The organism is Klebsiella sp. SWET4 (assembly GCF_024296565.1).
GTDB classification, from domain to species: domain Bacteria; phylum Pseudomonadota; class Gammaproteobacteria; order Enterobacterales; family Enterobacteriaceae; genus Klebsiella; species Klebsiella variicola.
Map to the genome: position 1 here is coordinate 335483 of NZ_JANCOB010000001.1, position 54410 is coordinate 389892.

Here is a 54410-nt window from a genome sequence, read left to right on the forward strand (position 1 = left end):
GGGTTTGTCAATGCTTGTATATACATGAGCAGTCATCTACGAATTATCTTATCGCAGTGACCAGAGCCATCATGACAAAACGCGATCGGGAGAATGAAAATGCAACAGCGTATTACTTTCCGCCAGGCCTGCCTGGTCACCCTGTTTTCGGGGCTACTGCTGTCTGGTGGCTCAACATACGCTAAAGAGTGGAAATCAATCACCATCGCTACGGAAGGCGGCTATGAACCCTGGAACCTGACGCTTCCCGGAGGGAAGTTGAGCGGCTTCGAACCTGAGCTCATGGCGAATTTATGCCAGCGGATGCAGATCGAATGCAAGCTGGTGGTACAGAACTGGGATGGCATGATTGCCGGACTTAACGCCGGAAAATATGACGTGATCATGGACGCTATTGTCGTCACCCCGGAGCGATCGAAGGTCGTGGCGTTTACCCAGGCCTACGCTGCCACGCCGGCCTCTTTCATTGCGGTAAAAGGGTCGCTGCTCCCTCCGTCTCCGACGGTCAAGCTTCATGATGATGAGAAAGAGATTCAGGCGGCGATTGCGCCTCTGCGCGCGGCGTTGAAAGGGAAAACTATCGGCATCGCTTCCGGCACCGTGTACACCCCGTTTATTGATAAGTATTTCAAGGATATCGCTGACATCAGGGAATATAACAACTCAGCGGATGCGATCCTCGACCTGCAGGCTGAGCGCATCGATGCGGTGTTTGATGATATTACCTTTGCCAACACCACCCTGTCGCGACCGGAGAATAACAATCTGGCATTGAGCGGTCCGCTGATGAGCGGGCCGATCTGGGGAGGCGGTGAGGCGATGGGCGTGCGCCTCACCGATACCGATCTCAAAGCGAAACTGGATAGCGCCATTCGGGCGGCGCTGGCCGATGGGACGGTAAAAAAACTGAGCGAGAAATGGTTTAAAAGCGACGTTACCCCCTGAGTGAGGCTCTCATGTTGAATCTTCTGAGTTTTGGTGAAAACGGGTGGGGGACGCTGATCCTCAGTGCCACGCTGACCACGTTGCTGCTGTCGCTCGCCGCGCTGGCCGTCGGTGCCGGGGTAGGCGGCGTCATTGCCGCCGCAAAGCTGTCCCGGCATGCGCCAGCGCGCTGGTTTGGCGCCGCCTGGTCGGTAGTATTCCGCGGTATCCCTGAGTTACTGGTGATCTACCTGTTCTATTTTGGCGGCTCAGGGATGATTTCATGGGTGGGGCGACTGTTTGGCGCTGACGGTTTTATTGAGGTTCCGCCCTTTCTGATTGGCGCCCTGGCGATTGGTTTGATCTCCTCCTCGTATCAGGCGGAAGTCTACCGTGCTGCTCGCCTGGCGCTGATGCCCGGTGAAGTGGAGGCGGCTACCGCTATCGGCATGCCGCACTGGCGGATCCTGCAGCGCATTCTGTTGCCGCAGATTATCCGTTATTCGCTGCCTGGGTTATCCAACGTGTGGCAAATGAGCCTCAAAGATTCGGCGCTGGTATCGGTGACCGGCATCGTTGAGCTGATGCGCGCCAGCCAGATTGCCGCTGGCTCGACCCGCGATTATTTCCTGTTCTATCTGATCGGCGGCGGCTGTTATCTGATCCTGACGCTGCTCTCTAACCGCGCGTTTACCCGGGCGGAGAGCCATCTCAACCGCGCCTGGCTGCGTCGCAGCGCCGCGCAGGCGTAAGGAGCCCGTATGTTTATCGATTTTGCCTTCCTCGGTGAGACGTTATTGAAGCTCGGCGCGGCGCTGCCGGTGACGCTGGGGCTCTTTATTTGCTCTTTTATCCTCGGCGGCGTACTGGCCCTCGGCGTTTTAGCGCTGCGAATGAGCCACTGGCCGCTGGCTAGCGGTTTCGCCAAAGGCTATATCCTGATCTTTCGCGGTTCGCCATTGCTGATCCAGCTGTTTCTCATTTATTACGGGCTGGGTCAGTTTGGGGTGATCCGTCACAGTTTCCTGTGGCCGCTGCTGCGCGAACCCTTTATCTGCGCCGTTCTGGCGCTGGCGCTCTGTACAGCGGCCTACACCGCGGAAATTCTTCGCGGCGGGTTGCTGGCGATACCGCCGGGTCAGATTGAAGCCGGTCAGGCTTGCGGCATGTCGCGCTGGCTGTTGTTGCGGCGGATCATTGCCCCGGTGATGCTACGTTATGCACTGCCAGCCTACTCCACGGAGGCCATTCTGCTGGTCAAGTCGACGGCGCTGGCAAGCCTGGTGACCGTCTGGGACGTCACCGGGGTGGCGCAACAGATTATTCAGCGTACCTACCGGACGATGGAGGTATTCCTCTGCGCGGCGGCCATCTATTTGCTGCTTAATTTCATCATTGTGCAGCTGTACGCCCTGCTAGAACGGCGATTAACGCCGCATACCCGGCAAAACCCGGCGACCGTGTCGCTCAAGCCGATAACCAAAGGAGAGTAAGATGCTCGATTCACGTCCGGTGACCTTATCGGTCAGCGATATTCATAAGTCCTTTGGCTCCCTGGATGTCCTGAAGGGGATCACCCTCCAGGCCCGGCAGGGCGATGTCATTTCGATCCTCGGCGCCAGCGGCTCCGGTAAAAGTACGCTGCTGCGCTGCATTAATCTGCTGGAAACGCCCGATGCCGGGGTGGTCAGCGTCGGTGGCGAGACGATTGAAATGAAGCACCACGCCCGCGGGCATCGGCTGGCGGCGAATCCCCGGCAGATAGAGCGCCTGCGTTCGCGGCTGGGGATGGTCTTTCAAAGTTTTAACCTGTGGTCGCATATGACGGTCCTGCAGAATGTCATTGAGGGGCCGCATTATGTGCTCAAACGGGATAAACGGACCTGCATTGAACAGGCTGAGCAACTGCTGGAGCGGGTGGGGATGTTGAACCGAAAGGATTTCTATCCGGCACAGCTCTCCGGCGGCCAACAGCAGCGCGTGGCAATAGCCCGCGCGCTGGCGATGGAGCCAGACGTCATGCTCTTTGATGAACCCACCTCAGCGCTGGATCCCGAACTGGTCGGCGAGGTGTTAAAGGTCATGCGCAGCCTGGCGGAAGAGGGGCGGACGATGCTGGTGGTCACCCACGAACTGGGATTCGCCCGCCATGTCTCCAACCGGGTGGTATTTATGCACCAGGGGACGATTGACTGCGACGGTGCGCCTGAGGCGCTATTTGGCACTCAGGGTTCCGCGCGCTTTAAGCAATTTATCTCCAGCCATCAACAGCCAGGACAGGTCGTATGAATATGATCCAGTGGGGCGATGCACCGATACGCTGGCAGGAGGTGGCTTGTGTCGCCCGGGGCGAGGCGATCTTGAGCCTCAGCGAAAGCGCCTGGGCGCGTATCGAGCAGGGGCGGGCGATTGTCCAGCATATCGTTAGCGCCGGTCAGGTGGCCTATGGGATCAACACCGGGCTGGGGGCGCTGTGCAACATTACGCTGCCGGAAGCGCAGTTACACCAGCTGTCGCGCAATACGCTGCTCAGTCATGCCTGCGGGGTGGGGCCGCTGCTGGAGGTCGCCCCAACCCGGGCCATTATGTGCGCCGCGGTGGCCAATTTCAGCCACGGTAAATCCGGTATTTCCGCCGGGATAGTGCAGCAACTGCTGATGTTTTTGCAGCATGGCGTCACCCCCCAGGTGCCCTCTCAGGGGTCGGTTGGCTATTTAACGCATATGGCTCACATTGGCCTGGCCCTGATGGGAGTCGGCGATGTGCTATGGCAAGGGCGAACGTGGTCTGCGGCAGAGGTCCTGTCGCAGCTGAATCTGCAGCCCATCGCGCCGGGAGCGAAAGAGGGGCTCAGTCTGGTCAACGGTACGCCGTGCATGACCGGCCTGGCTTGCCTGGCCTTAGACGACGCCGAGCGCTTAATGAACTGGGCCGATGTGACCGGGGCGATGAGCTTTGAAGCGCTGCGCGGCCAGCTTGTGGCGTTTGATGCCGAGATCCTGGCGCTGAAAGCCAGTCCCGGGATCCAGACCAGCGGCCAGCGGCTGCGTGAGCTGCTGGCGGGCAGCCGTCTGCTGGCCGAAAGCGAAGGTCTTCGCACCCAGGATGCGCTGAGTCTCCGCTCGATGCCTCAGGTGCATGGCGCCTGCCGCGATCAGTTTAGCCATGCGCAGACGCAGATAAATATCGAACTTAACGCCTGTACCGATAATCCCCTAATCCTGGGCACCCTTGAGCAGTGGCGGGTGGTGTCCCAGGCGCATCCCCATGGTGAATCGGTGGCAATGGCCTGCGATTTGCTGGCTATTGCCATGGCTGAGCTGGGCGCTATCGCCGAACGACGTCTTGACCGGCTGGTGAATCCTCTGGTGAGCGGCTTGCCAGCGTTTCTGGTCGCCCGACCCGGGGTGAATTCAGGCATGATGATTGCCCAGTACGTCGCCGCGTCGCTGTGCGCGGAAAATAAGCAGCTGGCGCAGCCGGCGGTGCTGGATAATTTTGTTACCTCCGCTTTGCAGGAGGATCATTTAAGCCTGGGTACCAGTGCTGCGCTGAAATTGCAGCGCCTGCTCGGCAACCTCTATCAGATCCTGGGTATCGAATATTTACTCGCGGCCCAGGGGCTCGATTTTCACGAGCCGCAGACGCTGGCGGCGGGTACGCGTCGGGCGCGCGATCTGCTGCGCCAAAGCGTGCCTGGCTGGGAGGAGGATCGCTGGCTGGCACCGGACATCGCCAGCGCAGTGGCTATCCTCAAGCGGAACGCTGGCCACGCGCCGGCATGACGTCACCAGCGAGGTAAGTGAGACGGGGCTATTTCCCGTCTTTGCGCCAGGCGTCGGCGGTGAGAGCTTCACCGAAGTGGCCGGCGATCAGGCGTCGGGTCAGGTCGTGCAGCGGTGAGGCCAGCACATCGGCAGTGCTGCCGCGCTCGACCACTTCGCCGTTATGCATCACCAGCACTTGATCGCTGATGTGCTTCATCATTCCCAGGTGCTGAGTGACATAGATATAGGAGATGCCCTGTTTCTCCTGCAGCTCCAGCATCAGGTTGATGAGCTGGGAGCGCATCGACATATCCAGCGAGGCCAACGCCTCATCGCAGACGATGACCTTCGGGCGCAGGATCAGCGCCCTGGCGAGGCCGAGACGCTGCTTCTGACCGGGCGCCAACATATGGGGGTAATAGCTGACGTGGTCCGGCAGCAGACCGACCATGCGCAGCGTGTCGATAATCTGCTTTTGCCGCGCCTCGGCGTCGAGGTCGGTATTCAGCCGCAGTGGAAAATCGAGGATCTGCGAGATGCGCTGGCGCGGGTTCAGTGAGGTCGACGGATCCTGAAAGATCATACGAATCTTCTGGCTGCGGTAGGAGTAATCCCCGAAGGTCAGCGGATGGTCGTCGATCAGCAGCTCGCCGCTGGTGGGTTCCACCATGCCCGCCAGCATCTTGGCGAGGGTGGATTTCCCGGAGCCGTTCTCGCCGATAATCGCCAGCGTCTGCCGTTCACGCAGGGTAAAACTCAGCGGCTTGACGGCCTCCACCGTCTGGCGGTGAAACCAGCCGGTGCGGTAGCGAAAGGTCTTACTGAGTTGGCGAACTTCCAGCAATGTTTCGACCATTTCACTCTTTCTCCATGTTCAGCGGGAAATGACAGGCGTACAGATGGTTGCGCGCCCCGGTAAGACGCGGCGTTTCGATACACTCGCGCTGGGCGTAAGGGCAGCGCGGCCCCAGACGGCAGCCGATGGGCAGCTGCTCCAGCAGAGGGATCGCCCCTGGCAGGGTGTTGAGGCGGCTTTTATGCGGCATGGCGCTGCCAAAATCCGGGATCGCGCGGATTAACGCCTGGGTATAGGGGTGATGCGGCAGGGTGACCAGCTCTTCGCTGGGCCCGCTCTCCACCGTCTGCCCGCAGTACATGACGTTGATTTTATCCGCCCATTTGCTGAGCATCTGCAGATCGTGGCTGATCAGCAAAATGGTGGTGTTGTTGTTCTGATTGAGCCGCGTCAGCAGGCGGATAATCTGCGCCTGAGTCGTTGGCTCCATGGCGTTGGTCGGTTCATCGGCGATCAGTAGGCGCGGCTGGTTGGCCAGGGCGATGGCAATCATCACCTTCTGGCACTCGCCTTCGGTCAACTGATAGGGGAAGCTGCGCATGGCATCTTTGTGATCTTTAATGCCGACGCGGTGCAACAGCTCGATGGCCCGGCGCTTACGCCAGCCCAGCCGTTGCCACCAGCGCCCCTTATAGGTCCAGCCGGGGATACTCTGAATCAGCTGCTGGCCGATGCGCTCAGAGGGATCAAGACAGGACTGCGGCTCCTGAAAAATCATCGACACGTTGTGGCCGATCAGTTTCCGCCGCTCGCGGTTCGACAGTCGCAGCAGGTCGATGTCATCGAAACGCATGCGGTCGGCGGTGACTCGCCAGTTGTCTTTGGTCACCCCGCAGATAGCTTTGGCAATAAGGCTTTTCCCGGAGCCGGATTCGCCCACCAGGCCGCGGATCTCGCCTTCAGTCAGGGTCAGACTGACGCGATCGACGGCTTTCACCCAACCTTCGTTGGTTCTAAATTCGATAGTTAAGTGACGAATATCGAGTAACGGCATTATTGTACCCCGGCAATGATCGCCCGGCGAATACCGTCGCCCAGCAGGTTGACCAGCAGTACGCTGAGCATAATCGCGGCCCCGGGCAGCATCACAGTCCACGGTGCGACATAGATAAGCTCCAGCGCATCGCCCAGCATGGCTCCCCATTCCGGCGAAGGCAGCTGGGCGCCGAGATCAAGAAAGCCCAGCGCGGCAATATCCAGAATAGCCATCGACAGGGCGCGGGTGATCTCGGTCACCAGGCCAGAGGCAATATTGGGCAGAATGGCGAACAGCAGAATGTTCAGCGTCGAGGCTCCGTCGAGGCGGGCGGCGATAATGTACTCTTTCTCCAGCTCGTCGTGGACCAGGCTGTAGACGGAACGCACCATGCGCGGGAGCAGCGCCAGCCAGACGGCGAACATCGCATGGCTGAGGTGCGGCCCGGCAAAGGCGACGACGATAATCGCCAGCAGCAGCGAGGGAATAGAGAGCAGGGTATCGAGGATATGGTTCATCACTGCCGAGCGCAGGCCGTGAGTCGACCCGGCAATCACGCCCAGCACCAGGCCAAACAGCGTGGCGCCGAGGGTGACGACAAAAGCGCCACCGACGGTTGGCGCCGCGCCGCTCAGCAGCCGGCTCAGCACATCGCGGCCCAGGTCATCGGTCCCCAGGAAGAAGGAGACTTCGCCATAGCGCGACCACGACGGCGGCAGCAACTGATAGCCAAGGAACTGCTGATCTATGCCATAGGGGGCGAACCAGCCGCCGAAGACGCAGAGCAAAAGCAGGCCCGCGCAGCCGTACAGGCCGATCATCGCCGTGGTGTCACCATAGAATTTACGCCATACGGTGCGTAGCGCGCCGGGCGGACGCTTTTCCAGATAAACGCTATCGTAGGGCATATGAATCCGTTTTAAGTTTGTTAGTCATGCTTTAAGTCTTTTCAAAAATCCCGCTAATACCAACACCTTGCCAGCATTGAGTGCTTTAATTTTGTGTGTTCTGCATTGATTTGAAGGTTATCAATTTAACCAAAATGTGTACACTGATGTGTATATCATCTTCCGGAGTGTACACATTGCTTACCGACACAAAATTAAGAAAAGCTCTTGGCAAAAAGAGAGACCAGATCGAGGTCATATCGGACGCCCATGGTCTGAATGTCCGGTTGTCTACTTCCGGCAGTATAACATTCTTTTACCGCTACAGATGGAACGGGAAAGCCGCTCAGCTAACGATTGGCGATTATCCCACCACCTCCTTATCTCAAGCTCGCGAACGTAGACAGCAGTTCAGGGCCTGGTTGACAGAAGGACTCGATCCGAGACGGCAAACAGTTCTGGAGAAACAGAAAAAAGTCGAAGCGCTCACCGTTAAAGAGGCTTTCGATTACTGGGAAAAGTATTACTGCATCCCCGAAGGTCTTGTGAAAATCAAGGTTAACCGACGGGACTTCAATAACCATATAGCGCCTGTGCTGGGGAACATGATTGTTGATCAGACCACTAAAGCGCACTGGCTTAACCTTTTTGATGGCATGGGGCGAAGAGTTGTCACTGGTCAGATGCTTGGGCTGATGCAGCGTACGTTCCGTTTTTGCTCCAATCGAGGGGTAATTAATGTGAACCCAATTGAGAGCCTTAGGCGCTCTGACGTAGGTCTCACAGCATCCGTCAAAGATCGCAGATTGAGTGATGAGGAAATCAAAACAGTTTGGAATATCCTTCCTGAATTGAAGTACAGACAACAGCTGATAATGAAGTTTCTCATCATGACTGGCTGCCGGAGTACGGAGATCAGGACAGCAAGATGGGAGTGGTTCGATTTCCATGAGCAAACGTGGACCATTCCGGCAAGCGATTATAAAACCGGGAAATCGGTCAGAAGGGCACTTCCCGAGGCAGTAGTAAGAATGATGTTAGCAGAGAAGGAAACGTCAGTTTCAAAACACGTTGTGACACTGTCACGCTACAGAGGGCCAGAAGATGACAGACCGCCACTACAACCAAACGTCGCTCTGTTTTCTGCTCAGATTATAGCTAAAACAGGCATGAAGCCCTGGTCTCTCCATGACCTCAGGCGAACAGTGGCGACACGCCTTTCTGAATTAGGTGCGCCGCCACATGTTGTGGAAAAACTGCTTGGCCATCATATGGCAGGTGTCATGGCACGTTATAACCTGCATGATTATCTGGATGATCAGCGTCACTGGCTTGCTGTTTGGCAGGATCACCTTGAGAAGCTGGTTGGTCAGCCTCTGGTTTGATCCCCACGTTATCTTCCCAGGCCAACAAGTCTGAAAGTCTCCACCTTTTAGGGCTGCCATTTATTTTAGGCTGCGGGAATGGCTGAGCAAAGTAAGAGGGCATCCGGGATGGGGTGCTCCAGAAATAAAGTGTGCTGCGCGATATTTTGTATCTGGACAGAACGTCATCGGTTATCAAAATTTCATCTGATTTATGAGATGTATTAGTCATAAAAACCCCTTAGTTACATTGTCCTGGCAGATGGTGTAGCCGGCGCGCGCAGCTCATGGCTGTGGCCACATAGCTACTTTTTCTGTTAACAACTTCTACAGTGATCTTTGAGCCTTGAACCACCACCGTATAAGTTCTCTTTGTTTTCTGTCGCCCGTAGGCTCCATAAAGCTCAACGTGTTTTGCCAGTGCCGCATCGCACGCCTGGCGGCCCAGAGGGGAGTGTCTGCTTCGGTTAATCAATCGCATATACATTCCTTTATCGGGAGAGTTTCCCCTCCCAATCTGGTTAACCCACGTATTCCGGTTTCATGTCGTCCAGGGCGATGCGGAACTGGTCATACAGTTCATCACCGAGGTGGCGGCGCGATGAGGTCAGGGTGCTTTCTGCCTTCGCGAATAACGCTTCGGCTTCCGGATCCCCCGGTTTAGGGAGTGAATTTATGGCGGCCTCAACTTTGTTCTTCGCATCAACAAGGTAGTAGCGTTTCACCGCCTTACTCTTCAGTTCGGTATACAAAGCAGTACCCAGCAGAGCTTTCTGTGATTCGATGTCTACACGAATGGCTTTGGCCTGGTCCACTGAGTCAGCTGTATCAATCCGCTCTCGGAGTTCGTGAGCAACAGAGTCAACGTTAGATGCAGGCTCTTGCGTGCTGGTGGAATCGCCAACGGAGTGTGTTATCTCATTCAGCGTGACCTTTTCTGTCTGCGCCGGGTTGATAACCCTTTCTTCGCGTTCGTCAATTTCATCGGCGGTATAGACTCCGAGGATCACATCCGGGCAGTACAGTCGCGCCCAACGTTTAACGGCGAGATAGGCCAGTTGCTGACGGGGGTCGCTCGCCCACAGTGTAGAGTTGCGGACTTGTGCCTGCGAAAGCATCAGCACAAGCTCGCGAGGTTCTGATTCTCCTTTGAGCGTTGCCCAGGCGCGAACGCCCACGCCAGCTTCATCTTGCAAATCCCAGCCCGGCGCGATGTAGTCGTTACCTTTGCCGCTGGTTTTTTTAATGAAGCGGCCAACGATATTTTCCCATGCACCAAACCATTCAAAATGGATCCGGTCTTTGGTTGGAGCCATGGTGTTGATTACCGCATTCACCAGTTGTGCCTCATAGCCAAGCACACCTGAGTTACCCACGATGAAGGTTTTCTGTGCCACTGCAAACGGATCCATACCCCAACGCGCTGCCTGCATCACTACAGCCATGCAGGCATCTGGTTTCCCGCGATAATGCTCAGGCACGAAGTTTCCACTATTGGCCATTACTTCCGAGAGCGTGCGCAGGCGGTTGAACAATTCACCGTTCGTCAGGATAGAAACGTTGTCGATCTTCTGGGTCTGGTTTTCAGTAGTTGCGACTAAATTGGACATTGTTATTCCCCCTTATGCCTGTACGCGCAGCGCTTCGAGACGGCGCATATCAAAATCGTTAAGTTCTTCGGTGTAGTCTTCGGTAATCGGCGCCGGCCATTCGCCAGTGTCGAAACCGTTCGCGATGGCACGCATTGCTTTGCGATATTCCAGCATGCCGAGTTCCAGCAGTTTTTCGGATGCCTCGATGATGGCGATCCAGTGGTAGTTCTCGTCTTTGTTGACGAATATCCAGAAGAACTGGTCAAGGGCTGCGGTTTCGCAGTACATAGCCGCGCTCAGGTGGTAATCGCGCTCGATGATTTCCCGGTGCAGCTTCGCGCGCAGGCCTTCCTGTTTGATGTTCCACATGCTGATGGTTTTAAGGTCCGCACCGATGCGCAGGCCGCCCATGTCTATCTCAAGGTCAGGACGCACACGAACTTCCAGCCCGGTTTCCTCATCAATGCCGAAATAACTCACCTCGACGGCACGGCTCGGGTGCGTCAACAACTTGCCGACGGTAGGGTGATTCAACAGTGCTTTCTGAATGGCCAGTGCCGTAGCCAGCTGCTGGCGGGTAACCAGCACTTTTCCTTCCGGGTTCTCGCGCCATGCATCCAGCAGCTCGTCGGCAAACACGGCATCCGGTTTTACCGATTTCACGACTTGAATCAGATCGGCCTTTGTGCCAGAGACTTTCAGGGGCTGCGCCTTCTGTGCTTCCTGAGCAACCATGTCAGGATTAATAAGCGCCAGCTGTTCCAGTAAGACATCGCGGCCACCGCTGGTTTTCACCTGGGCGGGCAGGGTGGCGTTGTATTCTTTGATGCAGGCCTTCATTGCGGTGGCGGTTTGCTTCTGACCGTCTTCAATGCGCTGGAACTCAGTAGGTAAAGACATATAACCCTGGCCGGTTTCTTCAACTGATGTACCCAAGGGAACCTGGGCGGGCAGGTTCGCGTTGTATTCCTCCAGGAATCTTTTGATGTCATCTGCGCTGAGTAAAACCGGGAGCCCGTTGTTGTATTCGTCGATAAATGCGCGGATCGTCGCCGTCGTGGTGAAGGCACCTTCCGGGATTTCCGGCTCGATACTGAATTCTTTTTCCAGCTGATCAGGCTGCAGCGCCAGTGCATGCACCAGATTGCCCATATCCAGAACAGGAGAGCGCACCTTCTGGATGGTTTTGGATACGTGGCGCGCCTCGAAATACATCAGCGATACCCGGGCATCTTTAACCATCGTGGAGCTGATGCCGTTAGCGGCGTGGTAGACCTCATTTGGCACGCCTTCATATCGACCAGGCTCGAAATACTCCGGCCATGCTGGCGCTGCTTGTTCAGCCTCTTCCTCTTCATCGCTATGAGCACTCTCTGAAACCTGGCTTTTCAGCACTTCGGCGGTAAGATCCGGGCAGCGTTCAGCCAGTATTTTGCTCATGTTCACGGCAATTGTTTGCGCAGGAGGCTCATCAGCGCCTTCGCCTGCTGATACCGCGTTATCATTTTCGTCTTCGACCGGCTGAGCCGTTTCCATCTGCACATCGCTGGTGGTTCCCCCGGAATTAGCTGGATGTAATTTTTCATCTGCAGCGCGCTGGCGCGCCTGGTCCACTATAGAAAGTGCTGGTGCTGGCTTGCTATCCATCAGACCATCAATCGAAAAAACACCATTGCCCATGTTTGAAACTTCAGGCTGTTTGGGTTTGGCCAGGTCTTCGGTTATCCACTTCGGATCCGTGGGGTCACTGATACCTTCGACATATTCGCCGCGTTCGGCGGCCAGAACCTGATTAGCGTCAGGGCGTTTCTTTTGCGCTTCTTTCACCAGTTCGGTGCCAATTACCTGAAAATCAGTTGGGAGAGTTTCCAGGTCCGGCACACCTTCATCTCCATCGATAGCCTTTTTCACAGCGTCCAGAGTGACGGCGGCAGATGAAACATGACCAGCTTTTTCAAGCGTTTCAGTAGAAGGGGCGTCATGCTTATGCTCGGTCAGGTTCGCATTGATATAGGTCTGCAGACTTACCGGGAAATGATGAATGTCGCTGGTGGCGCCACGAATAAGGGCAAAAATGGCGGCGCGGGAATAATCCAGGATGCCTGCAACCTTGCGCAGCGCTGCCGACCATTCCTTGAACGGACTTTCTTTCTTCTGAACGATCTCTTTGGCCCGGCGGTGAATTGATGCCGGGAAATTGTAGATATCGAAATCCATTGGCATTGTGGCCAGGGCTATTTCTACATCGAGCGTATCAAGGGTATGGGTGTAGTCAGGGTTGCGATCGGTTTTATTACCGCCGCCAGCATTAGTTCCTGCATCAGTTTTCAAAACCGAAGAAATACAGTTACCGGCAGCCCATTCCCTGGTGAGAATGCCGCGGTCGATCGCGTTCGTGGCGAACCACAGCTTTGCAAACTGAATACGTTTGCCGAGCTCATGCCGTTTCCCTTCCGGGAAGACTTTTTTATTGGCGCTGGTGAATTTCCAGAGCGCCGGCATATCGTATTTTTTGATTTCAGGGACATTCTCGGCGGCCAGAATCAGATCCTGGACGGCCGCATTATCAGTGTCCATTTCAAGAGCTGACAGCTCCTGCCGGTGAGGCATGCTGATATGATAAACGTGACGTTCTTCGGCCATGTACTGCGCCAGCAGCTGCGCGCGAAAGGGGAGTTCGGACACGTTAAAAAGCGCGCTGGGATCGTCCTGGTATTCATCACTACCAAAAGCTTCCACGGTCTCATCTTGTACCGCGTCGACAGTGGTATTGGCATCAACCGGCTCGCCACTAACGGGCTCAGCGGGTACTCCGGCATCATCGATGTGATGATCCGCTGGCGACTGACCTGGCTTCAGAGCCCAGGTGCGACCATCATCACCGAGCTGGTAGCGTTCGCACCATGAGTAATCGAGAACACCTTCCGCCGGCAGGTCATTGAATACCGGGAAATCGGTGCGAATTGGTTTTTGATAGTCTTTGCCGCGGCCTGTTTCGATCCCAGCGTCTTCCAGATCGACGTCCAGCTGCAGAAGGGCGCGCGCCTCTGATTTATTAGTGCGCCAGATTACGGCATCAGCTTTACCCGATTTTTGAGTCGCTTTTATCAGATAAAAATATTCCATGTGATAGCCTCTATTTTGGATGTAGAATCCCCCGGGCCATTGGTAGCGCCCATTCAGGGTGGTCATTGGTTTTGGTAATTTCCGGTGTAACTTTGGTCGGTGGCACCGGACGTACAGCCCGCTTCGGCGGGTTTACGTTAGCTCTCGTGTGCCATCTGGTCGTAAGAGGCGCAGCGTTCAGAGCAGTACTCTTTTTCTTTCCGTGCGAGCTGGTTCCCCTGGAGGTACAACAGGGTGCTCACCACTGGTTTTCCCTCGATCGCTTTACGGCAGTAACCGCATTTCTTCTGCATTCTTCCCCCTACATTTGCACCGTGAACCCGGCCGGATGCTCGTCCAGTACACCTTTCAGCGGATAACATTCAGCTTTCACGTGTTGCTCTTCTGCAGCTGCCTTGCAGTCATTCTCAGTGTCGTAAACGCCGAGCAGGACATCCTGATTACCGCCCGTCAGCATGCTGACGGTGAGAACCAGGGCAAACATCGTGCTCATAAAGGGTCTCCTTTTTGCGCGAGCATGTAGCACACCCGGCGGATGAAAGCTGACAGCGGACTTAAACGAACAGCCTGCTGACGAGCGGGTTTGCGTGCGAAATCATTCATAGAAATATCTCCCTCAGTACGCTGAAAAGCGCGATCCAGATGAAGAGCCCGATAACTGCCGAAATGACTAGGGCCCTGATGCCGTGCTTGCTCATTTCAACCTCTGCCTTGTCGCCGGCCAGCGGAACGTTACTACCTACTGCGCATTGATATTTCCACCTCATCCCGGAATTCGTATGCTCCGGGCAGCTACTTCGTGGGCGTCCTGCCTTGGTGGGGTGTTGCTGGAGTTAATTAAACACAATGTTTAATGTTGTGTCAACATTATGAGTAATTAAAAGTAAACAAAAAGTTTATAACGAGAGGTGGGTTAGTGCAGGGAGTATGTTTATGGGTCTATTCTTTGGTTTTAAAAACATCTATGAGGGCTAATGGTATGCGGTATGAGGATGAGTTTTTCGCAGAGATGCACCCGCAAATAGCGCAGGTTATCGGGGTAGCGGTTATGCAACTGCTGGTTGAGAAGCGCGAGCCATCAAGAGAGGCGTTGATAGAGATGATTCAGGTGTTGTGGCAGGTTGACCATGTAGATCTGCCTGTGGAGCTGGCACTGGATGTGCTGATGCTGAGGAAAGAGTAGGGCAGTAAAAACCCGGCGCGGTGGCCGGGATTGAGTATTTAAGCGGTTAAAATCAGTACACGTTGGCAAAGTCTTTCAAATTGCTGGAGGAAAAGATTTCTATTCTCACTCATCGTATCAAACACGTTACCCGCCTTCCCATCATCTCTCAAATCTTGATCAGTGATAGCAAAAACCGGTTTTGAGAGCTTTTGGCTTATTGCAATTAAAGAATTGAAATCTGATATTTGCGCAAGGTCATAGGCCTTCAGATGCGACGTATCTGTCAAATCGAGAGATTTTTGTATTTCATGCTCGGTTGCTGAGCAACCAATACGATGGAGAGCGGGAGCCAGTACACTATTTACTGCGCCGTGAATCTCTTTAACCCAATGTTCAAACGATTTAACTGGCATTCCATTTCGTGGCCTGTAACGCTGATGTATCGCGCCAATGAACTTAGGTTTATTTGAAATATTTGCGGCAGTATTGGATCGAGAAGTTTGTTTGAAAAACTCTAACTCAGCATGCCATGCAGTGATTGTTTCAGAAAGAGAATTTATCGCTTGCCAACAGAAGAAGTCAGGAGTCGCTGGAACAATAAAGTAATCACTTGACATAAGTGCTATTTCATTTAACCCACCGACACTTGGGCTTAAATCATAAACTATATAATCGATGCCATTTTTTTTTGCTATTAAATTTATTACTTTTGGTAGGTTTCCTGGTAGGTTGCGAGTCAATGGCACGCCTGATGCAATCTTGAGTGCAACGCTTATTTGCGAGTCAAGCATGGAGACACTAAGATGCCCAGGAAGGAGAAACAAATTATTATTCTGACACTGAAATAGTTTTGCAGTATCGTTATTCACAAGATCTTCAACAGAGGAACCATTCATCAATGTGTCAACGATAGACTCCATTGTTAGGTTGTATCTACTACTATAAAAGTTGTCTAGGCTTTCACTCACTGTTGTGTAACCTAGCACCATGCCAGTTAAGTTGCATTGTGAGTCTAAGTCAACCAGCATTACTTTTTTCCCTGTACTAGCTAGACCCCATCCAATATTAAAGGCTGTGGTTGTTTTGCTTACACCGCCTTTATGATTAAAAAAACAAATTGACTTAGGCATGGGTAATTGATCCTGTGTATTTTCTTCAAACATAATAATCCCTTTATTTTATATGAAAACTATGTTAATAGCACTAAAAATTCAATCAGTAACACTGATTATCTTTTCTTCATGCATTTCTTCTGCGGCACCTAAGTGCCTCATCAGGCTACTGGCTTGCTACCCATGCTTCCTGTACGTCTGCGGCATTACCAAAAAACATCGAACTACCGGTCTGGCTTACTCAAAGTCATCCCGCCCACTCCTTCGCTTGAAGAAAATTTTGTCCAGCCTGAGGACTATCCCAACCAACCCGATAATCAGCAAAGTAATAAGTATGGGGATAACTAAGTCAGACATGCTTCCTCTGCATTGTTTAAATCTTATTTAGGCGGAGCATCAGAGGACTGGCTGTCTAGCCATTCTGCAAGTTTCTTTAAAATCTGCACTCATGTTGGATCTGCCTTATGTACCTGGAGTCGCATAGCCACCCAGAATGAACCACGCCAGAAAAGCGACTGCAATGATGAACACGCTCGCCGGAAATGCTATACCAATTCTCATAAGACCGCCCTTAACTGTCACTCGCCATCACCCTTAATCCGCCGCCCCATGTACTTGGCATACAACTCATCGAGCTCTTTGAGCCGCAGAGATACGATCCGCAGCATGTTCTGTTGCTCTTCTTCGTTGGGGAGTTGGTTATAGAGTTCCAGCAACCGCTTCTCGTCCGGGCGTAAACCATCATTTGCATCGACGTCCTGACCTAAAACCCACTCAAGGCTTACGCCAAGAGCATCAGCGAGCTTTATGGCAGAGCTCTTTCCGATCGCTCCCCGCACAAACCAGTTGTTAACCGATTGCGAACTTACACCACAAATTCTCGCTATATCCGCTTTGGATATGCGCTTCATCTCAATTATTTCATTGAGCCTTTGGACCTGTGGGTTGTCGGACTGGTGCGTATTTTTTCTCATATATCACGATTTTAAACTAAATGTTTACCATCTCAACATTCATAAAGTTGACATTAAAATAAACATAATGTTTAATTCTCTCTGTAACTTTAACGGAGTGGTTTATGAACGCATTAGAAAAAGCCATACAGATCGCTGGTGACGCAACGAAGCTAGCAGAAAAACTGGACGTCTCATCTATGACTATTAGCCATTGGAAGCATCGCCATGGGGGAGCCGTTCCTCAGTCTCGGGTTTTCCAAATCTTCCGGGTAACCGGCGTTACTCCGCATGAACTTCGCCCAGACCTTTACCCAAATCCAAACGACGGTTTGTCTTCACAAAATCTGGCGGGATGACCATGCAAACACTTTCCTTTCAACAAAATACCGGATTCAACCCCGGCGCTCTGATAAAGCGAAATCAGGCGAAAGTGGCAGATCACGACGGCATTCGTTCTGCCGTTCGCGCCTGGGCCGCTGCTGAAGGTCAGGATGTTGTTTCGGCATACATCATCGATGAGTGGCGCCAGCAGGGCGGGGAAGAAATTGAATTTCCCGCGGACATCAGCCGCGCCCGCCAGAAGCTTTTCCGTTACCTGGATAACGAGGTCGATTCTGAAAAGTATCGCGCGAATGTGCGTCTTCTGACGCCAGCCATCATGGCCGTCCTCCCGTTGGAATTTCGCCACCGCCTGTTGCCTGAAGACAATTTCATGTCCCGACTGGCACGGCTGGAGAAAGAGACCAGCGAAGCGAAGGTTGCCGTTGCCATGGGAGCTCCACGTCATCAAAAGCTGAAAGAACTGAGCGAGGGAATTGTCGAGATGTTCCGGGTTGACCCAGAACTAACGGCGCCACTGATGGCCATCGTCACTTCAATGCTGGGGGTTTTGTAATGTCGGGTATCAAAAAGGCGAAAGCCGCGGTGCTGTAACACCAACGGCTTTCAGGTGCAAAAACGAAGAGGTAATTGCGAGGTAAGTATGTCAGGAACAAAGACTGAGGTAAACGCCCAAGCGACCCATAAATGCTACTTTTGCGGAGCGAGCAATATTGAGGTTGCAGGCGTTCTCATTGCCGGCCCCGGCGTATCCATCTGTCAAAAATGTGTCTTTCAGTGGGTTGATATTGTCTTTCAACACGCAGAAAAGACCGATAAACCAACGTCATAAGTTCAGGGGTATCTATGCGTGACTATGCAACAGTCGCACCGCAATTCTGGCTGGGGAAAACAGGTCGGGAACTGCGGAAAAAAGGCGCTGAAGCGCAGGTGGTCTCGTTTTATCTCATGACCTCGCCACACGCAAACATGCTCGGTTTGTATTACCTGCCAATTCTCTATATCGCCCATGAAACAGGGCTGGGCTTAGAAGGGGCTTCGAAGGGGCTTAAAAGCACCATCGAAGCGGGGTTTTGTAGCTATGACGAGGACACAGAGATGGTCTGGGTGCATGAAATGGCCGCCTACCAGGTAGGCAAGGCATTAAAGCCAGGTGATAACCGTTGTGCGGGGGTCAGGAGTGAGTATGCATCACTTACAGAAAACCCTTTTCTTTCATTATTTTACGAGCGTTATAAGGATGATTTTCATCTGAATGTCAAACGCGAATCGTGCCCAACGCCAGAAGGGGCTTCGAAGGGGCTTCGAAGCCAAGATCAGGAACAGGATCAGGAACAAGAACAAGATAAAGATCTTTCGGGGCATGGCTCCGCCACCCCCCCAGATGGTGGATCCTCCGATGAAGCTCCATCTGAAAAGCCGAAAAGCAGTTACCCGGAGGAATTTGAACTGGCCTGGAGGGAATACCCAAAGCGCGCAGGAGGCAATAGCAAGGTCGATGCGTTCAAAGCCTGGACTGCCCGAATTAAATCAGGCGCAACAGCGCAGGAGCTTACCGATGGTGTGCGACGATATGCGGATTACGTCACTGCTGCCGGAAAACTCAACACTGAGTACGTGAAACAAGCGTCCACGTTTTTCGGTCCCTCAAAGCACTACGAGGAGTTGTGGAGCTTCGAAGTACCAACCGGTAAACGGGATCCGAACTCAATATCCCAGCCAGATAAATTAATTCCGAGTGGGTTCAGGGGGTAGTGATGAAAAATATGATTGGTACTGGTAGTGCGCTGGAGCGGCTGAAAAAACTCATCCCTCCGGGTGTAGAGCCTAAGTTTGGCAGTATAGAGGAGTGGAGAACCTGGCAGGCCGAGGAAGGGCGCAAACGCTGCGAAGAACTGGAAAAACAAAACCAGCGTACCCGTGCTGAAAAAATATTCGGACGAGCGGGAATTCAAGATCTGCATCGGAGCTGCACGTTCGCAAATTACCAGGTGGCAGGAGATGGTCAGCGCCGGGCGCTCACGATGGCGAAAAGTTACGCACAGAACTTCGGTTCAGGGTTCGCCAGTTTCGTATTCAGCGGAGCGCCGGGAACCGGGAAAAACCATCTGGCGGCCGCAATCGGAAATCACCTGCTGGCTGGTGGTCGCTCTGTGCTGGTGGTGACTATTCCTGACCTGATGCTACGTGTTCGCGAGTGCTACGACGACGGGCAGTCAGAGGCTTCGCTTCTGGACGACCTTTGCCGGGTAGATCTGCTCATCCTGGACGAAGTAGGCATTCAGCGCGGCAGCAGCGGCGAAAAGGTCATTCTGAACCAGGTTATCGATCGCCGCCTGTCGTCGATGCGCCCGGTCGGCATCCTGACGAACCTGAACTACGAATCTCTGACGGACACCCTCGGCGCACGCATTCTCGACCGTCTCCAGATGGACGGCGGCATGTGGGTGAACTTCGACTGGGATAGTTATCGCAAAAACGTCCGCCATCTGCGCGTCGTTAAGTGAGGAAAACATGGCTAGAGCATTTTCTGCTGTTGAGCGCCGGGAGTATGTCCGCGCAGTGATTCGGATCACCAGGCATCAGGGGCGCCTTACGACCACCGAGGCAATGAAAAAACTGGGGCTGAGCCGCGCTACTGTCCAGCGGTATTTTTCCGAAGCAGAAGCGACTGGCGAGGTTGTCCGGCATGGTCGTTTGGGGCTGTTCCGCGATCAGCGGGCCGTCATCGACTTTGACATGAAGCGTTTTGGCCTGGTGCCGAAAGTTGCTGTTGGGATGAATTACAGCCTGCTTGGTTGCCCCGTATTCCAGCGTTTCCTCGATATTCAGGAAGTCATTTTTACCTGTACACCTGCATCGTCATCCCGGGAGGCCGTATGACAATCGTAAAAACCCATACCGGCACCGTGATCACCAAAGACGGTCCGCAGGTAAAAAAACTGCACCAGACAGAGCGGATGTGGGTCGTCGGCAAAAACGAGTTTTACCACAAAGAAACCGGGCGCCGTCACTTTGCAGAAAATACGCGCCGCCGGTTGTTGTTGGAAACGATTGAGGCGATAGGTGGTTCACATGACTGAACACGTCGAAAAATACTCAAACAAGGCTATAGAAATCATTGCCGACTATATCCAGCGCACTAACAAGAAAACCGAGCAGTTGCAGGAAGCGAAGGTGCGCTTGGATAAAAAAATCGCTCTGTTCGCAGACGATGAGAACTGCAACACAAACAGGCTGATGTCCGTATTTTTACCAGCAATGACCAGCCATACCCGAGATGGCTTTTTCGAAGAGATAGCAGCGGCGTTAGAAGGGGCAGACAAATGAGCAACTCACTGCAAATTCTATGTATCAAAGATACAGAGGGGTACTGGACTGAGGGTGAAATGTATCCGGCCCGTGTAGTTGCTGGTGGATTTGTCCAGGTAGGCGACGATGACGATCCCAGTGGCGAAGGCTGGAGCGCTGCACCAATGGAATATCGGGAAGATGGCTCGATCGTTTATCAGGTCGGCGGTATTGAGGGGGATGTGTTATTCGAGGAGGCCAGCCATGACTGATATCACCGAACTGGCGCAACTGCGTGGCCGTACTGTCGACTATCCGTATTACCTGGTTGAGTGCGACTGTGGAAAAATTTATCCCAGCAGTGAATTGAGTGGTGGCGAACCTATTGGCGACTCTGGTGATTATTCAGATTGCTATTGTCCGCACTGTGGTGAAGGCGAAGAGCATTTTGCGGAATGCGCAGACCCAGAAACTGCGTGGAAAGCGCAGCAAGACAAGATTGATGCGCTGGTAGAGGCGCTGGAGAAGGCGCAGCAGCGCAACGCAGAACTTGAAGCGCAAAACGAATATATCCGTAAGCGCTATCAGCAGCTCGATCTGCTGATCGGGAAAAATATCCTGGTTATGCAGGCTGCAATCATCGAATGGCAGGCCACTGGCGATGCTAAAAACGGGCTGGCGTGGATTTATAACACGCTCTTCGGACCAGGCGAATTGCCTGATGAAGCGGAGAAAGACGCACAGGCATATTTCGACCGCAAATATGCTCCGCTCGATGAAGAGCTTATGGCGCTTCACAAGTGGTTTTGGGAACAAAGCGAGGCTGAACGTGCCGCCGCTGGCATCAAGGTGGAGGTGAAATAGTGGACTCTTCCCTGGAATACGCCTGCAAACGCCTGCAGGAACTGGAAAGCCTACTGCTGGTGGATGTGCCTGAAACAGTATGGCCAGCGGAAGTAAGCATGGTCTTCGCTCAGATTGAAAAAGCCGGGACACTTCCGGCGCACCACCAGCGCCGACTGCAGCACCATATCAACCGTATGTGGCTGGAAAAAATGCCGGTACCGTCAATTATCGCCGCGGCTGGTTCGCTGGCATGTGCCATGGAGAAATATGCGTGAAAGATAGCGAAATCATCGTTGATAACTTTGCTGGCGGTGGCGGCGCCTCGACGGGCATCGAGCTAGCGATTGGGCGTAGCGTGGACATCGCGATAAACCACGACCCAAACGCTGTAGCTATGCATACCACCAATCACCCGGGAACTCTGCACTATTGCGAGTCTGTTTATTCAGTGCGTCCAAAAGTAGCGACTGCCGGCCGCAGTGTTGGTTTGGCCTGGTTCTCGCCGGACTGCCGCCACTTTTCCAAAGCGAAAGGGGCTAAACCAGTTGAAAAAGCGATTCGTGGGCTGGCGTGGATCGTTATCCGCTGGGCGCTGGATGTTGGTCCGCGTGTAATGATGCTAGAGAACGTCGAAGAGTTTAAAACGTGGGGTCCACTGCTGGCGGTGGAAATGCGTCCGGATCCGGACCGCATTGGCGAAACGTTCCTGGCATTCGTCGGTATGCTGACATCCGGAGTTCCTGCGGATCACCCTGCGTTGTTGGAATGTTGCGAGTTTCTGGAGTTGTCGCCGGATAGTGAACAGGCGAAACGCTTAGTTGCCGGCCTGGGCTATGTTGTCGATTTCCGTGAGCTGCGCGCCTGCGACTATGGCGCGCCGACCATCCGTAAGCGGTTCTTCATGGTGATGCGCCGGGACAGGCAACCAATAGTCTGGCCGGAAGCAACCCACGGGGATCCGAAATCACCGGCGGTGCTGGCCGGAAAACTGGCGCCATGGCGCACAGCTGCAGAATGCATTGATTGGTCAATCCCAGCTCCGTCGATTTTTGGCCGCAAAAAACCGCTGGCGGAAAACACGCTCCGTCGCATTGCCCGGGGAATCCAGCGCTTTGTTATCGAAAGCGCTTCGCCGTTCATCGTGAAGTGCAATCACACAACGACACGCGGGAAATATGACTGTTTCCGGGGGCAGGCACTGGACGATCCGTTGCAGACGATTACGAAAACCCACGGCTACGCAATCGCGGTACCTCATCTGACAAAGTTCCGCACCGGCGCAACCGGACAGCCAGTCACCGAACCGGTACCAACGGTGACGGCTGGCACGTCCAGGCGCCCGGGCGGGAATGGTCATGCGCTGGGGTTTGTTGAGGCGGGCCTTGTCCCTTTCCTCGCTGGCAACGGTGGCAGCGAATACCAGGCGAAACCGCGCCCGCTTGTTAAACCTGCCCACACCATCCTGAAAGAGTCACGAGCCTGCGTCGTCACTCCAGTTATCGCCCGGCAATTCGGTGCCAGCGTCGGCCACCGCGCAGACGAGCCAAGCGCTACGATTACCGCTGGAGGGGGAGGTAAATCTCAGTTGGTGTCAGCATTTCTGGCGAAACACTACGGCGGGAACTACCAGGGCGCCGGTATTGACCTGGGCGAACCCGCTCATTCAGTTACCACTGTCGATCATCATGCGCTGGTTACTGCTCAGATTGTTGGTGTTGGCGGTCGTGCTGGGCAGAGCAGGCCGCGAGACGTTAGCGAGCCACTACAGACCATGACGACAAAGGCTGATGCTGCAATGGTCACGTCCCACCTGATAAAACTCCGCGGCACCTGCCGTGATGGCCAGACAACTGACGAGCCGATGCCTACTATCACTGCCGGCGGGCAGCACGTAGGGGAGGTTAAAACGACTCTGGCGGTCGAGGACTATGACGAAGAGCGCGCGCAGCAGGTGCTGGCGTTCCTGCAGAAATACTGCGGGGAGGATAGCACCGGGCTGGTGGATATCGGCGGGGTGACTTACCGCATTGTCGACATCGGCATGCGCATGCTGCAGCCACATGAGCTCTACCGGGCGCAGGGGTTCCCGGAGTGGTACATCATCGATCAGGATTACCGCGGTGTGAAGTATGCGAAGGATAAGCAGGTTGCGCGTTGTGGTAATGCGGTTCCTCCGCCTTTTGCTGAGGCGCTGGTGAGGGCTAATTTACCGGAGATGTGCCTGAAAAAAGACATTGCAGCATGATAAAACCCGCTTCGGCGGGTTTTTTAATATGGAAAAACATCAATCTAAACATAAGCATGGTGTTGGCAAAAAGTGCTGCAGAGGGGTTGAACATTTCATGCAACCGGTATACTGTTTATTTGTACAGTATTCATGTGAGGTGCTAACCATGAAAGTTGAAGTCACAATTGATAAACATAAAAAACTCCCTGATGGCGCCATACCTGCGCTTGAGCAAGAATTGCTGCGCCGCTTGTCCCAGTCTTATGATGACTGCAAATTAACCATTCGACGCACAAGCAACGATGGCCTTAGCGTTTTGGGCGGCGCTGATGGCGATAAAAAACGCGTTGAGCAAATTCTGCAAGAGACGTGGGAAAGCGCGGACGACTGGTTTTACTGATTCACCTTTTGGTGGCTGGCATTTCCCAAAGCATCGCAATAAGCGTGTCCCTTTGATGCTGTCACCGGACTTTTTTTTGCGTCTGTATGTCGCTCAGGGGGTAGTGTGAGTGATGGTATTGAGGTTCCTACTAATCATTCCTGGTACGATGTTGTCAGGAGATCAGATGGCGCCATTATTTGTAGCTTCCCGGCCGAAGGAAGGCATCTGATTTACAGGGTTAATGGCATAATTTCAATGCGACCTTTATTGCCTGAAGAAGAAATTTTTACTCTAAACGGATTTATGAAATTTGCGGAACGACTTGGCTACCGAGTTCTCCCACCTTCTGATAATATGAAATCAACGGCCTGAACAACCGTTACCTACTGCGCCACGGAGAGAAGCCATGGCGCAATTGCACTTAATAAAACAATCTCAAGGTATCCTGATCCCCGCGACGCCGGAGACCAGTGATTTTCTGCAATCAAAATGCAAGCTCGGATCCGTTCTGGAAGCCGATTATAAGCTTGTCCGCAATCCGGCGTTTCACCGCCGTTACTTTGCTTTACTCAATCTCGGCTTTGAATATTGGGAACCTACCGGCGGGGCGATTTCGTCTAACGAGCGCAGGCTTATCACAGGTTACGCCAAATACCTTGCTGCATATGGCGGGAGTGAATCGGCGTTGCTTGATGCCGCCGGGCAATATCTCGACCGGATAGCTGAGAAGCGATCCGGCTATATCAGTATTTGCAAATCCTTCGATGCTTACCGGGCGTGGGTCATCGTTGAAGCCGGCCACTATGACGCCATACAGCTGCCGGACGGCACGCTGAAAAAACACCCTCGCAGCATTTCTTTCGCAAGCATGGACGAATGCGAGTTCCAGGAACTGTACAAAGCATCGCTGGATGTTCTCTGGCGGTGGATCCTCTCTCGTTCATTCAACAGCCTGCAGGAAGCTGAGAACGCCGCCAACCAGCTTTTAAGCTTCGCTGGGTGATGCCGATGAAACACTCATGGTTTCAGCATCCCGAATGCACTGCGGAGCAGGCAGAACAGTTGGTGTCCAGATATCAGGCGCGTGGCATCGTCACCGAGAAAAGCCTTAACCCGGATTATCTGAGCTGGACGGTCAGCGCCAGGCTGCCGGTTTGTGCTCGACCGGAGTATACGTCGCGATCACTTCGTCAACGGATTTGGGGGTAAGCATGGCTAATCTTCGCAAAGCGGCGCGCGGCCGCGAATGTCAGGTTCGTATCCCGGGCGTCTGCAACGGTAACCCTGAAACCACGGTATTGGCCCATATCCGCATTGCTGGATTGTGCGGGACCGGGATTAAGCCGCCTGATCTGATCGCCGCTATCGCCTGTTCATCCTGTCACGATGAAATAGACCGCCGCACGCGCCTGGTAGATGCGGAGTATGCGAAGGAGTGCGCGCTGGAGGGAATGGCCAGAACGCAGGTTATCTGGATGAAAGAGGGGCTGATAAAAGCATGAACCAATATCGAATTTCATTACCCTGGCCACCAAGCAACAACCGCTACTACCGGCATAACCGGGGGCGCACTCACATTAGCGCGGAAGGGCAGGCATACCGCGACAGCGTCGCCAGAATCATCAAAGACTCGATGCTTGATATCGGCCTGTCCACGCCACTGAAAATCCGTATTGAGTGCCACATGCCTGATCGCCGGCGCCGTGACCTGGACAACCTGCAAAAGGCTGCATTCGATGCTCTGACGAAGTCAGGTTTCTGGCTAGATGACCAGCAGGTTGATTATTACAGCGTGAAGAGAATGCCTGTCGTCAAAGGTGGGCGGCTTGAGCTAACCATTACAGAAATGGAGTCCGCATGAGCCGTGACATTATCGAACACATCCGCGACCGCTGGCAAAAGCTCCGCCTGTGCCGGCATCGCGGCACCGTACTGGTTGACTACCGCATACTGAGAAATTTCGTTCGCATCTATCAGACCCTGGGAGAGACAGCATGATTAATACCCAATACCTCCAGTATGTTCGCCAGCAGCTGATAGTGGCCACCGCCGATCTGAGCGGCGCGACGAAAGGGCAACTGGTAGCCTTTGCAGAAAACGCACAATTCACCGCTACGGCGCGCAGCCGGAGGAGGAAGAAGGTATATAGCGAGGTGAAGCAAAAAATGGTTAACCCGGATGGGCCGCCGATGAGCGGCAGCCAGTCCCGCGCTAAGGGTTCATCAATCGCTCTCGTTCTGCCCGTTGAATATTCGACGGCAAGTTGGCGACGGGCTCTGCTGTCGCTGGAAGACCACCAGAAAGCGTGGCTGCTGTGGAACTACAGCGATAATATCCGCTGGGAACACCAGGAGACGATCACCCGGTGGGCATGGGGGCAATTCAACGAAAAGCTGGCCGGCGTGCGCATTGCAAAGAAAACAGTCGATCGCCTGCGCCAACTTATCTGGCTGGCCGCGCAGGATGTCAAAGCCGAGCTGGCAGGGCGGGAGGCGTATGAATATCAGGCGCTGGCGGAGCTGGTTGGTGTAGCAAAGTCCACATGGACAGAAACCTACCTCCCTCATTGGCTGGCGCTGCGCAGCAGTTTTGTGAAGCTTGATAGCGACGCTCTCATATCGGTAACGCGATCACGTTCACAACAAAAGGCGACAAATTTAGATGTAAGTCTTGCAAAACCGAACTGAAAGGCATATATTTCATGTAAATCTGATATCGTCGCCATGGCTTCGATTGTCGACACAAAGAATTCAAGCCCGAGGTTAACGCCTTGGGCTTTTTGCTTTCCGGCGACACGACAGGGGTATTCGCGAGATGCATTGCATCAGTACCCCTGTCACATCGTCGTAGAGCATTGAAACGAGTTTCATCAGATGTTAAATTTTTGGTGTGGTGAATCCCCCTATGCGGAGGGGCATTGCCAGTCTGATATGTTTTTTTGCGCATTGCGAGTCGTCTGTGGACTGGCGGCGACTTACCGGGAGGCACCCGGCACCACACCTAATAAAAAATGATGATAGCTGTAAGGCCCACTTCGGTGGGCTTTTTCTTTGGGCAAAAAAAAGCCCGCATGGTTTCATGCAGGCAAGGCAGTTACATTTAGATTTTGTCCCGGTATATGTTTTTTGTCCGGAAGTCGAAAGATACTGTCTCGAATACATTTTGTAAATAACGGATTCAAATCACAAGGCCATGCATTTGCATGGCTTTTTTATTATCAGGTCCCGCGGAAATCATCACCGACATGCTTCGTTGTTAAATCCAGCCTGACGGGCCTGACCTTCTCACACACAGCTTCCCGATCTTTCATCGGAGGCGGTAACTATGGCTAAGCGTATGCAAGACAAAGAGAGCATTGCCGGGATGTCCTGGCTGGTTCTGCTGATCATTGCTTGCTGGGGTGGACTTGTCCGCTACCTGATAGATGTGAAGCAGAGCAAGGCAACATGGAGCTTGATCAATGCTCTTGCCCAAATGGTGGTTTCAGGGTTTACCGGCGTTATTGCTGGCCTGGTGAGCATTGAAAGCGGACTGAGCATTTACATGATTCTGGCAACCGCGGGGATAAGCGGCGCGATGGGCTCCGTAGCGCTCACGTATTTCTGGGAACGAATCACCGGAGTGAAAGCACAATGACAGCAGACCAGATTATCGAGGGGATCCTCGGCAAGGAGGATGGTTATGTCGATCATCCGTCGGATAAAGGCGGGCCGACCCGCTGGGGCATCACGCAGACCACCGCCCGTGCACATGGCTACACCGGTGATATGCGGAACCTGCCCAGGGAAACAGCAAAGCAAATCCTGCTGAGCGATTACTGGACCGGCCCCCGGTTTGACCAGGTGGCAGCTCTATCTACGTTACTGGCAGATGAGCTTTGCGACACTGGCGTGAACATGGGGCCATCTGTAGCCAGTAAGTTTTTCCAGCGCTGGCTGACCGCAATGAATATGCGCGGAAAGCTGTATCCCGATCTGATTCCGGATGGCGCCATTGGTCCCCGAACCATCACCGCGCTTAAGGGATACCTTTCCGCCCGCGGGAAAGAGGGTGAACAGGTTCTGGTGCGTGCGCTGAACTGCAGCCAGGGTGCCAGATACCTCGAACTGGCGGAGGGCCGCGAAGCCAACGAGGATTTTCTCTACGGCTGGGTTAAGGAGCGTGTCCTGTGAAGATGATCATTTTCGCTTTGCTTGTGCTGGTGGCTGTGCTCGTTCTGTTACTTCTGCGCAAATATACCCGGCTGGAGTTCGTAGGGCATGCCAGCTTGCTGCTGAAAACGTGGTCTGTAAAGCTGGGAGCTATCGGCGCGCTGGTTGGTGTATGGGCGCAGTCGTTCCCGGATGCTGCGCTGCACGCCTGGGCGGTGCTGCCGCCGGATATCAAAAACATCCTGCCGCCAAACATCGTTGCGTTGATTAGCCCTGCGCTGGTGGTGCTGGCCGTACTATCGCAATACGTACGCCAGCCAGCATTGAAAGAAAAGGCCGACGAACTGAAGGAGCAGCAATGAGCTTTGAAATTATCGCGGGACTGGTGGTCGTCATCCTGGGTGCTATTGCTGGCGCGTTCGGCATTGGCCATGCTCGCGGGGCCAGTAAGGCGAAAGCCAAAGCTGATCAGCAACGTACCGAAGAGAACGCCGCTGCTACTGTCGCCGCGGCAGAACGCCGTGCTGAAGTCACGAAAGGGGCCAGCGATGTACAGGAAGACGTTAAGCGTATGGGCGATGACGATGTTGATCGGGAGTTGCGCGAAAAGTTTACCCGCCCCGGTAGTCGTTGACACGGCCTGCAGCTGGGTGCGGATCATCTACCTGACTGACCACGATATCGATGTGTTGGATAAGCAGACCAAGCGTGACATCCTGGCGCACAACAAAGCAGTGCAGGCCAATTGCTCGCAGCTCACAGAGAAGGCTACGAAATGAGTGAAGCAAAACCGCAGGATGGCAGCACCGTAAAGGGCTATCGCACCCTGACGCCAGCTGACATCGAGATGATGAATGAGATCAAGGCTGTAAGCCGTGAGTTCCTCAAAAAGCTGGATTTTCTTGAATTTGTACATGAAAGCGAACCGGATCCAGACCCTCAAACTCTGCGCTGGCTGGCAATCGCCCGCACCGATATGCAAACGGCATGCATGGCAGCATGCCGGGCGGTGGCTCGGCCTGACGCTGACATCTGAGTGAGTATCACAAGGCGCGTTTTCGAGTGCGCCTGATGATGAATCATAAATTTTGTTTCGTTGATAAATATCTTGCGTATAAAGTGATAGTTCCAACTTTAGAGGATGAGTTATGAGCTATCGAGCTACTGGCACAATCTACAAAACGTACGTACTTAAGAGTGAAAGCGGAAAGCAGTTTAAATATGAGATTCTTCAGTGGAATGACGGATCATCAATTACGGCCACAATCTCATGTCTGGATGCTTTACCGGGGCAGGTTTCATCTTGGGTGGTTGTTGACCCTGAATTGTATCTTAATATTCAAAATCACCATCCAGAATATGCGCTGGACGAGATACGAGAGCATTTTTCAGAAAATTACGCTCAAGAGTGATTAGCCGCCTGCGGTCGGTTTTTTATTGCCATCACAAAGGCCACCTGAGGGTGGCTTTTTTAATGGTTTCAACTACATACCAGATGCATGCATGGGCATGTCTCCACTCTTGCCAGCCCAGTAACCGATTTCGCTTCTCTCTCAGCCAATTCAAAGGTAGCTGCGCAAAGCTTCTGGTATCTACCGGTTGTGAAGCCTTTCTTTTTCGTCAGTCCAAGTAGCGGGTTGATTTTTTTACAATTAGCCCGATGAATCCTGGTAAAGCGTTCATCACTCTTGCTTGCCTTACCGCTGGCGGTTTTTAAGGTGTTGACGACATATCCATCAGGATTATCGCTAAGCCAATGACGATACGCAGATTCACTATCCGGTTGAAGTTCACTTCTGAATACCTTTACGCCCATACGATATCTCCGTGTTGTTTTTAATGAATTATAACAGGATTAACCCATGGCAAAACCGGACTGGGGCGAGCTTCAGCAACGGTTCCTGTCCGATCATGCCGCAACCGGCGTATCACCGAAGGATTGGTGTGAAGCGCAGGGACTGAATTACGCTACTGCCCGCCGATACATCAAGAAACCCACTGCGCAAACTGCGCAAAAACCTGCGCAGAAGAAATTGCGCACTGCGCAAAAGGAAAAGTGCGCAGAAGAGCTGGTGGAAGATGATGGACTCACCGATCAACAGCGTTTATTTGTCGCGGAATACCTGAAGGACAACAACGCCACGCAGGCCGCTATCCGTGCCGGGTACAGCAAGAAGACAGCGAATGAACAGGGAGCAAGGCTGTTAGCAAAAGTTAGTATTGCGCAGGCCATTGCGCAGCAGCAGAAAGCATCCATTGTGCGCACGCTTGGCAGCGCTGATGAAGTGCTTGAGCAGATGTGGCGCCTGGCCACCTTCGATGCTAACCAGCTTTCTCAGTATCGCCGCGGGAGCTGCCGCTACTGCTGGGGCTTCGGTCATCAGTATCAATGGCGCGATGCTGTTGAGTACGAAGAGAAGCGACTCGAAGCGCTTGAGCGAAAACGTCGCGAGCCCGTCGATGTTGGTGGCTACGGTTACGACCACACCAGCGCACCTAACCCGGAATGCCCTCGCTGTAATGGAGATGGCGTCGGCCAGCCTTTCTTCGCTGATACGCGCAAACTGGCGCCTGATGCTGCGCTTGCCTATTCCGGTGTGAAGCTTGGTAAGAATGGCATTGAGATAACCGCCATCAGCCGTGAGCGCATGTTCGAGGCGGTGATGAAGCGTCTCGGCCTGGCTGATAGTGAATTCGCCCAGCGCCTGCAGCAGATAGAAATTGAGCGCCGGCAGCTGGAGATCGACAAACTTCGCAAAGAACTGGCCACTGACCCGGAGGATGACGAACCAACGCCAGTTGCGATCAATATCAACGTAGTCGATGCGCGAGTGAGGGAAGAGGATGGCGATAGCTCCGACGCTTAACGTTCCCCAGGCTCGTTTTCTGGCTATGCAGCAAAAGTTCAAAGCCTATGTAGCTGGCTTTGGTTCCGGTAAGACGTGGGTTGGCTGTGGTGGAATATGCAAAGGGTTCTGGGAGTTCCCCAAAATAAACCAGGGCTACTTTGCCCCGACCTATCCTCAGATCCGCGATATTTTCTACCCCACGGTGGAAGAAGTTGCTCACGACTGGGGACTGAAAGTCAAAATCGTTGAGAGCAACAAAGAGGTCCATTTCTACAGTGGGCGCCAGTACCGCGGCACGACAATTTGTCGGTCGATGGAAAAGCCCGACACGATAGTAGGCTTTAAAATCGGCAATGCGCTGGTGGATGAACTCGACGTTCTGAAAGCGGATAAGGCGCGTCAGGCGTGGCGAAAAATAATCGCGCGTATGCGTTATAAGGTTGATGGTCTGCGTAATGGCATTGACGTGACTACCACACCTGAAGGATTTAAGTTCGTCTATAACCAGTTTGTTAAGGCTGTGAGGGAAAAGCCTGAACTGAGGTCGATGTATGGTCTGGTACAGGCTTCGACATTCGACAACGAAAAGAACCTGCCGGATGACTATATTCCTTCACTCCTGGCGAGTTACCCGCCGGAATTGATCAAGGCATATCTGAACGGCCAGTTTACTAACCTGACCAGCGGCACCATTTATCATCAGTTCGACAGGGTGCTGAATAATTCCAGTGAGGAAGAGCAGCCAGGTGAAGCGCTGTATATCGGGATGGATTTCAACGTCGGGAAGATGGCCGGGATCGTCCATGTATTGCGGCTCGGCTTACCACACGCGGTAACAGAGATTATCAACGCTTACGATACGCCCGATATGATACGCATCATCAAGGAACGTTTCTGGCTGTATGCCGACGGTGACTACCGCAAGGTCCGCGAGATTTATATTTACCCGGATGCCTCTGGTGATTCCAGGAAGTCAAACAACGCCAGCAAAACAGATATTGAGCAGCTCCGACAGGCCGGATTTAACGTCATCGTTGATGATGCTAACCCGCCGGTAAAGGACCGCATCAACTCCATGAACGCCATGTTCTGCAATGGTAATGGCGATCGCCGGTACAAGGTGAATGTGGCCCGTTGCCCGGTCTATGCCGACTGCCTGGAACAACAGGTGTGGGATAAAAACGGCGAACCGGATAAAAAGAGCGATAACGACCACCCCAACGATGGCGCCGGTTACTTCATTGTGAAGCAATTCCCAATCGTTCGACCTGCATTCTCTATTTCACTGGACACGACATTCTGATGGCCAATAACGATATTACTTATGTTCGCCCTGAGGTCAGGGCGGCGATGCCCGTGTGGAAAAAAATTCGTGACGTGTGCAAAGGGGCTGATGCTGTAAAGGCCGCCGGGAATGAATACCTCCCTTTTCTGGATCCGTCCGATAAGTCTGCACGCAATAAAAAGCGCAATGCTGATTACATTCAGCGCGCCGTTTTCTACGCGATAACGGGCAATACAAAGGTGGGTTTACTGGGGCTGGCATTCCGAAAAGACCCGACCATGACCGCGCCGGATAAACTGAATTATCTTCGTGATAACGCCGATGGTGCTGGTGCCAGCATTTATCAGCAGTCCCAGCAGGTTACAGAAAATATTCTGGAAGCCGCACGCGAGGGGCTGTATACGGATTATGCGGCTGGGACTGATGAGGCGATTATCCTTCGCTATCAGGCGGAGAACATCATTAACTGGCGCACCAAACGTATCAATGGACGCGATCAACTGGTGCTGGTGGTTTTACGCGAATGCATGGAAAAGGAAGATGGTTTTGCGTACAAGGATGAAATCCAGTATCGGGAACTTGCCCTGGAGGACGGCAAGTTTATCTGCAGGGTGTGGCGAAAGTCGGCCGATGCAGGGTCTTTTTCCGTCGATTCTGAGTATCACCCGAAGCCTAAAGGTGAGGATTTTTGGGATGAGATCCCCTTTACCTTCGTTGGTGCACAAAATAACGATCCCAGCATCGACGAGTCGCCATTAGCCGCCCTCGTTGAAATTAACCTTGGTCATTATCGAAATTCGGCGGATTACGAAGACAGCGTATTTTTCTGCGGTCAGGTTCAGCCGGTGATTTCCGGTCTTGATACCGCCTGGCGTGACTGGCTGCAGGATAAGGGAATTCGTGTCGGTTCTCGTTCTCCATTCCTTCTGCCGAAGGAGGGGAGTTTTACCTATGCTCAGGCGCAACCAAACACCCTGGCTAAAGAGGCGATGGACAGTAAGCGTGATTATTCTGTTCAGCTTGGCGCCCGGCTTATCGAGCAGAACGGTGCGGTTAAAACCGCCACGCAATCCAGCGGCGAGCAAACCGCATCCACATCGGTGCTCGGCATTTGTGTGTCCAATGTCTCGGAGGCCTATACGCTGGCGCTCGGCTGGTGCGCCAGATATCTCGGCATAAAAGGCGAGGACTACCGTTACAGCATCAATCAGGAGTTTATCGCCAAAGTCGCTGAATCCGGCATGGTAACGGCAATCGTCAATGCCTGGCAGTCCGGTGCGATCCGCGACACGGATATGGTCAGAGCGTTGCAGAGGCTTGACCTGATAGATCCCGCTGATGACCCTGAAACTGTCATTGACGCCATTCGTAACGGCGCGCCTAACCTGATTGGTGGCAATAATGGCAACGGCGAATGACAAACTGCATGATGAATCCGTAGCCCACGCTATATGGGTTAGTCGCTACAGCACCGGCGTTGCCAACAGGATGATAAAAGTCCTGAATGACAGCGACGCCGAACTTACCGCAAGGTTGCTGGTGGCTATTGATACGCTGGACGCTGAGAGCTTTACCGTTTCTAGGCTGGAAGCGTTACTGGTAAGCGTCAGGGCAATAAACAAGGATGCGATTCAGTCGATGTATGCAGCTCTTACTGCCGAGTTGCAGGAACTGGCGAAGCACGAAGCCACTTTTCAGATGAGCCTCTTCCAGTTTGCCATTCCCGACGATGTTCTGGCTCTTCATCCACTGGTTGGCATCTCCCCGGATGCAGTTTATGCCGCGGCGATGGGGCGTCCATTCCAGGGACGTTTGCTGAGTGAATGGGCCAGCAACCTCGAAGCTGATCGGATGGCGCGGATATCCAATACTGTGCGGCAGGGATTCCTGCTGGGCGATACGCATGAGCAGATCGCAAAAAAGGTTCGTGGACATGCTAACCGCGGCTACCAGGATGGTGCGCTTCAGATGAGCCGGGCCAATGCGGCCAGCATAGCGAAAACGGCAGTAGGGCATCTTGCATCAACAGCAAGACAAAGCTTTGCGTCGGCGAACGACGACATTCTGAAGGGTAAGCAGTGGTTATCTACTTTGGATAACCGGACATCAAAGGATTGTCGGATCCGCGACCGACTCAAGTACACGCTGGATAACAAACCGATAGGACACAAGGTGCCTTATTTGCAGGGACCTGGGAAAATCCACTTTTGCTGTCGGAGCACCGAAACTTACATCCTGAAATCGTCCGAGGAATTAGGTATTAAAGTCGGCGAAATCAAGGATAGCTCGCGCGCCAGCATGGATGGACAGTTTCCGGCTGACACGAATTACCAGGACTGGTTCTCCCGGCAGTCGTTCACGCGACAAGCTGAGATTGTCGGAGAAACGCGCGCCAGGCTGATTCGTGATGGCGGCATGTCTCCCGATGAGTTCTACAACGACAGGGGCGAGTGGCTGACGCTGGACCAGTTGCGCTCAAAGGATGAGCAGGCATTCAGAAACGCCAGGCTTTAACCAACATATCTTATTCAATCAGGCTGCCTTCTGGCGGCCTTTTTTATTGGGCCAGGCCCACAGTAACTATCCCAAGGGGACAACATGCTTATTCGTAACATGCTCATTAAATATTATTCGGCAGCTGGTGGTGAAGGTGGTGATGGCGGTGGATCCGGTAGTGGTGCGCCCGAGATTACGCCGGAAATCCAAAAGCTGATCGATGAGCAGGTCAGTGCTCAGGTTTCAGGCCTGAAAAATAAAAATAGTGAGTTACTCGGTAAGCTCAAAGAGTCCACTGAGTCGCTTAAGCGTTTTGAAGGTATCGATCCTGACGCGGTGAAAACTATTCTCCAGCGTTTCTCTGATGATGAAGAGGCGCAACTGATCGCCGCCGGGAAAATTGACGAGGTACTGGATAAACGCACTGAGCGGCTACGTGCTGATGTTGATAAGCAAATCAAAGCCGCTAATGAACGCGCTGAAAAGGCGGAAGCGTTCTCCAACAAATTCCGTGATCGTGTCCTGGGTGATGCTATCCGCAGTGCAGCGCTTAAGGCAGGCGCGCTGCCAGAAGCATCCGACGATCTGATTCTTCGTGCTAAAGGCACATTCCAGCTCAACGACGAAGGCGAGGCCGTAGCAGTTGATGCAAATGGCGATGTTCTGTTCGGTAAAGACGGCAAAACTCCGCTCACCCCGGTTGAGTGGGCTGAATCTCTGAAAGAGACGGCCCCGCACCTGTTCCCGCGCGCCGAAGGCTCCGGGGCTGGTGGTCATAAACCCGGTGGCGGTGGCGGTAGTCTGAAACGTTCAGAAATGAGCTCAAGCGACAAAGCGGACTACATCCGCAAACATGGCCAGAAGGCCTATCTCAAATTGCCTAAGTAAGGACTAATCAATGCCTACGACCGTAAACAGTGACCTGATTATCTATGACGACCTCGCGCAGACTGCGTTTCTTGAGCGTCGCCAGGATAATCTGGAAGTCTTCAACGCCGCTTCAAACGGCGCAATCATTCTCGACAACGAACTGATCGAGGGTGATTTTCGCAAGCGCACCTTCTATAAAGTTGGTGGTTCTATCGAATCGCGCAACGTTAACTCCACCGACCCGGTAACGGGTAAAAAAATCGGTGCCGGTGAATCTGTCAGCGTTAAGGCGCCGTGGAAATACGGCCCGTATGAAACCACGGAGGAGGCGTTTAAACGTCGGGGTCGCGACGTTAGCGAATTCTCCGAGGTGATCGGCGTCGACGTCGCTGATGCAACGCTTGAAGGTTATATCAAGTATGCCCTACAGGGTCTTGTTGCAGCCATTGGCGCAAATGCTGACATGACGGTATCCGCGGATATTGCCACTGATGGTAAGAAAACGCTGACCCGTGGCCTGCGTAAATACGGCGATAAATTTAACCGTGTTGCGCTGTTCGTTATGCATTCCACGACCTATTTCGACATTGTTGATCAGGCTATCGACAACAAAATTTACGAAGAAGCTGGCGTGGTGGTTTATGGCGGACAGCCAGGCACGTTGGGTAAACCGGTGCTGGTAACTGACACCATGCCAGTTGATGCGATTCTGGGGCTGGTGGCCGGCGCGGTATCCGTAACGGAATCACAGGCTCCGGGCTTCCGTTCCTACGATATCAACGACCAGGAAAACCTTGCCATTGGCTATCGCGCAGAGGGCACGGTTAACGTTGAACTGCTGGGTTACAGCTGGGATGAGACGAAGGGCGCTAACCCTGACCTGACCAAAATCGGCACCGGCGCGAACTGGAAGAAACATTTCACCAGTAACAAATCCACTGCAGGCGTACTGATTAAGCTGGAAGCCCCTGCGGGGGAGTAACCCTGTCAGTGGATAAAACTTCCGCAACTGCTGACAGTACCGACGCGGTGACCGTTTCGCTCAAGTACACCAGAAATGGTGCCGGAGTCTCCGGCGCATCTGTGGCGTGGACGTCTACAGGCGGCACACTCAGTGCTTCGACGTCACAGACAGGGTCTGCTGGTGGCTCGACGGTGAAACTCACCTCTGCTACGGCCGGCTCCTTGACGGTGACGGCTACCGTTGACGGCGTGGTGAAAACAACTGAAGCGATCGCGTTCACTGCTCCAGCGGGTGGTTAACTGACGGGGCGAAAGCCCCGTTTCTTTTGGTGAGGATCCGATGACCGTTTATATAACAATCCAGGACGTTGACGAGTTGCTGGGGGATACCTGGGCTACCGCCGACAAAAAGGGTAAAGCTGTGCTCCAGGCAAACACCTGGATGACGGCGCTTAACCTTCAGGATATCGACCAGGAACATATTCCCGAAGAGGTTAAGCAGGCCGGAGCGTTTATCTCTTCCGTTGCCGCTGCAGGCAATCTGTATCAGCAAAAAACGGATTCCGGCGTAGTGACGAGCAAAAGCGTTGAGGCTGATGATGTAAAGGTTTCCCGAACGTTTGCCGAGATTTCAACTACTAGCGCTGAATTACTCGATCCGGATTTGCAACTGGCACTGGATATGCTCAAACCGTGGATGATTAACCCGTTTCAGACGTTCTTTGTGAGGGCGTGATATGGGAATTCGTGACGAGCTGCAAACCGAAGTCGCCGCAGCATTCGATACCGACCTGCAGGATGCCGTTAAGGATTTCACTGGGTCATACACCGTTCGGGGTGCCTGGGATCCGGTGACGGAAACCGGCACTGAAACGAAGGTGACTTACTCGGGGCGTGGAGTGCTGGCGCGCTATAAACTGCGCCGTATCGATGGCGTTAACATTCTGCATGGTGATGTGAAGCTAGCCGCCCTGGTTAACGAGGTGACTGATAAGCCGGCCGTCGGGCATATCATCACCGCACCGGATCCGATTACGGGAGAGCTTCAGCGCTACGAAGTCATCACTGCTTCTGCCGACTCTGCTGGCGCTGCGTACTCCATTCAACTGCGGAGGGTGTGATATGGCTAAGGGCTGGAACATTGACCCGGCGGCATTCGCCGGGCTGGTGGCCGAAGATGTCAAACTGCGCCAGCGGACAATCGCTATTCAGCTGCTGAATGAAATCGTTCAGCGATCGCCTGTAGGTAACCCGGAGCTGTGGGCCATCAACGCGACAGCGGTTCAATACAACAAAGCTGTTGGGGAATGGAACGAATCTCTTTATGCCGATCCTGCTAACCTGACCAAAACCGGAAGGCTCAGGAAGAAAGTCCGTGTTAATGACAGCATGGATATCAGGCGGCCGGCTGAGTATCGCGCAGGAACCTTCAGGGCATCGCATTTTGTCAGCATCGGCGCACCCGATCACTCCGTCCCGACCGAACCGGATCCGCGCGGGACAATGACGTTTCTTAATGGCAAAAATATTATTGACCAGGCGCCAGCCTACTCGGTGATTTACATCCAGTCGAACCTGCCTTACTCCGTGCCTCTGGAGAATGGCCACTCAACACAGGCGCCGACAGGCGTCTATGCCGTCTCGTTTAATGGTGTGATTCAGGCCTACAAATGACCCTTACAGAAATCAGAAACGCTGTCATTTCCCGAATGGCGGCACAGACCGCTATTGCCTCTGATGCGGTGGATTATCCCAATGGTCCTGTATTTGACCCCAACAACCGCGATATCTGGGCCCGCCTCACCAACATTGCAGGACAGGCTGGCGCAACCGAGATCGGGAATGGGCCGGTCGTCCACAGGACGGGCTTACTCATCATTCAGCTGTTTGTTCCGGTCGGATCCGGGACGTTGCTTATCTCCCGAACGGCCGACCAGCTAACGGAGCTATTCGAGTTTAAGGACGACGGAAAGCTGAGTTATTTCGCTGTTTCTGCTGTGCCGGCGGGTGAGACCGATGGCTGGTTACAGCTCAATCTTCAAATTCCTTATCGCGCTCTGTAGCGCACAAAAAACAGGAGGCTCCTGTGAGCTCAGGTGCAAAAGTAGTAGCCGCGTTTATTCGCGAGACAACACCAGGAATCACGCCTACAGCAGGGGCGTGGAACCTGCTGCGTCGTTCTTCATTTGGTCTGAAACCAACGCAGAACACCAACGACAATGACGAAATCGCTGGTGACCGCATGGCGCAGGGTGTTTCACGCGGCACAGTGGATGTCGGCGGCGATGTCGGCACGCGGTTTCGCTGGAACCAGCATGATGATTTTCTTGCCAGCTGCTTCGGTTCCGAATGGGTAAATAACGTGCTGACGATGGGTAATGGTCGCATTACGTTCTCCGTGGCGACTTTTGCCAGTGATGTGGGGATCGCCCAGATTGCCCGCGGTTGCCAGGTTGGCACCTTCCAGATGGAAATCCCGGCCGATGGTGATATCACCGCAACCGTTACGTTTGCAGGGCTGGACTGGGAGACGAAGGGGGACGATACCAGCTATTTCACCACGCCGGTTGATTTAGCGGGGGCCCTGCGCTACTCCTTCAAGGAGGTCACGAACATCCGGCTAAATGGTGTTGATGGCGGGACAGGTTTCTGCGTCGACACCTTCAACATCCAGTTCAACAACAATATGCAGACTCAGCGCTGCATCGGTACCGGTTCGGCATTCGCCGGCGCAAACATTCCGACAACCTTTACCCCGTCAGGTCAAATCACGCTGTCATGGTCAAAGGCTGCATGGGAGGTTTACAAAAAAACGTTCACCGGCGAAACGGTGCCGTTTAGCTTCTCCCTGGAGAATGCTGAAGGCTCCTATACCTTCGATTTCCCGGAAGTGCAGATCTCCGGCGACTGGCCGGATGCGGGGAGCACTGACATTGTTCAGGTTCAGCTGGATATCACCGCGGCCAATACTCCGCCGACGATTACGCGCGTGCCTAAAGTGCCGGCGACGGCAATCAGTGTTGCGCCAGCCACTTCAACTGGGGCCGTGGGTTCTACTGTGACGTTAACCGCCACGCTTACGCCAGCTGATTCAACTGATAACGTCCAGTGGACGTCATCGGATCCGACTATCGCCAGTGTGGTTTCTACAGGGCAGAAAACAGCGAAGGTCACGCGTAACGCAGCCGGTACTGCAATCATCACTGGTAAGGCTCGCACCTTTACCGCAACGTCTGAAATCACCGTTACCGCGCCTTAATTTACCTGGCCCGTTCTGCAGTCATCGCGGATCGGGCTTTTTTGGGAGTCTTTATGCTGATTATTTCTTCTCAAATTGATTTGAACGGAGAACGCTGGTTTTTCCCTTACAAAAAGCCAGCAGGAAGTAAAAAGAAATTCACGCCGGAAGACGAGGCGCTATTTAAACTCCGTCTGCTGGTGGCCAGTAGCGAGAATCCACAATACCGCTCACGCAATGCGCTGGTGCGGCGCCATATCGACAAAATGGACGAGAGCTACCAGGTCGGTACGAATGCTTTCGATCTCGCCAGTGTGGGCGAGATTGACTCGGTTGATGATCTTCTCATCGACAATTGCGCGCGCTTTCTTCTGAAAGACTGGGAAGGCGTGGGGGAGCTGGTGGATGGTGCGGAGACGGCGGTAGCGTATACACCGGAGCGTGGTGTTGCGTTACTGAAGCAAAACCCCTCTCTGTACTGGCTTATTCTGGCTGAGGCGGCGAATATTGCTCAGGGTAAGGAGCAGCAGACTCAGGAAACCGTAAAAAAGCCATAGAGGCCCAAAAGTGGCTAAAGGAATTCGCTGGCGAGCAGGGCGAGAAAGCAAAGTGGCGCAGGGAGAAACTAAATCTCCCGCCCATTCCGGAGCCTGAAATTGATGCGGTCACTGGGGAGATCCTCAACGCTTACGCCATGATATCGCGCGGCAGGAAGTATGCCGGCATGGCCGGAGTGCCGCTCCCTCTATCCCTGAATGATATTGAGCTTTACCTGGCATCGCGCACCATCCTGATCGACCGCATTGAGTTTGACGCAGCGATACTGGCTCTTGATGATGCCTGGAGGGTTGAGTGGGCAGAGGCACAGAAACGTGCAGCAGATAAGAAAGGAAGCAACTGACCTACCATTAATGGTGGTCCATGCTACTAAAAGTCGATGATAGGATGTTTCCGATTGCAATCAAAGGAAACATATAATGAAAAAAGTCATCGCCTTGGCGCTTGGAGCGCTGTTACTTTCTGGTTGTACAGTGCGTGTTGCAGATTTGACTGTGGCGAGCACTAAAAATTACAACCTCAATGGGGGTAAGTTCTATAAAGGGAAACGTGTAACAGCAGAAGATAGCTATCCGGTTATCATCTTCCCTCTTGGCATCCCGAACGTTAAAACAGCCGCTGATCGAGCGATTGAAAAAGATCGCTGTGCAGTTGGTCTGTCTGACGTAGTTGTCACTCAACTTAACCATTCCTTCCTGTTCGGTAAGATTGGTCTGCGTGTTGAGGGGAATCTTGTGATTGACCGCAGCCTGCCGGGTTGCGAGAACGCAAGCTGATTGATAAGGCCACCTTCGGGTGGCTTTTTGCTTATGGGAGGGGAGGAGTATGAAAGCAATTATTGTAGGATTGGTATTGTCTTTTTATTGTACTTATTCTTTTGCTCAGATTGAGGAAGTGCAGCTTTTGGATAGCATGAAATCTCAAGCGTGCAATGGAAATAAGGCATGTGAATCTATGTTTATATCAGCAATTAGTATGGCATCGAATATTGCTAGATATCATGGTGAATGCCTTAGGGACGGCGACACATCCAAGCAATGTCTCAATGCCAAGATAACTTACGAGCATATAGCATCTGAGTATGAGCAAGATAAAAAGTCCCGGCAGTGAACATAAACCTTTCTGAGGAAGTTGATTTATCTTAAGTTAGGCAGTGGCAATGATATTTCATGCTGATAGAGATGGTATCCGCATATATGGCGCAAGGCTATGATGCTGCTTTGAGGTGGAGAAAGAGTTGCTGGTAGCTATAGAATATCATTGTTTAAACATTTCCAAACCCGCTTAATCGGCGGGTTTTTTATTGCCCGGAGATAGGTAATGACTGAACAAACATCCCGCCTCGCTATTATTCTCGATAGCACCGGAGCAGAAAAGAATGCGGATAGTTTAGCCAGTGCTCTAAACAAAATAACAGCAGAGGGTGAAAAAGCTGAGTTCGCAACGGATAATCTTTCCGCAGCTACTAAAGATCTGAACTCACATCTTAAGGTTGGACCAAAACACGCTATCGAAAATGCGAAGTCAACAAGGTCGCAGCGGGAAGAAATAGAAAAATTACTGGATAAGCTGGATCCTACATCAAAGGCGTTTGATGAGCTGGATAAAGCAATGGAGCGGCTGAAAAAGGCAAATCTATCTGGTGTGCTGGGGGCTGAGGAATTCAGCCACTACAGTTCCATCATTGATCAAACCCGCAATCGTCTTCAGTCTGCTCAGGATGAATTGACTGGGTATACGCAGGCCCAGAGAGAAGCTGCGAAAGCTGCTCAGGATTCAGCAGCGCAACAGGCGCAGCAAGAGCGAATTCTCACGCAATTACAGGCTCGCCTTGATCCCGTAACCCACGCATTACAGGCTCTTGACGAGCAGCAGCGGCAAATTTTCGAATATACGTATAGTGGTGCGCTTAGTATCCAGCAGTATGATGCCTACAGTGCCAAAATTGCCGAAGCCCGCCGTGAGTTGAACGGAGAAGCGCAGGCAGAACGTGAGGCAGTAAAGGCTCAGGAAGAGCAGCGTGCTTCGTTGCAGCGGTTAGTTGGCCAACTTGACCCTTTCTCAGCTGCGTTAGATAAAATCAAGAAACAGCGAGCTGAACTGTCGGCAGCCAAAGATGCCGGGCTGCTTACGCCTGAATACCACGCAGAGCTTTCAAATAAGCTGGATTTGACGGAGAAAGGGCTCAATCAGGTCAGCAATGAAATGCGGTATGGGGCCATCTCGGCAGGGCAGTATAAAAATGCCATGCGGTTACTCCCCGCGCAGTTGAATGATATTGCTGTTGGCCTGGCTGGTGGTATGCCTTTGTTCACTATCTTCATGCAACAGGGTTCGCAGATCGCTGATTCGTTTGGCGGCTGGGGTAATCTGTTCGAGATCATAAAACAGCAGTTGCTGGGGGCCGGAGATGCCGCCGATGAATCAAGCGATTCCCTGTCAGCTAACGCTAACTCATTGTCTGAAAATGCAGAGAATGCCAAAAAACTGACTGGATTTCTGAATCCCATGACTATCGGGATCGGCGCTCTTGTCGCAGTTGTGGGTACTCTCACATATGCCTGGTACAAAGGCAGCCAGGAGCAACAGGAGTTCAATAAGTCCCTTGTTCTGACCGGGAATATTGCCGGGGTAACCACCGGGCAATTGGCAGACATGGCGAGATCGGTCGCAGATAATACAGGGAATACCACAGCCGCCGCCGCTCAGGCACTAAACCGTGTTGTCTCTGGTGGTAAAATCGCTACAGGTTCAATGCAGACTGTCACAGAGGCCGTTGTCGCAATGAACGATGCGACCGATGAATCTATCGATAGCATGGTGGCAGACTTCGAGAAAATCGCACAAAACCCGGTAGCCGCTATCGGAGAACTGAACGACAAATATCACTTCCTGACTCTGGCAACTTACAACCAGATTAAGGCGTTGCAGGACGAGGGTAATCAGCAAGAGGCTGCGAGACTGGCAACAGAGACGTATGCTGCGACTATGAAGCAGCGTGCTGACCAGATTCAGGGTAACCTCGGATCACTGGAGCAGGCATGGAAATGGTTGGGTGATGCCGCGAAAGGTGCCTGGGATGCCATGCTTGATATAGGTCGTGAAAAATCTATAGAGCAAAAAATAGCAGAAGCTCAGGACGAACTGGGTAGGGCGCAAAAGTCACTTTCTGATTTAAGTGCCGGACAATCAAAATATGCTGGGCCATATGGAGCATGGAAGTCTAGCGACCTTTCCATGCTTCAAAAGGGGGTCGATGCTGCTAAAGCGCGACTAGCTTCATTGCAGTCCGAGAAAATGGCTCAGGACGCCATTAATGAATCCTATGACCCATACCTTAAAAAACAGCAGGAAGGGATAAAACTACAGCAGAAGGCTGATGCCTTTTCTCAGAAATATCAGACACGGCAGCAGCAACGTGCTAAAGAGTTGGCTGAGCTATCCAAGTATCGCGGGAAATATACTCAAGAAGAATATGACAGAATATATTCTGAAATAAATGACCGCTACAAAGACCCGAAATCACCCAAGACGCCAAAGGGTAAAGCATATACCGAGGACGCGGCAACCCGGCTGCTTGATCAAATAAACCAGCAGACAGCTGCCATGCAGTACCAACTGGATGCCAGCGATAAGCTAAGTAGCGCAACCCAGGCGCGGGTTAAGTTCGAACAGCAGATCGCTGAGCTTAAGTCTAAAACGCAGCTAACCGCCGACCAGAAGTCGATTCTTTCCCGTTCAGATGAAATCCTCCAAGCGTATAAGCAGCAGGAGGCACTGCAAAACTCCGTAAAAACCCTGGATGATTACCGGAAAATGCAGGAACAGGTAAAGACGAAGGATGAGCGGACCAACGATCTGCTTAAAACCCGTCTTGAACTGCTGGAGAAAGCCAAAGCAACCGGGCAACTAAAACCCGGTGAATATGAAAAAACACGGGCAGATATTTATCAAAACACCGATATGCAGCTGCCCTCGACGGTTCGTAATGTTGTAGGAAACCTGACACCAACAGGAGGGCGACTCTCTGGAACTTTTGAGGGGATGCAGGGGCAAATCAATGAATATGACCAGGCTCAGCAAGAGCTCCAGCGCTGGCTGGCAGCTCAGGAGGAAGCTTATGCGAAGGCCGGTGAAATAACTGCCGAGGGTGAGGCCAGAATGACCTCTATTCGTCAACGTGCGGCGGATGCAAATCAGGTCATAGAGGCTCAGAAAAACACCATCATATCTGCGGCCACGCAGTCCTTGTTTGACAGTACCGCCGACATCATGCGAACGGGGTTTGGTGAGCAATCGGCAATCTACAAGGTCGCTTTTGCTGCGAGCAAGGCATTCGCTATCGCGGACTCGATGGTGAAAATCCAGCAGGCTATAGCAAGCGGTGCAGTAAGCGCGCCTTATCCGGCCAACATCATCGCTATGGCCTCAATCGCTGCGCAGACCGCCAGTATCGTCTCAAATATTCAGGCTGTTTCAGGCGTTGGCTTCGCCTCCGGCGGTTACACCGGCCCCGGTGGTAAGTATCAGCCAGCGGGTATTGTTCACAAAGGAGAGTACGTCTTCGACCAGGCATCAACGAACCGGATCGGCGTGTCTCAGCTTGAGGCACTTCGAAATGGCCAACCGCTTGATGCAACTCTGGGGCGTACAGGGTTTGGTACTGGTGTGCAGAACGTTAACAGCGATAACAGCAGCAAGACCACCATCCATGCTCCCATTGAGCAACATTTCCATACGCCGCCCGGTGTGACACCTGATCAGATGGCTCTCTCCATGGCTCAAACGCAGAAGCGGGCGACAACGGAAGCCCTGGATCAGGTTGCTGCGCAATTGTTGAGGGGAGATGGGAAAGTTGGTAAGGCAATGCGCAGTAAATATTCAGGCAGAGGGTTAGAGTGATGACTGATATCTACTACCCGCATGACAGTCTTCCGATGCCATTACAGGAAGGATACGGATTCCAGCCTGTAAGCCCGTTAAAACGAACCCAGTTAACTACCGGCCGCGCGCGGCAAAGGCGAGCTTATACGTCCACACCGACGCAGGCCAGCATCACCTGGTTTATGGAAACCGATGCGCAGGGACTGGCGTTTGAGTCCTGGTTCCGTGATGCGTTATCTGACGGGGCTGCATGGTTCATGATGAAGCTGCAGACGCCGGCAGGCATTAAGTTTTACAAATGCCGCTTTACAGATATTTATCAGGGACCGGTGCTGGTGGCCCCGATTTACTGGAAGTACACAGCGACGCTTGAATTATGGGAACGCCCCCTTGCTCCTGCCCCATGGGGTAATTACCCGGAATGGATCGTCGGAAGTTCGTTGCTGGATATTGCGCTGAATAAGGAGTGGCCGAAGCATGACGCAGATTAAACGCCTCTACGCCAGCAGCGGACCGGAGGTGATCATTGAAACGCTGCAGATCACCATTGGCTCTGATGTTCACTACCTGTGCCAGGGTTACGACAACATTACGGCAACGACGGAGAACGGCGATACCGTAACGTTTTCAGCCTGTGCGATAGACATTGCGCTGCCGGCGCGCAATGCGGACGGCACGCAGGACCTCAAATTTGCCTTGTGCAATATCGATGGTGTTGTGTCCACGGCGATCCGCAATGCGCTGGCTAACCTTCTGTCTGCATTTCTGACGTACCGGCGTTATATCTCCACGGATTTAGCGGCCCCTGCGGAAGTGCCGTATACGCTGAAAATCAAGTCGGGCTCCTGGACGGCGACAGAGGTGCAGATCACTGCGGGCTACATGAATATCCTCGATACCGCCTGGCCGCGATACCGCTACACGCTCCCTGTATTCCCCGGACTGCGTTATATCAGCTAAGGAATCCCAATGTTTAACCCTGATAAATACCGTTCAGTCACCTGGCTGAAGGGCGGGCGCGTATACCCGCAACTTGACTGTTTCGGCATTGTGAACGAGATACGCCGCGACCTGAATTTACCCGTCTGGCCCGATTTTGCAGGGGTCACCAAAGACGACGGCGGCCTCGACCGGGAAGCGCGCAGGATGATGCTTACCCTTGAGCGCTGCGAACCCTGCGAAGGGGCCGGGGTGGCCTGTTATTCCGGGTCGACTGTCACCCACGTAGGGATCGTGGTCAGTATCGATGGTCTGCTGCATGTGGCGGAATGCAATCCGGGAACGAACGTCACCTTTCTGCCGTTGCCGCGGTTTAAGCGGCGATTTGTCAAAGTGGAGTTCTGGCAATGACCATTCGTTTTTACCCGTCCCGGCTTCCCGGTGAACCACTCGAAACGCATGAGCATGGTGTAACCAGTATTCGCAGCTGGCTGGTGGCAAATGTTGAAGGCTACGAGGATCGGGATGTCCCACCGCTGACCGTTGAGGTTGAGGGGCTGTTAATTCCGCCAGGCGAGTGGGCTAAGTGTGTGATTCGCCCTGATAGTGATGTCAGGCTTTATCCGGTTCCCTTCGGGCTGGAGGCAGCCACAATCGCGTGGATCGGCGTCGGTATCTCCGTTGCCGCTGCAGCCTATTCGCTGTTTATGATGAGCAACATCGATACGGGAGGCTATACCTCATCTACAGGGCGGAGTCTCGACCTGAACCCGGCAAAGGCGAATACCGCAAAACTCGGTGATGCCATTCGTGAGGTTTTTGGCCGGGTGCGTATCTACCCTGATTATGTGGTGCAGCCGGTTACCCGGTTTGATGCCGCCGATCCTACGAAAATGCGCGTCCAGATGCTGCTGTGTCTCGGTGTCGGTGATCTGATTTATACCAATGGCGATATCAGGGTTGGCAGTACGCCAGCTTCAACGCTACCGGGATTCAGCAGCACCCATTACCCGCCAGGCGCGGACGTTTCCGGTGATGAGCGCAGCGAAAACTGGGTCAACTCCACCGAAGTTGGCGGGACGTCATCCGGCACCGGGCTGGATATGGCCCAGACGTCGCCGGACGCAGACGACATTATCGCAGACAGCATGACCGTCTCCGGATCGAGCGTGACGTTTACGGGGCTGGATACGGATGATGATGACGATAATGACGAGAACGATAACGCACTGCCGCCCAGCTGGGTCGCTGGCGCCGTGGTCGAACTTAAAGCCCCGGCGAACTACCAGATCACCACGGCGGCCGGATACAGCGTTATCGCAAGCCCGCTGCTGACGGAGATCGCGCCGGTAGTAGGTATGCCGGTGACGCTGGGGTTTAACTCTGTCGATTACGATCTGTTTATCGCGTCATATACCCCCGGTCAGGCTGCAGTGCCCGGCACCGGGGGGAGTGCGGCAAAAGTCCAGGCCAGTGCGGCCCCGACCACCTACGATTTTTCGACCAGCTCCAGCACGTTCACGATCACCTGGCAGGGGGTTACCTACCCGGTGTCGCTGGTGGCTAACTACGTCTCGATGTCGGGACTGCTGGCGGCCATCACCGAGGGACTCACCGGCTCCGGCCTGGTTGCGCAGGACAACGGCGGCACCGTACTGATAACCGAGTCGGCCAGTCCGTTCGCGGGTGGGGCGATCACGTCCTCTTCGCTGCCTGCAGCTGTTTTCGGTGATGCCCCGGTTTACACCTCCGGCACGGCATCAACCGGCGGCAGCCCGGCGGTAACGGCGAATGTGACACTCGCCTATAACTCTGCCACGGGCACCGCATTCTCCGGGATGCCGGAGGGGGTGCAACGGCTTTCACTTGCTCACCGCGGGAATGAGTACCGGATTGTGTCAGCTGACGGCACGACGGCGACGGTGGCGCGCCTGGTTTCCGGTGCCGTTGATGAATCATGGCCGGGATTCACCGCCAGGACGATGATCGACTATGAGGCCACTGGTCTTAACGACACGCTGAGCTGGCTGGGGCCGTTCCTGGTTTGCCCTGAGAATGAAGTGGTGGATGCATTCGAGGTGAATTTCTCCTTCCCGAACGGCATCTGTGGCTTTGACAGTAAGGGCAAAAAACGGATCCGCCACGTGGAGTGGGAGATACAGTATCGCGTCTACGGTTCCGGATCGGGGTGGGTGAGTCACCAGGGCGAGTATGCGCTTAAAAACGTCAACGGGTTAGGTTTCACTGAGCGGATCACCCTCAGCTCTCCGGGGCTGGTAGAGGTTCGCTGCCGTCGGCGCAATGAGCAGGGCTCAAACAACGCGCGAGACAGTATGTACTGGCAGGCGCTGCGCGGGCGACTGCTGACGCGCCCTTCATCCTATCCCGGCGTGTCGCTGATGGCGGTGACCGTTGAGACGGGGGGCAAATTGGCGGCTCAGTCGGACCGCCGCGTAAACGTTGTGGCCACGCGCGCCTATGACTCAGGAACGGCCAGAACTATCTCGGGTGCTCTGCTGCATGTCGGAAACTCGCTGGGGCTGGAGATGGATGTCGACACCATCAACGCGCTGGAGTCCGCGTACTGGACGCCACGGGGGGAAAATTTCGATTTTGCTACCGGAGACAGTATCTCAGCGCTGGAAATGCTGCAGAAGATAGCCAATGCCGGGAAGTCCCGCTTTCTGTTAAGCGATGGCCTGGCGACGGTCAACCGTGAGGGGATTAAGCCATGGACTGGCGTGATCACTCCGCATGAGATGGTGGAGGAGCTGCAGAGCGGATTTACCGTGCCCTCAGATGATGATTTTGATGGTGTCGACGTGACGTACATCAACGGGACTACCTGGGCAGAGGAGACCGTTAAATGCCGGACGCCTGATAATCCTACGCCGGTGAAAATAGAGAATTACAAACTCGATGGGGTACTGAATCAGGATCACGCCTACCAAATCGGGATGCGTCGCCTGATGAAATACCTGCAGCAGCGGGTGACGTTCCAGACCACTACCGAGCTGGACGCGCTGTGCTACAACACGGGCGATCGCATAGTGCTCACGGATGATATTCCGGGCAACAACACGATTTCCTGTCTGGTGGAGGCGATGACAACGGCTGGTGGCGTGACAACGTTCACCGTCACGGAGCCGCTGGACTGGTCTTTCGAAAATCCCCGCGCGCTGATCCGTTATCAGGATGGCTCTGCATCCGGGCTGATGGTGGCGAGCAGGGTGGGTGATTTTCAGCTGTCAGTCCCGCACCTGAGCGAGTTTGATGATCCCATGCGGGTTGACCTGTCGTCGGCAACCATCGAGCCGATCCGCCTGGTGTTCTGCGGCTCAACGCGCCACGTCTACGACGCCATTGTAGAGGAGATCGCGCCGCAGTCTGACGGCACCTGTCAGATCACCGCAAAAGAATACCTCGAATCGTTCTACCAGTACGACGACGCCACATACCCCGGCGACGCTGCTTAATACCAAAAAAATCCCTTTCAACTTTTCTTTCGCTCAAACCCTCGTTTGGGCGAACGCCTTTTTTGGAGCAAAAAACATGGCCTTTAACCCGGAGCTGGGGAGCACGTCTCCCGCTGTGTTGCTCGATAACGCCGAGCGTCTGGATAAGCTGGTCAATGGTGAACAATCCACGGTGGATGACCGCAGCGGAGAGCCTCTTCCTACCTGGCGCGGGATCACTGCTGATATTGAAAGCGTGCTCGCGTCGCTTGATACCTCCAACTCAACATTTCCGGATGAGCCATCCGGGATAGCAGGCACAACAAACGGGCAATATTTCCGTACGCCGCAAGGGACCGAATCGCCTGTGGCCTTTCGATATTTTGTTAATGCAAATGGTGTTGCTCAGGAGGTTGCGTGGCTGCTGGGCGCTCAGCGCTTTTTTGACTTTCTCTACCTTTTTAACTCCATGTTCAGTAGCAGTGGTGTTGATGGGTTTGACGCTATTTTTTCCAATACGCAGGGGCAGTATGTCGGTGGTATTGATTCCTCTGGTGCCCTGAACTTCGGGAAGATGATCGCGAACCTCGCAGCGTTTGCGTCAGCTGATATCAAGTCCTTGACGACGGAATCAATGAAGCTGGCGAGCGGGGCTGAGGTGACCTCAAATATCCCGCCGGGATTTGAATGGGCGCTCATGAGCCTGTTCGGCAGCGCTGCTGTTGGCCTGAAAGACGACGGCACCTTTGCGGCAGGGAAGCTGCAGGCACTGGTAGCCAGTATCGGGAAATTGACTGGTGACATCGTTTTACATGGCGGGGGGAAAACCACAGGCACATTACCCGAGGGTTTTCTGTGGGGCTGGATGGATGATTACGGGCGGGTTACACACGGCGGGAAAACCGATGGAAGCGTTGAATCCGGTACGATAAAAGTAAAAAAACTTATCGCCACTACCATCGAGTCAGACTCAATTCCGGCTGAAAAAAAAGAGATTAAATATAATCTCGCAGATCTTATCCATATCTGTATTTTTGGGCAGTCAGTAGGGACTGGTATTAACGCGATGCCGCTGCAGACTATCGCAGAGGTCCTGAATGCCTGGCGATTTATTGCCGGGGTGCGAGCCCAGGATGGAGCCGGAACGTCTGAAGAGAATCATGCCAGTATCGTACCGTACACTGAAACCTCCGCTGTCACCGGAGACGGAACCGGATATGAAACGCCACTGGGCGGGGCTGTAACCGCTATTCTTGATCGGCTTGCTGTCGATGCCGCGGGTTATACGCCAGGTGATGTTCAGTTACTGGCATCATCACCCGGTCAGGGTAGCCGTTCCATTTCAGAGCTGAAACAGCCAGCGGGCATTTACATGACCCGCCTGAAAGATGATATGGCATACGGCATGGCAAGAGCCAATGAGAAAGGCTGGACATATTCTCCTCATGCCATGATCTGGTCTCAGGGGCAGGCTGACCAGTCAGCAGGTACCCCCGCTGAAACATACATGGCCTCATTCGATCAGATGGTCGCTACTGTCAACGCCTACGTATCGTCTCTCGTGGGGAAAACCGTTGAGCTTCCCTGGTTTCTTGATCAGTTCAATTCATGGAAAAACCGCACTCCGAACACACTTTATCCGACGATCCCCCTGGCGGCATTGCAGCTGGCCCGCACACGGGATGATACGCGCCTTGTTCAGCCGACGTACATGTACGACTACTTCGATCAAGCGCATCTGCTGGGATTTGATTCAAAAATTTATGGATATCGATTTGGACTGGCTATCGTGCAGGAGATGCTGAGCGGGAAAAAATTCGAGCCGCTCTGGTCAAAGGACGTTTCTCTCCAGGGGGGCATAGCAAACATCTGGTATAACCCGGTTGGCAAACTAGTGCTGGATACCAGTATTGTCACCGATCCGGGTAATTACGGGTTATCGGTGATAGACCCTGACGGCAACGAACTCACGCTAGCCGAAGTTTCTGTCCACCTGAACCGCCTGCGCGTCCGTGCATCTGGCGGCATTCCCGCAGGCTCAAAAATCCGCCTGGGCTTTACTGGCGGCACCACCGGGACACTCCCGAGCCGAACCAATGGTCCACGCTGCTGCCTTCGTGACAGCCAGGGCGACACTATCAAATTCGACCCGAACGGCGTGGCGTATCGCATGGATAACTACGCAATCGTTGAAGAAATCACACTAAACTAAGAGGCACACATGGTCGCAAAATTAGGTTTTATCGTGGATGGTTCTGGCTGGGACCCGGCCAATATTATCGGCAGTATCTACCCTCAACCGACGGTCGCCAATATTGGGTTGCTGAATGCTGACGGGGTAACCATGCTGGCAGGGGCGGCACCGACACAAATCGGCTCACCAGTGATGGGTGATGGTTATCAGACGCTGAACGGCTATAACGCAGGGTATGATACGGGAATTGCAGATACACCGGTCAAGACCATGATGGCGCTGGTTAAACCAGTAATTAGCGGCTCGTTGCGGTCGCTGGGGATCGGCTCATATCACGGCGGTAATGGCACTCCGCCAGTGCCTCAGGGGGACACATTCGTTATTGACCCGGTTAACCTGACGGTCAGAGCGATTGGCAGCACGACAACAGGCGTGGCGACGTCATCTCTGGCCCTGACCGCAGCAGACCTGACAAAATTTTTTTTACTGGTTGCGGATTATTCAGCGGCAGGCGTACAGCTTCACATGTTCAGAGAGGGTGCCCTGGTCAGCGCAGCCCTGGCGCCATTCGCTACGAGGGCAATTCCGACATCCACGATCCGCCTGGGTATCGGGTATGATATTTCAACCGTGACGGGGGGATTGAACGGGCCGATTCAGGAATCAGCCTGGGGGATATGGTCTGGAGTGAATCTGACGACGGCAGAAAAAAACAGTATGTATTCGACGTTGAAAGATATGTTATCGGGTCAGATACCAATAAGTTAAAATAAGTCTCCACTTTTTGATGGTGGAAGGTTTGCTTTATCATTTTTAGTCAATGTTTTTTCATGTCATGGATGTAAGTGGTAAAATTAGCCCCTAATTAACAGGCTTTCAAAAGTTCCATGATGGTCCTTCGCTAGTCTTAAAAAAGAGAGGAAGACATCTCTTTTAAGGTTGCAATGTAAGGGGGCGGGGTATATTTTGTGTTTATGCATAATTACCCCCACCCATTAATGATTGGTTGTTTTCTTTACAATTCTTGTGGCAATAAAAGGGTATTTTCTGATAGCGCCATTTTTCTTAATATTTTTTATTAATTTTGTTCTGCTTGGGCTTGAAATAGTACCTCCGTCTAAAAATCCGGTAAGTTTAAATAATTCAAGAACGAAATTTGAAGGAAATCCCTCGGCAATGTGCAGAGTATCATTGTATTCAGCTATAAGCATCTTGAAATAAAACATACTTTGCTCTATTGCTCCATGATAATCAACCCCTTCAGCCTGGCCGATAATGTTATCTGCATCGTCCTTTATTGTTGTGCTATGAATTAGATTCCCTGATGAATGTGCTGGCAAAGGTAAGTAAGTCCAGTTAAGAATAAACTTAAAATCTCCTATGGTAAACATCAAAACATTCTTTCTCGTATTATTTTCTGGTGCTTGTGTACTTGATGAACCAATAAAGAGGGAGTAAAAAATCGTCGAACATGTACAGTCAAACTCACCGATACTTAACCTTCTGAATTTTCCTTTATTTTTGGCATTGTATTTTTCAATTGAGAGGTCTGGTGCTCTTCTGCTAAATACATGAATAAATCCTGAATTATTTTTTATTGCTGGAGTGACAATGTGAGTGTTTATTATTCCAGACGTAGGTATGTCAAGCGTCTGTTTTATGAAGTTAATGTTCTCCTTACTGTCCAAACTTTTATGAAATGAATATCTTTGCTGTTTTATTTCATTATCATTATTCGGCACCCCACCTGAGTCTCTATAAAATTGCGCATGCTTGCAATACATTAAAACATCGCCATTCTTTTTTAATTCAAACTTAAAAAGTGTTTTGTCGACCTTATCAACCTTTACTGTTACTTGCGTGATTGAAGGTTCGGTAAATAAATTTTGTTTTGAGCTATCTATCTTAAGGTTATTATCCATTTTATCATTCCTAAGTTATCAGGATAAATTTATTCTTTTATATGATAATTTAATACACTATTATACTATGCAAATCCAGATGATTTTTAAGTTTAATATATAATTCTCATCTTTATCAAGACTACAGGCAATGGAGTAGATGCCGTAGAGCGCTGCCGCAGGGTGATGGAGGTTGGATCAACCCGGCAGCAGGTGGCTGATGTAATAGGTGTAGACGTGAAAACAATCTACAAGTACCTCCCGGCGACTTGAAGACAAAGATTTCACTACTTTTCCTGATATGTTACGTTTGGCTTAATCAATTCATTCAGCTTTGAAAACAGTTTGGTTTGTTTGTGATGAGTAAGAAAATAATAAGTTTTAGAGATTTTCTAACTATTAACCATAACCTTATGCACATGTCCGATACATGGGCTGATTTGTGGGCGTTGATTTTTTACACACGTTTAAGTGCGGGAAGGCTGCTGTCACTCCGTTACGATGACATTGATGGTTGTTCGATAATGATACGGGAACCGGGACATCTGAAGGCGCTACGTGTTGAATCAACCCCTCCAGTGGAGGGGATCATTGCTCGTAGAAGAGAACGCTATCCAGAAGATGTTTTTTTATTTCAGAGCCATTCTAACCGTGTGAAGTACCAACGCCGGCCGGTCACTATAATTGCTTTCAACGCCGCTTTACGTCGCGCCGCTAGATCATTACCAGACGTTAACGTAAGCAGTAGTAGCGCGAGAAACATACCGGACTAACCGCCTGTCCAGTAGCGTGTGGCCGATGTGACAGGCGTGGGAGT

At 52.9% G+C, this 54410-nt stretch carries 70 protein-coding genes and 2 pseudogenes; 59 read left to right on the forward strand and 13 right to left on the reverse strand.

The window, feature by feature from the left end:
• Positions 1–99: 99 nt before the first annotated feature.
• Genes NKJ21_RS01805 through hutH form a run of 5 tightly spaced genes read left to right on the forward strand, consistent with a single transcriptional unit; the run spans position 100 to position 4709 of the window.
• Complete coding sequence (locus NKJ21_RS01805) at positions 100–945, forward strand: transporter substrate-binding domain-containing protein (RefSeq protein ID WP_032739671.1); 846 nt, start codon at positions 100–102, stop codon at positions 943–945.
• An 11-nt stretch (positions 946–956) separates the two neighbouring features.
• A complete protein-coding gene (locus NKJ21_RS01810) occupies positions 957–1676 on the forward strand; it encodes an ABC transporter permease (protein WP_038422376.1) in 720 nt (239 codons plus the stop codon).
• 9 nt (positions 1677–1685) lie between these two features.
• A complete protein-coding gene (locus tag NKJ21_RS01815) occupies positions 1686–2417 on the forward strand; it encodes an ABC transporter permease (protein WP_012968438.1) in 732 nt (243 codons plus the stop codon).
• A gap of 1 nt (position 2418) precedes the next feature.
• Positions 2419–3213, forward strand: a complete 795-nt coding sequence (locus NKJ21_RS01820; RefSeq protein ID WP_046881566.1) for an ABC transporter ATP-binding protein — start codon at positions 2419–2421, stop codon at positions 3211–3213.
• Positions 3210–4709, forward strand: a complete 1500-nt coding sequence (hutH, locus tag NKJ21_RS01825; RefSeq protein WP_022065867.1) for a histidine ammonia-lyase — start codon at positions 3210–3212, stop codon at positions 4707–4709. Before NKJ21_RS01820 ends, hutH begins: the two co-directional genes overlap by 4 nt.
• Positions 4710–4737: 28 nt before the next feature.
• On the opposite strand, the gene sapF is transcribed toward hutH, so the two are convergent.
• The 3 genes from sapF to sapC are packed head-to-tail and all read right to left on the reverse strand — an operon-like array spanning position 4738 to position 7431.
• Entirely contained in the window at positions 4738–5547 is an 810-nt protein-coding gene (gene sapF, locus NKJ21_RS01830) for a putrescine export ABC transporter ATP-binding protein SapF (protein ID WP_004140269.1), read from the reverse strand.
• Between the two features lies 1 nt (position 5548).
• The gene (gene sapD, locus NKJ21_RS01835) at positions 5549–6541 is read right to left on the reverse strand and encodes a putrescine export ABC transporter ATP-binding protein SapD (protein WP_008807804.1); all 993 of its coding nucleotides are present in this window, start codon (positions 6539–6541) and stop codon (positions 5549–5551) included.
• Positions 6541–7431 carry a putrescine export ABC transporter permease SapC gene (gene sapC / locus NKJ21_RS01840; RefSeq protein WP_008807805.1) on the reverse strand — a complete coding sequence of 297 codons (891 nt, stop codon included), beginning with the start codon at positions 7429–7431 and terminating at the stop codon, positions 6541–6543. Before sapC ends, sapD begins: the two co-directional genes overlap by 1 nt.
• Positions 7432–7577: 146 nt before the next feature.
• On the opposite strand from sapC, the gene NKJ21_RS01845 reads away from it, so the two are divergent.
• Positions 7578–8795 carry a site-specific integrase gene (locus NKJ21_RS01845; protein ID WP_012542039.1) on the forward strand — a complete coding sequence of 406 codons (1218 nt, stop codon included), beginning with the start codon at positions 7578–7580 and terminating at the stop codon, positions 8793–8795.
• Positions 8796–9015: 220 nt separating this feature from the next.
• Here the strand turns inward: NKJ21_RS01845 and NKJ21_RS01850 are convergent, their stop codons facing one another.
• The 5 genes from NKJ21_RS01850 to NKJ21_RS01870 form a co-directional block, all read right to left on the reverse strand.
• On the reverse strand, positions 9016–9255 hold the full coding sequence (locus tag NKJ21_RS01850) for a DUF4060 family protein (protein ID WP_022631172.1): 240 nt from the start codon (positions 9253–9255) through the stop codon (positions 9016–9018).
• Between the two features lie 40 nt (positions 9256–9295).
• Positions 9296–10384, reverse strand: coding sequence for a RecT family recombinase (locus NKJ21_RS01855; protein WP_254732667.1), 1089 nt, complete (start codon positions 10382–10384; stop codon positions 9296–9298).
• Between the two features lie 12 nt (positions 10385–10396).
• Positions 10397–13492, reverse strand: a complete 3096-nt coding sequence (locus NKJ21_RS01860) for a RecE family exodeoxyribonuclease (RefSeq protein ID WP_254732669.1) — start codon at positions 13490–13492, stop codon at positions 10397–10399.
• A gap of 137 nt (positions 13493–13629) precedes the next feature.
• Positions 13630–13785 (reverse strand): YdaE family protein, encoded by a 156-nt coding sequence (locus NKJ21_RS01865; RefSeq protein ID WP_012967861.1) that lies wholly within the window; start codon positions 13783–13785, stop codon positions 13630–13632.
• A gap of 8 nt (positions 13786–13793) precedes the next feature.
• Positions 13794–13985, reverse strand: a complete 192-nt coding sequence (locus NKJ21_RS01870) for a YebW family protein (protein ID WP_004179600.1) — start codon at positions 13983–13985, stop codon at positions 13794–13796.
• A 486-nt stretch (positions 13986–14471) separates the two neighbouring features.
• Between NKJ21_RS01870 and NKJ21_RS01875 the strand changes: the two genes are divergently transcribed.
• On the forward strand, positions 14472–14675 hold the full coding sequence (locus tag NKJ21_RS01875) for a hypothetical protein (RefSeq protein ID WP_100127156.1): 204 nt from the start codon (positions 14472–14474) through the stop codon (positions 14673–14675).
• 38 nt (positions 14676–14713) lie between these two features.
• Here the strand turns inward: NKJ21_RS01875 and NKJ21_RS01880 are convergent, their stop codons facing one another.
• From NKJ21_RS01880 to NKJ21_RS01890, 3 genes are all read right to left on the reverse strand, one after another.
• Positions 14714–15820, reverse strand: coding sequence for a ParA family protein (locus NKJ21_RS01880; protein ID WP_223176953.1), 1107 nt, complete (start codon positions 15818–15820; stop codon positions 14714–14716).
• A gap of 411 nt (positions 15821–16231) precedes the next feature.
• Positions 16232–16330 carry a YoaK family small membrane protein gene (locus NKJ21_RS01885; RefSeq protein ID WP_136085610.1) on the reverse strand — a complete coding sequence of 33 codons (99 nt, stop codon included), beginning with the start codon at positions 16328–16330 and terminating at the stop codon, positions 16232–16234.
• A 17-nt stretch (positions 16331–16347) separates the two neighbouring features.
• Complete coding sequence (locus tag NKJ21_RS01890; protein ID WP_004190707.1) at positions 16348–16743, reverse strand: helix-turn-helix transcriptional regulator; 396 nt, start codon at positions 16741–16743, stop codon at positions 16348–16350.
• A gap of 104 nt (positions 16744–16847) precedes the next feature.
• Between NKJ21_RS01890 and NKJ21_RS01895 the strand changes: the two genes are divergently transcribed.
• From NKJ21_RS01895 to NKJ21_RS02025, 27 genes and pseudogenes are all read left to right on the forward strand, one after another.
• Positions 16848–17081 carry a Cro/CI family transcriptional regulator gene (locus NKJ21_RS01895; protein WP_029503646.1) on the forward strand — a complete coding sequence of 78 codons (234 nt, stop codon included), beginning with the start codon at positions 16848–16850 and terminating at the stop codon, positions 17079–17081.
• Between the two features lie 2 nt (positions 17082–17083).
• Positions 17084–17620, forward strand: coding sequence for a toxin YdaT domain-containing protein (locus NKJ21_RS01900; protein ID WP_023287506.1), 537 nt, complete (start codon positions 17084–17086; stop codon positions 17618–17620).
• Positions 17621–17707: 87 nt separating this feature from the next.
• Positions 17708–17896: a ClpX C4-type zinc finger protein gene (locus NKJ21_RS01905; RefSeq protein ID WP_023286277.1), complete on the forward strand. Its 189-nt coding sequence runs from the start codon at positions 17708–17710 to the stop codon at positions 17894–17896.
• Positions 17897–17910: 14 nt separating this feature from the next.
• Positions 17911–18819 carry a hypothetical protein gene (locus tag NKJ21_RS01910; RefSeq protein WP_023286278.1) on the forward strand — a complete coding sequence of 303 codons (909 nt, stop codon included), beginning with the start codon at positions 17911–17913 and terminating at the stop codon, positions 18817–18819.
• 2 nt (positions 18820–18821) lie between these two features.
• On the forward strand, positions 18822–19571 hold the full coding sequence (locus tag NKJ21_RS01915; protein WP_100127157.1) for an ATP-binding protein: 750 nt from the start codon (positions 18822–18824) through the stop codon (positions 19569–19571).
• A 7-nt stretch (positions 19572–19578) separates the two neighbouring features.
• Positions 19579–19947 carry a DUF977 family protein gene (locus NKJ21_RS01920; RefSeq protein WP_064146230.1) on the forward strand — a complete coding sequence of 123 codons (369 nt, stop codon included), beginning with the start codon at positions 19579–19581 and terminating at the stop codon, positions 19945–19947.
• The gene (locus tag NKJ21_RS01925; RefSeq protein ID WP_016946301.1) at positions 19944–20147 is read left to right on the forward strand and encodes a hypothetical protein; all 204 of its coding nucleotides are present in this window, start codon (positions 19944–19946) and stop codon (positions 20145–20147) included. Before NKJ21_RS01920 ends, NKJ21_RS01925 begins: the two co-directional genes overlap by 4 nt.
• Complete coding sequence (locus tag NKJ21_RS01930; protein ID WP_100127158.1) at positions 20140–20394, forward strand: hypothetical protein; 255 nt, start codon at positions 20140–20142, stop codon at positions 20392–20394. The genes NKJ21_RS01925 and NKJ21_RS01930 overlap by 8 nt, the downstream gene beginning before the upstream one ends.
• On the forward strand, positions 20391–20627 hold the full coding sequence (locus NKJ21_RS01935; protein WP_075995090.1) for a hypothetical protein: 237 nt from the start codon (positions 20391–20393) through the stop codon (positions 20625–20627). Before NKJ21_RS01930 ends, NKJ21_RS01935 begins: the two co-directional genes overlap by 4 nt.
• 160 nt (positions 20628–20787) lie before the next feature.
• Positions 20788–21219: pseudogene (locus NKJ21_RS01940) on the forward strand (ead/Ea22-like family protein); the annotation flags it as partial.
• Positions 21219–21476, forward strand: a complete 258-nt coding sequence (locus NKJ21_RS01945; RefSeq protein WP_032423781.1) for a hypothetical protein — start codon at positions 21219–21221, stop codon at positions 21474–21476. The pseudogene NKJ21_RS01940 and the gene NKJ21_RS01945, both read left to right, overlap by 1 nt.
• Positions 21473–23446, forward strand: coding sequence for a DNA cytosine methyltransferase (locus NKJ21_RS01950; RefSeq protein WP_375294008.1), 1974 nt, complete (start codon positions 21473–21475; stop codon positions 23444–23446). The genes NKJ21_RS01945 and NKJ21_RS01950 overlap by 4 nt, the downstream gene beginning before the upstream one ends.
• Positions 23447–23594: 148 nt before the next feature.
• Entirely contained in the window at positions 23595–23828 is a 234-nt protein-coding gene (locus NKJ21_RS01955; RefSeq protein WP_004184503.1) for a DinI family protein, read from the forward strand.
• Between the two features lie 105 nt (positions 23829–23933).
• Complete coding sequence (locus NKJ21_RS01960; RefSeq protein ID WP_071557491.1) at positions 23934–24182, forward strand: hypothetical protein; 249 nt, start codon at positions 23934–23936, stop codon at positions 24180–24182.
• Between the two features lie 34 nt (positions 24183–24216).
• Positions 24217–24813: a DUF1367 family protein gene (locus NKJ21_RS01965; RefSeq protein WP_016946309.1), complete on the forward strand. Its 597-nt coding sequence runs from the start codon at positions 24217–24219 to the stop codon at positions 24811–24813.
• Entirely contained in the window at positions 24813–25019 is a 207-nt protein-coding gene (locus NKJ21_RS01970; protein WP_072217460.1) for a hypothetical protein, read from the forward strand. Before NKJ21_RS01965 ends, NKJ21_RS01970 begins: the two co-directional genes overlap by 1 nt.
• 2 nt (positions 25020–25021) lie before the next feature.
• On the forward strand, positions 25022–25312 hold the full coding sequence (locus tag NKJ21_RS01975; protein ID WP_004146340.1) for a DUF1364 domain-containing protein: 291 nt from the start codon (positions 25022–25024) through the stop codon (positions 25310–25312).
• Positions 25309–25671, forward strand: coding sequence for a crossover junction endodeoxyribonuclease RusA (gene rusA / locus NKJ21_RS01980; RefSeq protein WP_058843012.1), 363 nt, complete (start codon positions 25309–25311; stop codon positions 25669–25671). The genes NKJ21_RS01975 and rusA overlap by 4 nt, the downstream gene beginning before the upstream one ends.
• Positions 25668–25808: a YlcG family protein gene (locus NKJ21_RS01985; RefSeq protein WP_032423785.1), complete on the forward strand. Its 141-nt coding sequence runs from the start codon at positions 25668–25670 to the stop codon at positions 25806–25808. The genes rusA and NKJ21_RS01985 overlap by 4 nt, the downstream gene beginning before the upstream one ends.
• Positions 25808–26497 carry a bacteriophage antitermination protein Q gene (locus NKJ21_RS01990; protein ID WP_032423804.1) on the forward strand — a complete coding sequence of 230 codons (690 nt, stop codon included), beginning with the start codon at positions 25808–25810 and terminating at the stop codon, positions 26495–26497. Before NKJ21_RS01985 ends, NKJ21_RS01990 begins: the two co-directional genes overlap by 1 nt.
• Positions 26498–27146: 649 nt before the next feature.
• Positions 27147–27446, forward strand: a complete 300-nt coding sequence (locus NKJ21_RS01995) for a phage holin family protein (RefSeq protein WP_024940884.1) — start codon at positions 27147–27149, stop codon at positions 27444–27446.
• Positions 27443–27982 carry a glycoside hydrolase family 108 protein gene (locus NKJ21_RS02000; RefSeq protein WP_004218565.1) on the forward strand — a complete coding sequence of 180 codons (540 nt, stop codon included), beginning with the start codon at positions 27443–27445 and terminating at the stop codon, positions 27980–27982. The genes NKJ21_RS01995 and NKJ21_RS02000 overlap by 4 nt, the downstream gene beginning before the upstream one ends.
• On the forward strand, positions 27979–28323 hold the full coding sequence (locus tag NKJ21_RS02005) for a hypothetical protein (RefSeq protein ID WP_004190674.1): 345 nt from the start codon (positions 27979–27981) through the stop codon (positions 28321–28323). Before NKJ21_RS02000 ends, NKJ21_RS02005 begins: the two co-directional genes overlap by 4 nt.
• Entirely contained in the window at positions 28320–28595 is a 276-nt protein-coding gene (locus NKJ21_RS02010) for a hypothetical protein (protein WP_004190672.1), read from the forward strand. Before NKJ21_RS02005 ends, NKJ21_RS02010 begins: the two co-directional genes overlap by 4 nt.
• Positions 28546–28740 carry a hypothetical protein gene (locus tag NKJ21_RS02015; protein ID WP_114501359.1) on the forward strand — a complete coding sequence of 65 codons (195 nt, stop codon included), beginning with the start codon at positions 28546–28548 and terminating at the stop codon, positions 28738–28740. The genes NKJ21_RS02010 and NKJ21_RS02015 overlap by 50 nt, the downstream gene beginning before the upstream one ends.
• Complete coding sequence (locus NKJ21_RS02020; RefSeq protein WP_114501360.1) at positions 28737–28997, forward strand: hypothetical protein; 261 nt, start codon at positions 28737–28739, stop codon at positions 28995–28997. The genes NKJ21_RS02015 and NKJ21_RS02020 overlap by 4 nt, the downstream gene beginning before the upstream one ends.
• A 112-nt stretch (positions 28998–29109) precedes the next feature.
• On the forward strand, positions 29110–29373 hold the full coding sequence (locus NKJ21_RS02025; RefSeq protein ID WP_142674706.1) for a hypothetical protein: 264 nt from the start codon (positions 29110–29112) through the stop codon (positions 29371–29373).
• Between the two features lie 68 nt (positions 29374–29441).
• Here the strand turns inward: NKJ21_RS02025 and NKJ21_RS02030 are convergent, their stop codons facing one another.
• Positions 29442–29777, reverse strand: coding sequence for a hypothetical protein (locus NKJ21_RS02030; RefSeq protein ID WP_254732673.1), 336 nt, complete (start codon positions 29775–29777; stop codon positions 29442–29444).
• 46 nt (positions 29778–29823) lie between these two features.
• On the opposite strand from NKJ21_RS02030, the gene NKJ21_RS02035 reads away from it, so the two are divergent.
• From NKJ21_RS02035 to NKJ21_RS02140, 23 genes are all read left to right on the forward strand, one after another.
• Positions 29824–30828: a terminase small subunit gene (locus NKJ21_RS02035; protein WP_114501361.1), complete on the forward strand. Its 1005-nt coding sequence runs from the start codon at positions 29824–29826 to the stop codon at positions 30826–30828.
• Complete coding sequence (locus NKJ21_RS02040; RefSeq protein ID WP_004190663.1) at positions 30806–32113, forward strand: terminase large subunit domain-containing protein; 1308 nt, start codon at positions 30806–30808, stop codon at positions 32111–32113. The genes NKJ21_RS02035 and NKJ21_RS02040 overlap by 23 nt, the downstream gene beginning before the upstream one ends.
• The gene (locus NKJ21_RS02045) at positions 32113–33513 is read left to right on the forward strand and encodes a DUF4055 domain-containing protein (RefSeq protein ID WP_114501363.1); all 1401 of its coding nucleotides are present in this window, start codon (positions 32113–32115) and stop codon (positions 33511–33513) included. Before NKJ21_RS02040 ends, NKJ21_RS02045 begins: the two co-directional genes overlap by 1 nt.
• Positions 33497–34609, forward strand: coding sequence for a phage minor head protein (locus tag NKJ21_RS02050; RefSeq protein WP_064173559.1), 1113 nt, complete (start codon positions 33497–33499; stop codon positions 34607–34609). Before NKJ21_RS02045 ends, NKJ21_RS02050 begins: the two co-directional genes overlap by 17 nt.
• 84 nt (positions 34610–34693) lie before the next feature.
• A complete protein-coding gene (locus tag NKJ21_RS02055; protein ID WP_114501365.1) occupies positions 34694–35479 on the forward strand; it encodes a hypothetical protein in 786 nt (261 codons plus the stop codon).
• A gap of 10 nt (positions 35480–35489) precedes the next feature.
• Positions 35490–36443, forward strand: a complete 954-nt coding sequence (locus tag NKJ21_RS02060) for a major capsid protein (protein WP_004190653.1) — start codon at positions 35490–35492, stop codon at positions 36441–36443.
• 47 nt (positions 36444–36490) lie between these two features.
• Positions 36491–36724, forward strand: coding sequence for an Ig-like domain-containing protein (locus NKJ21_RS27805; protein WP_370655368.1), 234 nt, complete (start codon positions 36491–36493; stop codon positions 36722–36724).
• 40 nt (positions 36725–36764) lie between these two features.
• Positions 36765–37160, forward strand: a complete 396-nt coding sequence (locus tag NKJ21_RS02065) for a hypothetical protein (RefSeq protein ID WP_064114796.1) — start codon at positions 36765–36767, stop codon at positions 37158–37160.
• A gap of 1 nt (position 37161) precedes the next feature.
• Positions 37162–37545, forward strand: coding sequence for a hypothetical protein (locus NKJ21_RS02070; protein ID WP_064114797.1), 384 nt, complete (start codon positions 37162–37164; stop codon positions 37543–37545).
• Position 37546: 1 nt separating this feature from the next.
• Positions 37547–38098: a hypothetical protein gene (locus NKJ21_RS02075; RefSeq protein ID WP_064114798.1), complete on the forward strand. Its 552-nt coding sequence runs from the start codon at positions 37547–37549 to the stop codon at positions 38096–38098.
• A complete protein-coding gene (locus NKJ21_RS02080) occupies positions 38095–38487 on the forward strand; it encodes a phage tail terminator-like protein (RefSeq protein ID WP_032434136.1) in 393 nt (130 codons plus the stop codon). Before NKJ21_RS02075 ends, NKJ21_RS02080 begins: the two co-directional genes overlap by 4 nt.
• Positions 38488–38510: 23 nt before the next feature.
• On the forward strand, positions 38511–39683 hold the full coding sequence (locus NKJ21_RS02085; RefSeq protein WP_254732675.1) for a phage tail tube protein: 1173 nt from the start codon (positions 38511–38513) through the stop codon (positions 39681–39683).
• A gap of 53 nt (positions 39684–39736) precedes the next feature.
• On the forward strand, positions 39737–40219 hold the full coding sequence (locus NKJ21_RS02090) for a hypothetical protein (protein ID WP_254732677.1): 483 nt from the start codon (positions 39737–39739) through the stop codon (positions 40217–40219).
• Between the two features lie 167 nt (positions 40220–40386).
• Positions 40387–40563, forward strand: coding sequence for a hypothetical protein (locus NKJ21_RS02095; protein ID WP_114501367.1), 177 nt, complete (start codon positions 40387–40389; stop codon positions 40561–40563).
• A gap of 76 nt (positions 40564–40639) precedes the next feature.
• On the forward strand, positions 40640–40996 hold the full coding sequence (locus NKJ21_RS02100; RefSeq protein ID WP_004217333.1) for a hypothetical protein: 357 nt from the start codon (positions 40640–40642) through the stop codon (positions 40994–40996).
• A gap of 49 nt (positions 40997–41045) precedes the next feature.
• On the forward strand, positions 41046–41330 hold the full coding sequence (locus tag NKJ21_RS02105; RefSeq protein WP_057775156.1) for a hypothetical protein: 285 nt from the start codon (positions 41046–41048) through the stop codon (positions 41328–41330).
• A gap of 210 nt (positions 41331–41540) precedes the next feature.
• On the forward strand, positions 41541–45122 hold the full coding sequence (locus NKJ21_RS02110) for a phage tail length tape measure family protein (RefSeq protein ID WP_064114800.1): 3582 nt from the start codon (positions 41541–41543) through the stop codon (positions 45120–45122).
• On the forward strand, positions 45122–45595 hold the full coding sequence (locus tag NKJ21_RS02115; protein ID WP_023313121.1) for a hypothetical protein: 474 nt from the start codon (positions 45122–45124) through the stop codon (positions 45593–45595). Before NKJ21_RS02110 ends, NKJ21_RS02115 begins: the two co-directional genes overlap by 1 nt.
• On the forward strand, positions 45582–46064 hold the full coding sequence (locus NKJ21_RS02120; RefSeq protein WP_064114801.1) for a DUF1833 family protein: 483 nt from the start codon (positions 45582–45584) through the stop codon (positions 46062–46064). Before NKJ21_RS02115 ends, NKJ21_RS02120 begins: the two co-directional genes overlap by 14 nt.
• A gap of 9 nt (positions 46065–46073) precedes the next feature.
• Positions 46074–46454 (forward strand): hypothetical protein, encoded by a 381-nt coding sequence (locus tag NKJ21_RS02125; RefSeq protein WP_004152651.1) that lies wholly within the window; start codon positions 46074–46076, stop codon positions 46452–46454.
• On the forward strand, positions 46451–49519 hold the full coding sequence (locus NKJ21_RS02130; protein ID WP_254732679.1) for a host specificity factor TipJ family phage tail protein: 3069 nt from the start codon (positions 46451–46453) through the stop codon (positions 49517–49519). The genes NKJ21_RS02125 and NKJ21_RS02130 overlap by 4 nt, the downstream gene beginning before the upstream one ends.
• Positions 49520–49595: 76 nt before the next feature.
• A complete protein-coding gene (locus tag NKJ21_RS02135) occupies positions 49596–51710 on the forward strand; it encodes a hypothetical protein (RefSeq protein ID WP_085846221.1) in 2115 nt (704 codons plus the stop codon).
• A 9-nt stretch (positions 51711–51719) separates the two neighbouring features.
• Entirely contained in the window at positions 51720–52460 is a 741-nt protein-coding gene (locus tag NKJ21_RS02140) for a hypothetical protein (protein ID WP_040244200.1), read from the forward strand.
• A gap of 227 nt (positions 52461–52687) precedes the next feature.
• Here NKJ21_RS02140 and NKJ21_RS02145 read toward each other — a convergent pair whose 3' ends face one another.
• Positions 52688–53614: a hypothetical protein gene (locus tag NKJ21_RS02145; RefSeq protein WP_085846220.1), complete on the reverse strand. Its 927-nt coding sequence runs from the start codon at positions 53612–53614 to the stop codon at positions 52688–52690.
• Between the two features lie 138 nt (positions 53615–53752).
• Between NKJ21_RS02145 and NKJ21_RS02150 the strand changes: the two are divergent.
• Positions 53753–53866, forward strand: a pseudogene (locus NKJ21_RS02150) (DNA-invertase); the annotation flags it as partial.
• Between the two features lie 77 nt (positions 53867–53943).
• Positions 53944–54366, forward strand: coding sequence for a hypothetical protein (locus tag NKJ21_RS27735; RefSeq protein WP_025983156.1), 423 nt, complete (start codon positions 53944–53946; stop codon positions 54364–54366).
• Positions 54367–54410 lie beyond the last annotated feature (44 nt).

Coding starts and splice junctions, on each gene's coding strand:
- NKJ21_RS01805 (WP_032739671.1), top strand. CDS start 100: ATGCAACAGCGTATTACTTTCCGCCAGGCCTGCCTGGTCACCCTGTTT.
- NKJ21_RS01810 (WP_038422376.1), top strand. CDS start 957: ATGTTGAATCTTCTGAGTTTTGGTGAAAACGGGTGGGGGACGCTGATC.
- NKJ21_RS01815 (WP_012968438.1), top strand. CDS start 1,686: ATGTTTATCGATTTTGCCTTCCTCGGTGAGACGTTATTGAAGCTCGGC.
- NKJ21_RS01820 (WP_046881566.1), top strand. CDS start 2,419: ATGCTCGATTCACGTCCGGTGACCTTATCGGTCAGCGATATTCATAAG.
- hutH (WP_022065867.1), top strand. CDS start 3,210: ATGAATATGATCCAGTGGGGCGATGCACCGATACGCTGGCAGGAGGTG.
- sapF (WP_004140269.1), bottom strand. CDS start 5,547: ATGGTCGAAACATTGCTGGAAGTTCGCCAACTCAGTAAGACCTTTCGC.
- sapD (WP_008807804.1), bottom strand. CDS start 6,541: ATGCCGTTACTCGATATTCGTCACTTAACTATCGAATTTAGAACCAAC.
- sapC (WP_008807805.1), bottom strand. CDS start 7,431: ATGCCCTACGATAGCGTTTATCTGGAAAAGCGTCCGCCCGGCGCGCTA.
- NKJ21_RS01845 (WP_012542039.1), top strand. CDS start 7,578: ATGTGTATATCATCTTCCGGAGTGTACACATTGCTTACCGACACAAAA.
- NKJ21_RS01850 (WP_022631172.1), bottom strand. CDS start 9,255: ATGCGATTGATTAACCGAAGCAGACACTCCCCTCTGGGCCGCCAGGCG.
- NKJ21_RS01855 (WP_254732667.1), bottom strand. CDS start 10,384: ATGTCCAATTTAGTCGCAACTACTGAAAACCAGACCCAGAAGATCGAC.
- NKJ21_RS01860 (WP_254732669.1), bottom strand. CDS start 13,492: ATGGAATATTTTTATCTGATAAAAGCGACTCAAAAATCGGGTAAAGCT.
- NKJ21_RS01865 (WP_012967861.1), bottom strand. CDS start 13,785: ATGCAGAAGAAATGCGGTTACTGCCGTAAAGCGATCGAGGGAAAACCA.
- NKJ21_RS01870 (WP_004179600.1), bottom strand. CDS start 13,985: ATGAGCACGATGTTTGCCCTGGTTCTCACCGTCAGCATGCTGACGGGC.
- NKJ21_RS01875 (WP_100127156.1), top strand. CDS start 14,472: ATGCGGTATGAGGATGAGTTTTTCGCAGAGATGCACCCGCAAATAGCG.
- NKJ21_RS01880 (WP_223176953.1), bottom strand. CDS start 15,820: ATGTTTGAAGAAAATACACAGGATCAATTACCCATGCCTAAGTCAATT.
- NKJ21_RS01885 (WP_136085610.1), bottom strand. CDS start 16,330: ATGAGAATTGGTATAGCATTTCCGGCGAGCGTGTTCATCATTGCAGTC.
- NKJ21_RS01890 (WP_004190707.1), bottom strand. CDS start 16,743: ATGAGAAAAAATACGCACCAGTCCGACAACCCACAGGTCCAAAGGCTC.
- NKJ21_RS01895 (WP_029503646.1), top strand. CDS start 16,848: ATGAACGCATTAGAAAAAGCCATACAGATCGCTGGTGACGCAACGAAG.
- NKJ21_RS01900 (WP_023287506.1), top strand. CDS start 17,084: ATGCAAACACTTTCCTTTCAACAAAATACCGGATTCAACCCCGGCGCT.
- NKJ21_RS01905 (WP_023286277.1), top strand. CDS start 17,708: ATGTCAGGAACAAAGACTGAGGTAAACGCCCAAGCGACCCATAAATGC.
- NKJ21_RS01910 (WP_023286278.1), top strand. CDS start 17,911: ATGCGTGACTATGCAACAGTCGCACCGCAATTCTGGCTGGGGAAAACA.
- NKJ21_RS01915 (WP_100127157.1), top strand. CDS start 18,822: ATGAAAAATATGATTGGTACTGGTAGTGCGCTGGAGCGGCTGAAAAAA.
- NKJ21_RS01920 (WP_064146230.1), top strand. CDS start 19,579: ATGGCTAGAGCATTTTCTGCTGTTGAGCGCCGGGAGTATGTCCGCGCA.
- NKJ21_RS01925 (WP_016946301.1), top strand. CDS start 19,944: ATGACAATCGTAAAAACCCATACCGGCACCGTGATCACCAAAGACGGT.
- NKJ21_RS01930 (WP_100127158.1), top strand. CDS start 20,140: ATGACTGAACACGTCGAAAAATACTCAAACAAGGCTATAGAAATCATT.
- NKJ21_RS01935 (WP_075995090.1), top strand. CDS start 20,391: ATGAGCAACTCACTGCAAATTCTATGTATCAAAGATACAGAGGGGTAC.
- NKJ21_RS01955 (WP_004184503.1), top strand. CDS start 23,595: ATGAAAGTTGAAGTCACAATTGATAAACATAAAAAACTCCCTGATGGC.
- NKJ21_RS01965 (WP_016946309.1), top strand. CDS start 24,217: ATGGCGCAATTGCACTTAATAAAACAATCTCAAGGTATCCTGATCCCC.
- NKJ21_RS01970 (WP_072217460.1), top strand. CDS start 24,813: ATGCCGATGAAACACTCATGGTTTCAGCATCCCGAATGCACTGCGGAG.
- NKJ21_RS01975 (WP_004146340.1), top strand. CDS start 25,022: ATGGCTAATCTTCGCAAAGCGGCGCGCGGCCGCGAATGTCAGGTTCGT.
- rusA (WP_058843012.1), top strand. CDS start 25,309: ATGAACCAATATCGAATTTCATTACCCTGGCCACCAAGCAACAACCGC.
- NKJ21_RS01985 (WP_032423785.1), top strand. CDS start 25,668: ATGAGCCGTGACATTATCGAACACATCCGCGACCGCTGGCAAAAGCTC.
- NKJ21_RS01995 (WP_024940884.1), top strand. CDS start 27,147: ATGCAAGACAAAGAGAGCATTGCCGGGATGTCCTGGCTGGTTCTGCTG.
- NKJ21_RS02000 (WP_004218565.1), top strand. CDS start 27,443: ATGACAGCAGACCAGATTATCGAGGGGATCCTCGGCAAGGAGGATGGT.
- NKJ21_RS02010 (WP_004190672.1), top strand. CDS start 28,320: ATGAGCTTTGAAATTATCGCGGGACTGGTGGTCGTCATCCTGGGTGCT.
- NKJ21_RS02015 (WP_114501359.1), top strand. CDS start 28,546: ATGTTGATCGGGAGTTGCGCGAAAAGTTTACCCGCCCCGGTAGTCGTT.
- NKJ21_RS02020 (WP_114501360.1), top strand. CDS start 28,737: ATGAGTGAAGCAAAACCGCAGGATGGCAGCACCGTAAAGGGCTATCGC.
- NKJ21_RS02025 (WP_142674706.1), top strand. CDS start 29,110: ATGAGCTATCGAGCTACTGGCACAATCTACAAAACGTACGTACTTAAG.
- NKJ21_RS02030 (WP_254732673.1), bottom strand. CDS start 29,777: ATGGGCGTAAAGGTATTCAGAAGTGAACTTCAACCGGATAGTGAATCT.
- NKJ21_RS02035 (WP_114501361.1), top strand. CDS start 29,824: ATGGCAAAACCGGACTGGGGCGAGCTTCAGCAACGGTTCCTGTCCGAT.
- NKJ21_RS02040 (WP_004190663.1), top strand. CDS start 30,806: ATGGCGATAGCTCCGACGCTTAACGTTCCCCAGGCTCGTTTTCTGGCT.
- NKJ21_RS02045 (WP_114501363.1), top strand. CDS start 32,113: ATGGCCAATAACGATATTACTTATGTTCGCCCTGAGGTCAGGGCGGCG.
- NKJ21_RS02050 (WP_064173559.1), top strand. CDS start 33,497: ATGGCAACGGCGAATGACAAACTGCATGATGAATCCGTAGCCCACGCT.
- NKJ21_RS02055 (WP_114501365.1), top strand. CDS start 34,694: ATGCTTATTCGTAACATGCTCATTAAATATTATTCGGCAGCTGGTGGT.
- NKJ21_RS02060 (WP_004190653.1), top strand. CDS start 35,490: ATGCCTACGACCGTAAACAGTGACCTGATTATCTATGACGACCTCGCG.
- NKJ21_RS02065 (WP_064114796.1), top strand. CDS start 36,765: ATGACCGTTTATATAACAATCCAGGACGTTGACGAGTTGCTGGGGGAT.
- NKJ21_RS02070 (WP_064114797.1), top strand. CDS start 37,162: ATGGGAATTCGTGACGAGCTGCAAACCGAAGTCGCCGCAGCATTCGAT.
- NKJ21_RS02075 (WP_064114798.1), top strand. CDS start 37,547: ATGGCTAAGGGCTGGAACATTGACCCGGCGGCATTCGCCGGGCTGGTG.
- NKJ21_RS02080 (WP_032434136.1), top strand. CDS start 38,095: ATGACCCTTACAGAAATCAGAAACGCTGTCATTTCCCGAATGGCGGCA.
- NKJ21_RS02090 (WP_254732677.1), top strand. CDS start 39,737: ATGCTGATTATTTCTTCTCAAATTGATTTGAACGGAGAACGCTGGTTT.
- NKJ21_RS02095 (WP_114501367.1), top strand. CDS start 40,387: ATGGCCGGAGTGCCGCTCCCTCTATCCCTGAATGATATTGAGCTTTAC.
- NKJ21_RS02100 (WP_004217333.1), top strand. CDS start 40,640: ATGAAAAAAGTCATCGCCTTGGCGCTTGGAGCGCTGTTACTTTCTGGT.
- NKJ21_RS02105 (WP_057775156.1), top strand. CDS start 41,046: ATGAAAGCAATTATTGTAGGATTGGTATTGTCTTTTTATTGTACTTAT.
- NKJ21_RS02110 (WP_064114800.1), top strand. CDS start 41,541: ATGACTGAACAAACATCCCGCCTCGCTATTATTCTCGATAGCACCGGA.
- NKJ21_RS02115 (WP_023313121.1), top strand. CDS start 45,122: ATGACTGATATCTACTACCCGCATGACAGTCTTCCGATGCCATTACAG.
- NKJ21_RS02120 (WP_064114801.1), top strand. CDS start 45,582: ATGACGCAGATTAAACGCCTCTACGCCAGCAGCGGACCGGAGGTGATC.
- NKJ21_RS02125 (WP_004152651.1), top strand. CDS start 46,074: ATGTTTAACCCTGATAAATACCGTTCAGTCACCTGGCTGAAGGGCGGG.
- NKJ21_RS02130 (WP_254732679.1), top strand. CDS start 46,451: ATGACCATTCGTTTTTACCCGTCCCGGCTTCCCGGTGAACCACTCGAA.
- NKJ21_RS02135 (WP_085846221.1), top strand. CDS start 49,596: ATGGCCTTTAACCCGGAGCTGGGGAGCACGTCTCCCGCTGTGTTGCTC.
- NKJ21_RS02140 (WP_040244200.1), top strand. CDS start 51,720: ATGGTCGCAAAATTAGGTTTTATCGTGGATGGTTCTGGCTGGGACCCG.
- NKJ21_RS02145 (WP_085846220.1), bottom strand. CDS start 53,614: ATGGATAATAACCTTAAGATAGATAGCTCAAAACAAAATTTATTTACC.